The organism is Micromonospora solifontis (assembly GCF_003725545.1).
Taxonomy (GTDB): domain Bacteria; phylum Actinomycetota; class Actinomycetes; order Mycobacteriales; family Micromonosporaceae; genus Micromonospora; species Micromonospora solifontis.
The window spans coordinates 57,672-101,814 of record NZ_RJLN01000009.1 but is presented as its reverse complement, the minus strand read 5'-3'; the positions used below and the strand labels follow the sequence as shown (position 1 = coordinate 101,814).

Sequence of the window (44,143 nt, the reverse complement as noted above, 5' to 3'; positions counted from 1 at the left end):
CCGGGCCGCGACCGCCCGGGACGTCAGCGCGGCGCTGCGCGCCCAGCCCCGCCACGACCCGGGTGGGCTCGCCCGCCGGCTGCCGCCGGCCACCACGCTCGACGACCTCGTCCTCCCCCCGGCGACCCTCGCCGCGGTGCGGGACCTCGTCGCGCACGCCCGCCACGCCGCCGCCGCGCACGACCGGCTGGGGTTCACCGGCCGGCGGGGCCGGGCCGTCATCGCGCTGTTCCACGGGCCGTCCGGCACCGGCAAGACCGCCGCGGCCGAGGCGGTCGCCGCGGCGATCGGCCGCGACCTGTGGGTCGTCGACCTGGCCCGGGTGGTGACCAAGTGGCTCGGGGAGACCCAGCGCAACCTCGACGCCGTGCTGCGCGACGCCGCGACCGCCGGGGCGGTGCTGCTCTTCGACGAGGCGGACGGGCTGTTCGGCAAGCGGGGCGAGGTCAGCGATGCCCGCGACCGGTACGCCAACCTGGAGATCGACCACCTGTTGCAGCGCATCGAGGTGCACACCGGCGTGGTGGTGCTGACCAGCAACCGCCCGTCCGCGCTGGACGACGCGTTCGCCCGGCGGATCCGGCTCGCCGTCCGGTTCGACCCGCCCGACCACGACGAGCGGGAACTGCTCTGGCGCCGCCATCTGCCCGGCGCGGACACCGCGGCGGTCGCCCGCGAGGAGCTGTCCGGGGCCACCATCCGGGCCGCCGCGCTGGCCGCCACGGTCAGCGCCATCGCCGCGGGCACGGAGGTGCGGTCCGAGCACCTGCACGCCGCCGTGCGCCGCGAGCTGGAGAAGAGCCGCCGTCCACCGACCGCCCGGAGGCACCGGTGACCGATATCCACGTGACCGTCGACGCGCCGCCCGAGCCGGGTCTGCTGCGCGCCGCGATCGAGGCCGCGCTGGCCGGGCGGGCCTGGCCGGACGGGCCGGAGGCGACCGTCGCGCGGGCCGTCGCCGAGCACGTGACAGGGGATCACCACGGACCGGGGAGCGGGTCATGTTGATGCGCGGGATGCTGCTGTCCTTCTCCGACCCGGTGGCGGGGATGGTGCCGAGCCTGGTGCCGTTCCAGTACAACCCGGCCGAGGTCACCCGGGTGCTGCGGGTGCAGTCCGGGACGTCCGGCGGGTCCGGGCTGCGGGTGGGCGGGCCGCCGGTGGAGTCGTACACGTTGAAGATCGAACTCGACGCGCTGGACGCGATCGACAAGCCGATCACCGGGGCGCTCGGCATCGGCCCCCTGCTGGCGACCATCGAGGGGTTGTTGGAGCCGGGCGGCGGCGGGCTGGCGGCGCTGGTCGGGGCGGTCGCCGGTGCGCTCGGCGGCGGTGGCGGCGGTGCCCCGCCGGTGCCCGCGCCGTCACTGCCGCTGGTGGTGCTCGCCTGGAGCCTGGAGCGGATCGTCCCGGTCCGGGTGGACAGCTGCACCATCCACGAGACCGGCTTCGACGCGCTGCTGCAACCCGTGCAGGCCACCGTGGACCTGTCGCTGACCGTGCTGCGCGGCCGGGACCTCAGCGAGGACATGAAGCTGGCGACCGTGCTGGCGACGGCCTACCAGGCGGTACGCACCGCCAGCGCCACCGTCGGCATCGCCCAGGGCGTGGAGCTGATGCTGTGACCGGCCGGTACGCGGACCAGCCGCAGCTGGACGTGGCGCAGGACGACGGCACGACCCGGCCGATGTCGACCCCGCGGATCAGCGTCGCGCCGAGGGCCGACGTGGTCTATCCGGTCCGCGCCGGTGACCGGCTCGACCTGCTCGCCGCGGCCGCGTTGAACGACAGCACCCGATGGTGGGTGATCGCCGACGCGAACCCGGCCGCCGACGCGCTCACCCTGGAGGAGCCGGGCACGATGCTGGCGGTGCCCGATGCCTGACACCCGGACCGTGATCACCGTCGCCGGCGCGCCGTTGACCGCGAAGCAACTGGACCTGGTGCGGAGCGTCAGCGTCGAGGAGTCGCTGGGCAGCCCGGACAAGGCCAGCGTCACCGTCGCGATGGACACCGACAACAACAGCGCCTGGCACAGTTCGTTGGACGCCCTGGTCGCGCCGGCCACCCCGTTCACGGTACGGGTGAGCCGAGGCGACACCAGCTACGAGCTCGACGCGCGCAGCGTGAGCGCGAACTGGAACTTCACCCCCGGCGGGCTGTCCACCCTCACCGTGGAGGGGATGGACCGCAGCGTCGAGATGGACCGCCGCGACGTGCAGCGGCTGTGGCAGGACACCACCGACTCGACGATCGCGCAGACCCTGTTCGGGCAGTACGGTCTCGCCGCGCGGGTCGAGTCCACCCCGGCCGGCACCGATTCGGCCACCTACTCGCCGCAGCAGAGCGGCACCGACTGGGCCTTCCTGCGGGGCCTCGCCGGGCGCAACGGGTTCGACCTGCACGTCGAGTCGATCGACGGGGTGGTCACCGGGGTGTTCCGGCGGATCAACCCGACCGCGGCGGCGCAGGGCACGCTCCGGCTGGGCTACGGCGAGCTCGGCGGCCCGGCCACGGCGTCCGTGCAACTGCTCGCCGGGCAGGAGGTGCACCTGACCCGGACGGTCCCGGGCACCACCGACACCGACGTGGCGAGCGACCCGGGCACCGGCAACGCGATGGGACCCCGCTCGCTCGGCGGGGCCACCCTGATCCGTACCCACGCCGCGGCCGGGATCAGCGTGCTGGACGCCCGGACCACCGCGACGGCGATGGCCGAGCGCAGCGCGTTCGGCGCGTCCCTGGCCACCACGCTGACCGCCCCCGACATGCCGCTGGTCCGCGCCCGCCGCACCGTCACCGTCGCCGGGCTCGGCCCGACGCTGGACGGACTCTGGCTGGTGAAGTCGGTGCGGCACACCATCACCCCCGGCGGGCACAGCCAGGCGCTGGGCCTGATCCGCAACGCCCTGGGCAGCGGACCGGCCGGCGCCGGCGGCCTGGCCGCCCTGGCCGCGGCGGTGGCGCTGTGAACGGCGGCTACCTCGGGCTGTTCCCCGGCACCGTGCACGACAACGACGACCCGGAGAAGAAGTGCCGGATCAAGGTGGACGTTCCCGAACTGCTGGACGGCCCGACCGGCTGGTGCCTGCCCGCGCTGCCGTACGCCGGGGACGGCTGCGGCTTCGCGCTGGTGCCCCCGGTGGGCGCGGCCGTGCTCGTGCAGTGGCCGCGCGGCGACCTGTCCGCGCAGCCGGTCTGGTCGGGGGCGAACTGGAGCGCCGGCCAGGCGGTGCCGGGCGCCGGGCCGGACACCGTCGTCCTGCTCACCCCCGGCGGGCACCGGCTGGAGCTGTCCGACGCCGACGGCGCGCTCACCGTCACCTCCTCGGCGGGTCCGGTCATCACCCTCGACGACGACGGCGTACGCGTCGACAACGGCTCCGGCGCGACCATCGTCATGCGCAACGGGCAGGTCGACATCAACGACGGCGCACTGGTGGTGAAGTGACATGCCCGGCTACCTGTTGACCACCGCCACCGTGGCGACCTGCCCGCACGGCGGCTCGGCGAGCTTCACCGCCGGCCAGGACCGGGTGTTGGCGGACGGCGCGGCGGTGCTGGTGGTCTCCGACAGCGCGACGATCAGCGGCTGCCCGTTCGTGGTCGGCACCGTCGCCAGCCCGTGCACGACGGTGCGCTGGCAGGCCCCGGCCACCCGGGTCACCGCCGGCGACCCGGTGCTGCTGGACACCAGCGTGGGGTTGTGCCTGAACGCGGCGTCCGCGCCGCAGGGGAAGCTCCAGATCAGCTCCAACCAGTCGAAGGTGGAGGGACGATGACCCGCTTCGCCGCCCAGCCCTGGGCCGTCGGCGCCGGCCGCCGGCTGGCCACCCGCTCCGCGCTGGAGCACCTGGACGACCTGGTCCGCCTGGTCCTGCTCACCGGGCCGAACGAGCGGCTGCACCGGCCCGGCTTCGGCGCCGGGCTGGGCCCGTCGACGCTGTTCCAGCCGCTCTCCCCCGACCTGGCCGGCACGGTGCGGGCCCGCGCCCGGGGCAGTCTCACCGACGCGCTCGGCGACCGGCTGGACGTGGTGGACGTGACCGTGACCGTCGCCGACTCGACGCTGTCCGCGCAGGTGGTCTACCGGCCCCGGCCGGCGGGCGAGACCCGCACGGTCACCCTCACCCTGCCGGCGGCGGCGCTGTGACCACCTACGACGCGTACACCGAGCCGGTGCAGCCGCAGGCCAGCGGGCTGCTCCGGCCGGCGGCGCTGTTCGCCGGCGGCACGGTCATCGGGCTGCGCGCGGCCAGCGCCACCGGATCGGGCACCACCCGCACGGTGTCGGTCTGGCTCTACGACGACCCGCCGGCCGGGCTGACCGCCGCCGGGCTGTGGTCGTTCCAGGGCCGCCCCGCGGTCACCGTCACCGGCCCGGGGACGATCGTCGCGGCGGCCACCGACCCGGACGGCAACCCGGTCCCCGCGCACCTCGACCTGCCCGTGCGGGCGGTGGGCGCGGTGCTGCCCGGCCGGGCGCCGTACCGACTGGGCATCGACCCGGCGGGCCTGGCCGGGCTCGGACTCCAGCTCGACCCGCTGCGCCGGCACCTGCCGGTACGGCTGCGTCCCGAGTGCGGCGACGTGCCGGACTGCGTCCGGATCCCGGCGCAGCCGGCCCCGCTCACCCCGCCCGACTACGACACCCTGGCCCGCGACTACGCCGGGCTGCGGGCGATGCTGCTGGACCGGTTGGACGTGCTCGCCCCGAACTCCGACCACTCCCCGGCCGACGTCACGGTCACCCTGCTCGAACTCCTGGCGCACCTCGGTGACCTGCTGCACTACCGCCTGGACCGGGTCGCCACCGAGTCCTGGCTGGGCACCGCCCGGCGCCGCGCCAGCGTCACCCGGCACGCCCGGCTGGTCGACCACCCGGTGCCGCCCGCGATCAGCGCCGCCACGTTCGTGCAGGTGCGGCGGGCCCACCCGGGCGCCGGCCCGACCGACGGCAGCTTCGTCGTCCAGCCGGGGGACACCGCGACCGACGCGCCCGGCGACCCGGACCGGTCGCCCGAGGCCGCGCACTTCACGCTGGAGACCGCCGCGCCCGTCACCGTCTTCGCCTCACACGCCGAGGTGCCGCTGTACGACTGGACCGAGGCCGACGCGGTGCTGACCGCCGGCGCGACCAGCGCGGTGCTGGTCCGTCCCCGACCCGCCGACGGGACCCCGCTGGCGACCTGGCTGCCGGTGGGCTCGCTGCTCGCCTTCGAGGTGGTCGCGCCCGGTCCGGCCGGCGCCCAGCAGGACTGGGCCCGGCGGGTCACCGACTGGCCGCCGGACGACGGCGGCGGCGAGCAGATCCGCCTCCCGCTCGCCTCGTACCCGGCGCAGGTGGTCCGGGTGACCCACGCGGTCGAGATGACCGACCCGCTCTCCCCCGGCCTGCCGCTGGTGCGGGTGTTCTGGGACGCGGCGGACGCGCTGACCCGGCCGGTGCCGGTCAGCGTGGACCACTCCGGCGGCACCCCGCGGGTCGGCGTGGCCCGGCTCGGCGTCCTGCCGGCCCACCACGGCCTGCTGGTCGACGGTCCGGCGGCGGTCGCGCCGCTCGACCCGCTCACCGGCGGGCGGCCCGACCCGGCCCGCGAACGGGTCGCGGACTATCTGCTCGTCCGGGCCGGCACGGCCGGGCTGTCCTGCGCGCCCGGCGGGCGACCGTGGCGGCTGGACACCCGGGTGGCGCTGCCCAGCGGGGTCGTGGTCGGGGCGACCCGGGTGACCAGCCTGCTGCGGGCGACCGCGGAGGGGTTCAGCGTGGTGGTCGACCACGACGACGAGCACCCGCCCCGGCTGCGGTTCCGCACGGGCGTGCTGGGCGTGGTGCCACCGACCCGGTCGACGGTGACGGTGCGCTACGAGGTGGGCGCCGGCCCGGACGGGTTGATCGCCGCGAACACGCTGACCCGCCTGGTGCGGACCGCCTCCGCTGTCGGGCAGCCGTGCGTCTGGGCGGAGGCCGGCGCGGGGGTCACCGCGCGCAACCTCACGCCGGGGGTGGGCGGTGCCGCGGCGGTGCCGCTCGACGACGTACGCCGGGACGCCCCGCAGGCGTACGCGGCGGTGCCCCGGCGGGCGGTGCTGGTGAGCGACCTGCCGCCGTTCGCCACACAGGTGCCCGGGGTGGCCCGGGCCGCGGCGCGGCGCTCCTGGTCCGGTTCCTGGCCGGTCGGGTTGGTGGCCGTGGAGACCGGGACCGACCGGGCCGACCCGGCGGTCGACGCGGCCGTGGGCGAGGTGATGGACGCGGTGCGGATGGCCGGCACGGAGGTGGTCACCCTGCCGGCGACCCCGGTCGGCCTGCTCGTCGCGGTGACCGTGTGCCTGACCCCGGGGACCGACCCGACGCTGGCCCGGCTGCGGATCCTGGCGGCACTGCGGCCGGGCCGGCCGGGGGCGGTCTTCTCCCCCACCGCCCACCCGCTCGGCACCTCGGTGTACGTGTCGACGGTCGTCGCGGCCGTCGCCGCCGTGCCCGGGGTGGACGCGGTCCGGGTGACGGAGGCCCGCCGGCTGTCCGAGCCGGCCGGCACGTACCACGAGGTGCTGGTGGTCGGTCCGGACGAGATCGCGGTCTGCGACGACGACGCGGCCGCGCCGGACCGGGGCCGGATCGAACTCACCGTGGAGGGCGGCCGATGAACGCGCCCGAGCCCCGCGAGCTGACGCCCCGCCCCGACCCGCCGCCGGGGCTGTCCCGGCTGCGCCGCCGGCTGGCCGACCGGCACGACTTCCGCGACGCGCTGCTGGCCGGGATCGCCGGCACACCGAGGCCGGACGGCGGCCCGCTGGGCGGGCGGCTGGACGTGGCCGGCGACCCGACCGTGGTCACCGTCGCCGAGCTGTGGTCGCGGGTGGCCGACTCGGTCGCCGCGTACACCGAACTCACCGCCGGCGAGCGTTACCTGGGCACCGCACAGGACTGGACGGACCTGCGCCGCACCACCGAACTGCTCGGCCACCGGCCGACCCAGCGGGCCGCCGCGCGCGGCTGGATCCGCTGCACCACGGACACCGGCGCGAGCCCGCTCGTCCCGGCCGGCACCCGGGTGCAGGCGCCGGGCACGGCCACCAGTGCGGCGCAGACCTTCGAGGTGGTCACCGACACCCCGCTGCGCGCCGACTGGGCGGATCTCACGGTCACCGCCGTGCCGGCCCCGCAGCCGCCGCCGGACCGCGCGCTGCGGCTGCTCACCGACCCCGGCTTCGCCGCCGGGGACCGGGTCGCGCTGGTCGCCGAGAAGCCCTCCGGGTACGTGCCGATGCCGTCGACCTGGTGGGGCTGGCTCGGCTGGATGTCCGTCGTCTACACGCTGTACGCCAGCAACCTGTCGCTGCGCGCCGTGGTGACCGTGACGAAGAAGTCCGACGACCTGGGCGCCTTCCTGGTCACCACCGACCGGGTGCTCACCGGGCTGCTGGCCCCCGAGAGCGGCACCACCTACGCCGCCTACCGGGTCCGGGCGCGGCTGTCGCTGGCGCACCGGCTCAGCAAGCTGTCCTACGTGAACTCCTCCGGCGCCGCCGCGACCGCCGCCGTCAGCTATCCGGGCGAGGCGGCGGCGGTCGGCGCCGGTCACCTGCTGGTGACCGACGCGAGCGCGGCGAGCCCGGGGATGAACATCCTCGTCGCCAACCGGTACGGGGCGTTCGTCACCACGGTCAAGTCGGTCAGCGGCGTGGACTGGTCGGTCGCGCCGGGCACCCGGCACCACGTCGGACGGATCGAGCTGACCGGGTCGCTGCCGGCGGGCCAGCAGGACGACGACATCGAGATCCTGCTGGTCGACCAGCGGGTCGTCGCCCAGCACCACGAGCTGCCGCCGCTGGCGCCCGGCGGGACCCGGCTGCGGGTGCACCCCCGCCCCGCCGAGGCACCCAACCGGATCGTCGTACGGACCACCGCCGGCTGGGAGCTGGCGGACTGTTCGCGGGACGCCGCCGACACCACCGACGACGTGGGCGGCATGCTGCTGGTCCTCGGCGCCGGGCTCACCGGGACGGCCGCGAAGGCCCCGGCGACCGGGAACCTCGTCCCGGTACGGCACGGCGAGACCCACCGGGGGCCGCTGACGGTGACCGACGGCGGCGCCGTCGTCCCCGGCCCCGTCACCGCCGACGTCGACCCGGCGGGCCGGGTCACCGACAGTCTCACCGTGCGCGTCGGCGGGGTGGCCTACGACGAGGTCGACAGCCTGTACGGGCGGGACCCGGCCGCGCCGGTGTTCACCACCCGGCTCGCCGCCGACGGCCGCCTCGTGCTCCGCTTCGGCGCCGAGGCGGTGCGGGGCGAGGTGACGGCGACCTGGCGGGTCGGCGGCGGCCTGGTCGGCGAGCTGGACGCGACCCGGATCGACACGCTGCTCGGCAGCGTGCGCGGCGTCCGCAAGGTCGCCGGGGTGGGCCGGACCACCGGCGCCGCCGACCAGGAGGACCCGCTGCGGATGCGGCGCGCCGCCGCGGCCCGGATCCGGGCGCTGGACCGCGCGGTGTCGGTGGACGACCTGGCCGACCTGGCGCTCGGCGTGCCGGGGACGAGCCACAGCGTGGCCTGGCGGGGCGCCGGACCGCCGGGCTGCCCGTGCGGCGGGGTCGGGCTGCACGTGGCGTCGCTGCGGTTCGGCGAGACGGGGGTACGCGCGCCGCTCCCCGCCGAACTGGCCACGCTCGCCGGCTACCTGGACGCCCGCCGGGACACCTCGGTGGGGCTGTGCGTGTGCGCGGGGGTGCCGAGCGCGCTGACCGCCACCCTGACGGTGGCCGCCGACCCGCGCCGCGACCCGGTGACCGTGCGCGAGGCGGTCCGCGCGGCGCTGCTCGACCCGGCCGGACCGCTCGCGCCCCGGCCGCGTGAGCTCGGCGTACCGCTCGACGCGAGCGACGTGCTGGCGGTGGCGCAGGCGGTCACCGGGGTGGTCGGCGTGGTCGCGCTGTCGGTCACCTCGGGCGTGCGCGCGCCGTCCACCGCCGAGGCCGCGATCGGCCGCACGCCGGCGGAACGGTACGAACTGCTGAGCCTGACGGCGGTGACGGTCCAATGAGTGAACGTTTTCTGCGGATGGTGCCGCCGGCGCTGCTGCGCGCCGCGCCGGACGGCACCGAGCCGCCGCCGCAGCTCGCGCTGCTGGCGGCGCTGGAGGAGCAGTGGCTGCTGCTCGCCGCGGACGTCGACCGGGTGCTCGACGACGCCTTCCCGGACAGCGCCGCCGAGTGGGCGCTGCCGTACCTGGGCGCGCTGCTCGGGCTGCCGCCCGACGCCGGCCGGCGGGAGATCGCGTACGCCACCGCGCTGCGCCGGCGCAAGGGGACCCCGGCCGCGCTGGAGGACTTCGCCGAGGTCGTCACGGGCTGGTCGGCGCGGGTGATGGAGGGCTGGACGGCCACGGTGTGGTGCCAGCAGCTGCGCCACCCGGTCCGGCGTACCGCCTCGCTCGACCTGCGCAGGGGCGAGCACCTGCTGGCGGGCACCGGGCTCGACCCGGCCCGGCGGTCGGTGACCCCGGGCGGGTCGTACCACCCGGCGGCGGCGACCGTGCAGGTGTTCCCGTGGCAGGTGCTCGGCTACGACCAGGTCCAGGTGGCGCCGCTGGGCGGGGGCCGGTTCGCCCTGCACCCGCTGGGCGTGAGCGCACCGCTGTACCTGCGGCCGCGGCCGCTGGAGATCGCCAGCGACGCCGAGGACGAGCGACCGCCGGGCGAGCCGCCCGTGCCGCGCCGTCCGCGCGCGCCCGGCGAGCTTCCGGTACGCGCCACCTGGCGGCTGATCGACGCGCTGGGCGAGGTGAGCTACGGGCCGGTGTGGACCCTCGCGCCCGACCACCCGCTGACCGGCGACGGACCGGCGCTGCTGGAGCTGACCGTGGACGGCGTGCCGCTGCCCTGGGCGAGGATCGGCCTGACCGCTTTGCCGCCGGTCGGGTCGCCGGCGGCCCCGGCGGGGACCGTGCTGGTCGACCCGTACCGGGGGGTGGTGAAGCCCGCCGGGGACGTGACCGGCACCCTGCGCGCCACCTTCTACCGGGCCGTCCCGGGCCGGCTCGGCGCGGTGGCGAGCACCGCCGAGACCCGCGACGACGCGGGCGTGGTGATCGTCGTCGACCCGGCGTCGGGTCCGCACCCGGCCGGGCAGATCGTGGTGCCCACGCTGAGCGCGGCGTTCGCCGCCGCCACGGCGGCGACCGGCAGCCCCAGCGAGCCGGACGCGCCGCAGGTGGAGATCCGGCTGCTCACCAGCGACCGGCTGGCCGCGCCGGCCGGGCCGGTGACCGGCACCCCGGCGCTGACCCGGTGGCGGGTGGTCGCCCCGACCGGCTGCACCCCGGTGATCACCGGGGACCTGTCCCTGCGGCTGACGGACGTGCAGGTGGAGCTCTCCGGGTTCCTGCTCGCCGGCGCGTTGCGGATCGGCCCGGAGCCGGCCGGTGTCGACCTGGTCGGGATCACCTGCGACCCGACGTCCGGGCACGGGATCGAGGTGGATCCGACGGCGTGGACGGTGCGGTTGACCGCGACGCGCTGCCTGCTCGGCCCGGTCCGTGCCGACCTGTCGGCGTATCCGATCGAGCTGACCGACTGCGTGGTCGACGGGCGGGGCGCGGCGCTGATGCCGTGCGGCGGGGACCCGGGTGGCGACCCGGGCCGCGCCGCGGTCGCCGCCGCCGACCGGTTCCCGCCCGACCTGGCCGCCACCGGGGTCACCTTCGTCGGGCCGGTCGGGGCCGACGAGGTGTGGGTGACCGACTGCCTGTTCACCGGCGGGCTGCGGACGACCGTCACGTCGACCGGCTGCGTGCGCTACTGCCACCTGGGCGAACACGACGCGCCGCAGGCCCACCCGCCCGCGTACCACAGCCTGACCGGTCCGTTGCCCCGCTTTGGCGGGATCGGCTTCGACTCGGCCGGCTACTACGCGCCGGTGGTCGACGCCCCGGCGGCCCGTCCGTCGTCCGCGCTGCTCACCGGCGCGAGCGACGGCGGCGAGATCGGCGCGTACCACCACGCCCGTCGGGGGCCGCTGGCCGTCCGGCTGGCGCAGCGCCTGCCCGAGATGACCCCGTTGACCGTGCATCCGCACCTGAGCGTCGCGCACCCGGAGGAATGACATGACCGGAGACGTCACCAGCGTCCCGTTGCGCCCCACCGACCGGTGGACCGCGGCGCTCCTGCAGCAGGGCCGGGTGCTGCTCGACACCGACTGGAACCTGGCGGTCGGCGGCCCCGCCCGGGACGCCCGGCAGCTCGCCCGCGACGCGATCGGCCCGGCCGGCGTGCCGGTCGGCAGCACCGCCTTCAAGGTGGAGTTCGTGGGCGGGGCGCTGACGGTCCGCGCCGGGACGATGTGGATCGGCGGACTGCTCGCCCGCAACCCCGCCGACCTGGCGTACGCGGCGCAGCCGGAGATCGCCGCGCTGCCCGCGTCCGGCCTGGTGAACGTCTACCTCGACGCGTTCGTCGAGGAGGTGCAGGCGGCGGAGGACCCGAGCCTGCTCGACCCGGCCCTCGCCGGGGTGGACACCACCACCCGGACCCGGGTCGGCTGGCGGGTGCGGGCGGCGGCCACGACCTCGGCCACCTGTTCGGTGGCCGGCCTGCCCGCGCCGGTGTCGACGGGGCGGCTGGACGTGGCCCGGACCGCCGCGCCGGTGCCGGCGGACCCGTGCGCGCCGCCGGACGACCCGCGCAGCAAGCTGCCCGACGGGCTGCTGCGCATCGAGGTGCTCGACGCGGGCAGCGAGAAGACGGCCCGGTTCGCCTGGTCGTACGCGAACGGCAGCGAGGCGGTGGCGGCGAAGGTGGCCGGCACCGCGGTGACCCTGGCCCCGTCGCCGGCGGTGACGTTCGCCCCCGGCGACCTGGTCGAGGTGTCCACGCTGGCCCGGCGGGCCGACCGGCGCAACCACGGCGCGCTGTTCACCGTGGCGGCGGTGGCGCCGTCGGCCGGCGGCGACACGGTCACCCTCGGCACGGCCAGCCCGCTGGCGGGCGACCCGCCCGGCACCTGCCTGCGGCGCTGGGACGGGCAGGTGGTCGGCGCGGCCGGCGCGGTGCCGCTGACCCTCGGCGGCGCCGATGTCGGCATCGCCTTCACCGCCCGCCCCGGCGCCTACCAGGTCGGCGACTGGTGGGGGGTGCGGGTACGCGGCAGCGCCGCGGACGCGGTGGAGACGCTGACCAACGCCCCGCCCGACGGCGTGGTGCACACGGCCGCGCCGCTGGCCGTGGTGGACCTGACGAACAAGGCGGTGCTCACCGACTGCCGGCCGACCTTCCCGCCGCTGACCGGCCTGCGCGGCGGCACCTGCACGGTGACCGCGTTCCCCGGCGACGACCTGCAGGCCGCCCTGGACGCGTTGCCCGCCACCGGCGGCGAGCTGTGCCTGGCCGCCGGGACCTACCGCGTCACCGCTCCACTCACCGTCAAGGACAAGCAACGGGTGGTGGTGACCGGCGTCGGACCGGCCACCGTACTTGTCGGGGAGAAGCATGAGGCGGTCCTGATCGCCACCCGCTGTCCCGAGATCGAGGTGACCCGGCTGCGGGTCGAGTCCGACCTGCCCACGGGCAGCCCACCCGGCGACGCGCACCTGCTGGGCGCGTTGAGCTTCCTGGGCTGCCGTTGGGTGCGGGTCCGGGACTGCCAGGTGTGGTGCCCCGACTCGTCCGGGCGGGCACAGTCGGGCATCTACGCGGCCCCCGATGCCGAGGGGCGCCGACCGTCCATGGTGGAGGTGCGTGACAACCTGCTGCTGATCGGCGACCAGCAGATCGGTATCCTCGTCGCCTCGGCGCTGGACAGCCTGATCGTCGACAACATCGTCGCGCTGGCGGAACCCCGGGCACCCCGCACGGTGACCCGCGCGGTGGCCCGCGAACTGGGCCGATACGTCGCCGGTCACTTGACCGCCAACCCGACCGCCGGGGACAGGGCGGTCCGGTTGGCCGACGAACGCACGGTACGGATGGATGGCCCCGCCGCGCTGCGCCGGCTGGCCGCCGAATGGGCCAAGGGCACCTCGGCACGACGCCTGCGGTCCAGCGCCTCGGCACAGCGGGCGCTCGCCCGGTTCGTCGCGACGAGCGTCACCGAGCCGCACCAGGCGGCGGTCGGCAAGCTCAGCGCCCGCTTCCTCGCTGCGGCGGTCAGCGACCTCGGGGCGGTGGGGCAGGGCATCGTGGTGGCCGGGGACCACGGAGACCGCGTCCGGGTCGAGGGCAACCAGGTGCTGCGGGCGGTGCAGGGCGTCCACGTGGCGCTGCGGGCGGCCAACGGGGTTCGGCGGGTGCTCGGTAAGGTGGTGATCACCAACAACACGGTGACCAGCGAAGTCCCGTTCTTCTGGGCCCGCCAGCGGCACGCCTTCTACGTCGGCAGCTTCACCAGCCTGACCATGCTGGACAACCGTGCCGAGTTGCGGCGCATGGGCGACGAGGGCACCCCGGTCGACGCCGTCCGGGTGATCGGCCAGTTCGGGGCGTTCCTGCAACTGCGCGGCCTCGACGCGTCCGGGCCGTTCCGGGCCGGCGTGCTGCTGCGCGACGAGGGATCAGCGCAGCGGGTGTCGCTGCGTTACGTCAGCGATGTGCTCAACCCGCTGGGCGTCGGAGTACGCGTGGAGTTGGGATCGTTCACGCTGGACCGTTGCATACCCTGACGAAGAGGATTATTCTCAGAAGTCCAGGCATACGACAACCCGCGGTAGGGACAGCCGAGGCCTTGTGTCACGGATGAGGGGTTCGACACCCCGTATGGCTGGACGGCACGGATGACGAGGCGCCGACGAGGTCGGCGCCTTTCGTCTGCCCGGGTTCCCCGGCTCACCAGCGGCCGGAGGGTGGTCAGCGGGTGCCGGGCGAGAAGTTCACGCCTTCATCGTTGAGCTGGTGCCGGACCACGAACGCCTCCACCGGGTCGGTCGGCCAGACCGACCCGTGCTGCCGCAGCGCCTCCAGGTGCTGCTGGTTCTGCGGCGCGTCGGTCAGGATGAGGTTCCGGCCGTCCTTGGCCAGCCACGGGTTGTCCGACAGCCGTACCCGGTGCTCGATGTTCAACGGCTCGAACCCGCTCGTACCGTCGGCGCGGATGACCCTGACGCGCAGGGTGCCGGTCGGGTTGAGCTCGGCGTCGCCGGCGGTGACGAGCTGGCCCTCGATCGCCTGGAGGGCCGGGTCGGCCCGGAGACGCCGCATCACCTTGCGCTGCAGGCCGCCGAAGTCGGCGCGGGCGATTTCCCGGGCCTCGCGCAGGATGTCGTTGGCGCGCGCCCGCTGTTGCGGGGTCAGGCTGGCGGCGTCGCCGACCTCGGCGCGCAGGGCATCGAAGTCGGCGCGGAGCTGGGCCAGGCGGGTCCGGCGTGCGGTGGGCCGCTCCGCGGCCAGGACCTGGTTCACGATGCCCGGCAGCCGTTGGTCCGCGAGCTGCTCGTAACGGGCCACGAGTGCGGGGTTCGCGACCTGGACGTGGCGAGTCTGCGCGGTGATGGTCACCGGAGTCTGCTGTGCCTGCTGCGCGACCGTGGACGCCACGACCTGCTGCTGGGCCGGCACCGGCGTCGGCGCCTGCTGGACGGTTGCCGGCTGCGGCGCCTGCGCCTGCTGCTGGACCGTGGCCTGCTGCTGCACCGTGGCCTGCTGCTGGACCGTGGCCTGCTGCTGCACCTGCGCCTGCTGCCGCGCCGGGGCCTGACTCTGCTGGACGAACCCGCCGTCGCTGTCCCGCACGACGATCGTGGTCGACGCGGAGGACTCCCCCAACCGCAGCGACGGCCCGACGTTGCCCAGGCCGATCATCGCCGCGCCCGTGTACGCCCGCACCCCACCCATGAACTGCCGGCCCAGCTGGAAGGCGCGCTGCTGGGCCGGGGTGACCCCGGTCGGCTGGCGGCTGGCCAGCGCCCCCACGGTGAGCCCCAACGCGCCGGCCTGCAGCGTCTGGCTCCAGTCGCCCCCCGACTGGACGTACGCCCCGCCCGCGCCAGCCAGGCTGGGCAGCGCCACCCCGACGCCGTACCGGGCGGCCGGGTTGCTCAGCCACTGGGAGCCGGTGCCGGCCGCGCCGCCGAACATGCCGAGCCCGGCGCCCCACCCGCCGGACCGCAGCACGAACCCGGTCCGGCTCTCGCCCTCCGGCACGTCGCCGAGCGCGGCGCCGGTCATCGACCCGAGCGCGTTGCCGCCACCACCCGCGAGCGCGCCGCGCCACAACTGTCCGCCGCGGGTCAGCCCGGCCGCGCCCACGCCGAGGTTGCGGGCCAGCCCGAGGCTCGCCCCGCCGCCGACGCCGATCGCGAAGCCCTGCTCGCCGACCCGTCGCCCCTCGCTCAGCCCGGTCCGCAGCGCCGCCCCGCCGCCGTGGCCGGCGACCAGCTCGCCGCCCGCCCCACCGGCGAAGCCGAGCAGGAAGCCTTCGCCACCGACCACGGTCCCGGTGCCGACCGCGGTCAGGCCGGTGGCGACCAGCCCGGTGGCACCGGTGCCGGCCACGCCTGCCGCGACCACCGGGGCGGCGAGGATCGCACCGATGGACAGCGCCACCGCGAAGGCCAGGTTCCGGGTGATGGTCAGCCCGGTGACGATCGCCCCGGCGGCCGCGACGGCCCGGTCGATCCCGTTGAGGACGATGGTCTGCGCCTGGTCGGCCTTTGTCACGGCGGTGAAGACGGCGTCGGCCATCTCGCTCAGCGAGCCGCGCTGCTGGGCGGCCCGGTAGCGGCTGAGCGCGATGTTGGAGTCGGCCATCGGGCCGAGCATGCGCCGCTGGAGGTCGACCGGCTCCTCACCGCTGACCAGGCTGACGAAGAAGCCGACGACGTACTGGTCCTCGTAGTTGAGCCGCATGTGCTCGCTCATCCGGTACTCGGTGCCGTCGTTCATCTCCCGGGCCCGGCGGGCCGCCTCCTGCAACGCGGCGGTGACCTCCACGCGCACCCGGTCGGCGAGTTCCTGCGGGAAGACCAGCAGCTCGCCGTCGTGCATGACGTACGCCATGCCCGGCTGCTCCTGGTAGGGCCGGATCGACTCGATCAGCCGGATGTTCGCGAGCACCGCGGCCTGGTCCGCGCCGTCCCCCGGCGACAGGGCGCGGGCCAGCCGCTGCTGCTGCCGCTGGGCGCTCGCCCGGCCCAGCTCCGCGCCGAGCCCCGGCTCCAGCGTGGCGAGCTCCTGCCGCAGGATCGACCGGTCGGCCCGGCTCAGGTCGGGGCGTTGCAACCAGGCGGTGATCCGGTCCACCTCGGCCCGGATCTCGGCCGGGTCGGTGAGCTGCGTGCTGCTCCGCTCCCGCAGCACGCGCGGCATCTCCGTCTGCTCGGGCAGCTCCGGCTGGGGCTGCTGGGCCTGCCCGGCCCGGCCCCGGCCCCGGCGTCGGGGTGGCGGCCGGTCGGCGGCCCGGATGGCGGCCTGGCGGCGGGCGATCTCCGCCTCCAGGGCCGCCTTGGCCTCCATCATCCGGTCGGTCTCCTGGCTGCCGACGATCTGCCGGTTGAGCCACTCGTCGACCGCGCGCAGCTCGTCCACCAGCTCGGTGAAGCTGTAGTGCCGGATGTCCGGCGTGGTGCGCAGCCAGTCCTCGGCGGCGAACGCGACGTAGGGCGTGCCCGTGGTGCACAGCGGCCCGAGCGCGTGGAGCGCGTGCGCGCCGTGGTGCGCCTGCGCCTCCGCGTCGGCCGGCGCGGCGTCCCCGTCGCCGGACTGCTGTGCGGCGTGGATCAGCTCGTGGGTGAGCAACGCGTCCGGGACGGCCTGGCCCGGCCCGACCGCGACCCCGATGTCCCGCCCGAGGGTGAAGGCGGCGGCGCGGGCGGCCCGGGCCGCCGTCCGTACCCGCGGGCCGGTGTGCAGCCGTACGCCGGCCAGCGACACGCCGGTGGGGGCCTCGACGGACGCGCGGACCCCGCCGGGGACGGGCCGGGCGGGGTCGGCGAACGCCCGCTCGAACGCGATCCGGCCGAACTCGGACCCGGCGGCCGGCCGCGGGGATGCGGACGGGCGCTGGTCGGTGGCCGGGGCGGTCCGCGCCGCGGGCGGGGCGGCGCTCGGGGCGGCAACAGCATGGGAATGGCTCACCGCAACTCCATCCGTCCCTGCCCATCCTGCCGCCCCGCCGACCGTCGAACAAGGACCGTTCGGGCTGGTCGGATCGCATATCCGACAACCGTTCCGGCCTGCTGGACCAGGGGCCGCGGACAGGGTGACGCGGCGGCACCGGGCCGCCGCGTCACGCGGAGAAGGTCAGCGTCAACCGGCGGGGCTGGCGGTCGTCGAACGGTCGGCGACCGGGGCGGCCGGGTCGCGGCGCCGACCCGGATCGACAGATGTTGAGGGCCGTCGATGGCGAAAGTATCGGAGCGGCGACCTGAGCTGGTCAATGACTTCCGGAAATGCTCCGGGGAGGTCAGCGCCGAGCACCCCTCATGGACACTGCCAGAAGAAGCCCTCCAACTGGGAGAACAGCATTCGCGAGGACATGGCTCGCCCCGGGCACGGCGAGCCGCCAACCCGCCCGAGGCATCGATCAGGTGGAAAGTTTCGGAGCCCTTCCGGGGCGTACCGGGGCGGCGGCACACGCGGACGGGAGTCCTCTTGACCGCGCGCGCCGGGCGGCCTAGCTTCATCGATCAGGAAGGTTCCTTTACTAATCTCGCTCCGTCCTCATGGGAGTGCCGATGCGACCGTTCCGCCGCCGCCGTCTCACCGCCCTCGCCGCCGTGGCCAGCGTGCTGGTCACCGCCGCCCCGCCGGCCGGCGCGAGCGCGACCCGCGGCCCGAACCGGCGCACCGGCTACCACCGGGTCGGCTACTTCACCCAGTGGGGCATCTACGGCCGGGCCTTCCCGGTGAAGAAGCTCGACACCTCCGGGGCGGCCGCCCGCCTCACCCACGTCAACTACGCCTTCGGCAACATCAGCGAGGACGGGCGCTGCTACGTGGACGGTGGGCCCGGCGAGGGCGACGCCTGGGCCGACTACCAGCGGCCGGTCCCGGCGGAGGAGAGCGTCGACGGCGTCGCCGACGCCTGGGGTGAACCGCTCAACGGCAACTTCGGCCAGCTGGCCAAGCTCAAGGCCCGCCATCCGGACCTGCGCGTGCTGATCTCGCTGGGCGGCTGGAGCTGGTCGACGTACCTCTCGAACGCCGCCCGCACCGACGCCTCCCGCAAGGCGTTCGTCGCCTCCTGCATCGACCTCTACCTTAACGGGAACCTGCCGGTGCTGGACGGCGGCAGCGGCGGGCCGGGCGCCGCCGCCGGCGTCTTCGACGGCGTCGACCTGGACTGGGAGTGGCCGAACTGGCCGGGCGAGCCGGGCAACGTGATCCGCCCGGAGGACCGGGAGAACTTCACCGCGCTGCTCGCCGAGTTCCGCCGGCAGCTCGACGCGTACGGCCGCCAGAACCGCAGGCACTACGCGTTGACCGCCTTCCTGCCGGCCAACCCGGCCACCATGGACGCCGGGTACGAGGGCCGGAAGATCTTCCGCTACCTGGACTTCGCCACCGTGCAGGGGTATGACTTCCACGGCTCCTGGGACGGCGTGACCAACCAGCAGTCGGCGCTGCGGGTGCCGGCCGGGGCGCCGGACGATCCCGACTTCTCCGCCGAGGTGGCCGTCGACGGCTGGATCGCCCGCGGCGCGCCCCGGGGCAAGCTGGTCCTCGGCATCCCGTACTACGGCCGGGGCTGGACCGGGGTGACCGGCGGCGGGGACGGCCTGTTCCAGCCCGCGGCCGGGCCCGCGCCGGCCACCTTCGAGGCCGGGTCCGAGGACTACCGGCGGCTGAAGCTGCTGGTTGGCAACGGTTTCACCGTCCACCGCGACCTCCGCGCCGGGCACGCGTGGCTCTTCGACGGCACGACCTTCTGGACGTACGACGATCCGGCGGTGGTGTGGCAGAAGACGCGCTACATCCGCCGCGCCGGCCTGGCCGGGGCGATGGTCTGGTCGCTGGACGGTGACGACGACAACGCGACGTTGACCAGAACGATCAGCCAGGGCCTGGCGACGCCGTAGCCCCGTCGCCACCGCCGCGGGCGGCCGGGCCGAGCGCGCCACGTCGGCGGGCCGGTGAAGGATCGCGCTCGATCCTGGATCGAGTGGCCGCCCCGTCGGGGACACCACTGCGTCCAGGAAACAGCGGCACCTTCGCCGGCGGGGCGGGTTCGGGTGGGGCCGCTTCGGGAACGCCCCCGGCGGGCCGGCGTTACCAGCGGTTCCGTGCCTCCTCGGCCCAGCCGACGAGCCCGTCGAGGTCGACGCGTTCGCCGTCGTCCGTGGCCGCCCAGCCGGAGAAGTGCCCGAAGCACTGGTGGGTCTCCCCGGCCAGGACGCCGAGGTTGGTGCGCGCGACCCGCTCGTGGAACGGATGGAACGCCACGTCGACCCGGTCGCCGCTGATCCGCCACGGCCGCAGCCAGTCGCCGCGGTCGTACCGCCAGGTCAGGTCGGCGCCGATCTTGTGCAGCCGCCCGCCGACGAGGAGGGCGTTCTCGGTGGAGCCGGTCCCGTCGGTCCACGCCCCGCCGAGCTGGATCGCGCGGCCGGGGCCGCTGCCGGCCGCCCAGTTCCACCGGACCGCGTACGGCCACTTGCCCCGGCCGTGGTCGAGCACCGCGAAGGAGTCCTCGTCGCTGATCGGGTACGTGGTGCCGGCGACCCGCAGCGTGCCGCGTACCGGCCGGCCGACGTCCTTGACCGTGTACTGGAACCGGCGGCCGCTCCAGGGCACCACGACGCCGAGCGACTCGTGGCCCGGCGGCAGCGGCGCGACCAGGTCCACCTCGATGTCGGGCGCGGTCGCCCGGATGGTGCTGGCGTCCGGCCGCTGGTCGATGTCGATGGCCAGGCCACGACCGGCCGCGTGCACCGTTCCGGCGCCGCTGGCCGGCGGCAGCACGGTCCCCCGGGCGAACGGCACCACCACCTCGGTGCCGGTCTCGACCCGGGTACGGCGGTCGAGGACGTACACGCTGTGCACGCCGGCGTAGTCCAGGGAGGAGGCGACGAGCCCGACGACGTGGGTCGGCGTGACGACGCCCCAGTATTCCCACCGTTTGGCCCGCCCCCAACCGGGCAGGTTCGCGCGGTGCAGCGGCCGGCGGCTCCAGCCGACCGCGGCCGGGTTCAGCCGGCCGTCCGGCAGGCACAGGTCGACCGGCTCGGTGATCTCCCGCTCATGCGTCACGGCCACGCCGGCCATGTTGCTCCTTGAGGGTCGCGCGGGCGCCGAGCCCGCGGTGGACAGGCCGCGCACCGGGCCATCCGCCCGCCGCGCACCCGCGACATTAAGTCTAGATTCCAAACATTATCAATCTATAATCGTCGATAGTAGGCTCCGGGCCCCCGGGTGCCCGACGTCCGGCCAGCGGCCCACAGTGCGGACGGCTGATCGACAACGCCAGGCTGATCGGGAAGCATCTATCCGCATGACCACCGGCTCCACCGACGCCCGGCCGACCACCGAGACCGCCGGCTCCAGCGAGATTCCCCCTGCTCCCGAACGGCGCGGGTGGACCCGGTGGCGCTGGCTGCGCCACGAATGGACGCTGGCGGCGCTCGGCGGGCTGCTGCTGGCGGTCGTGCTGACCTGGCCGACGCTGCGGCACCCGGCCAGCACCGTTCCGGGCGACCTCGGCGACCCGACGCTGCAGGCATGGCAGATCGCCTGGGCGGGGCACGCGGTGCTCACCGACCCGGCCAACCTCTGGAACTCGAACACGTTCTACCCCGAGACGTACACGTACGCGTACAGCGACACCCTGCTCGGCTACGCCCCGCTGGGGATGCTCGGGTCCGGCTTCGAAGCCGCCCTGATCCACTACAACGTCGCGTACGTGCTGGTGCACGCGCTGGCGTTCGTCGGGGCGTACGCGCTGAGCCGGCAGCTCGGGGCGGGCCGGTGGGGCGGCGCGGTCGCCGGGGTGGCGTGGGCGTACTCGCCGTGGCGGCTGGCCCATTCCGGCCACCTGAACATCCTGTCCAGCGGCGGGATCGCGCTGTGCCTGGCGATGCTGGCCCGCGGCCACGGCTGGTCCCTGCGGCACGGGTACCGGCCGGAGCGCCGCCGGCCGGGCTGGGCGCTGGCCGGGTGGCTGGTCGCCGCCTGGCAGGTCAGCCTGGGCTTCGGCATCGGGCTGCCGCTGGTCTACTTCCTGCTCGCCGCGGTGCTGGTGGCCGCCGCCGGATACGGCTGGTCGTCGTGGCGGCGCCGGGAGCGACCCCCGTTCGGCCGCCGGTTACTGCTCGCGGACCTGGCCGGTGGGCTCGCCTTCGGTGCGGTGACGCTGCTGCTCGGGCTGGTCTACCTGAAGGTCGTCGACCTCAACCCGCAGGGCCGGCGGACCCTGGACTGGACGGAGATGTTCTCCCCGCCCCTGATGGGCTTCGTCACCGCCCCGGCCGACTCGTGGTTGTGGGGCGACGCGCACGCGGCGGCCCGCCAACAGCTGTCCTGGCCGCCCGAGATGGCGTTGCTGCCCGGGATGACGCTCATCGGGTTGGGCGTGGCGGGGCTGTTCGTCTCGGTGTACCGGGTCCGGTACCGGGTCGCGTTGGGTCTCGGCGTCCTCGGCACGGTCCTGCTCGGCCTGGGGGCCACCCTCGGCGGGGACGGTGACCCGGGCTACCTGACGCTCTCCAAGCACCTGCCGGGCTGGGACGCGCTGCGGACGCCCGGGCGGATGATGCACTGGACCAGCCTGTTGCTGGCGGTGCTGGCGGCCGGGCTGGTGACGGTCTTCGCCGAGTCGGCGCGGCGACCGGAGGCCCGGCGCTGGCCGCGGATCCTGGCGCCGGTGGCCCTGCTGGTGCCGCTGGCCCTGGTCGGGCTGGAGGGGGTCAACCGCACCCCGCACCCGGTGGTGCCGCCGCCACCGGCCGCGCTGCGTACCGCCGGCGAACCCGTCCTGGTGCTGCCCGCGGGCGGCACCGGTGACCTGCTCTACATGCTGTGGACGACCGACGGGTTCCCCCGGGTGACCAACGGGCTGGCCGGCTTCGAGCCCGTCACCCAGGCGCAGACCCGGGTCGCGACCGCGTCCTTCCCCGACGCGAGCAGCGTCGCGTACCTGCGCGGCATCGGGGTGCGGTCGGTGGTGGCCCTGCCCGACCGGGCCGCCGGGACGCCGTGGGAGGGCATCGCGGCCCGGCCGGTCGACGGGCTGGGCATCACCCGGGAGGATCTCGATGGTGTGCTGGTCTACCGCCTCTGACCGGGCGCGCGCCGCACGGCGCGGCGCCCGGGGCGGATCGTCGGGTACGGACCGGACGGAGTGACCACGGTGCGGTTGTCGGTGGTGGTGCCCTGCTTCAACGAGGAAGCGTCCGTGGAACGCCTGCACACGGCGGTGACCGAGGCGCTCGCGGAACTGCCCGACGTCGAGGTCGAGCTGGTGTACGTCGACGACGGCAGCCAGGACGGCACCCTGGCGGCGCTGCGCCGGCTCGCCGGCGACGACCCGTCCGTGCGCTACACGGCGCTGAGCCGCAACTTCGGCAAGGAGGCGGCCATGCTGGCCGGCCTCGAGCGCGCCACCGGGGACGCGGTCGTCATCATGGACGCCGACCTGCAGCACCCGCCGCGGCTGCTGCCCGAGATGGTGACGCTGTACCGGCAGGGCTTCGACCAGGTGATCGCGCGCCGCGACCGGCACGGCGACCGGTTCCTGCGGATGCTCGCCTCGCGGTCCTTCTACCGGCTGGTCAACTGGTGGATCGACGTACGGCTGCAGGACGGGGCGGGGGACTTCCGGCTGCTGTCCCGGCTCGCCGTGGACGCGGTGCTGGCGATGCCGGAGTACAACCGGTTCTCCAAGGGGTTGTTCTCCTGGATCGGGTTCCGGACCGTGGTGGTCGCGCACCGCAACGAGGCCCGCCAGGCCGGGCGGAGCCGGTGGACGTTCGGCAAGCTGTTCAACTACGCGTTCGACGGTCTGCTGTCGTTCAACAACCGGCCGCTGCGCCTGGCCATCTACGCCGGCCTGTTCCTCACCCTGATCGCGGTCGGGTACATGGCCTGGGTGGTGGCCGACGCGGTCGAGAAGGGCATCGACGTTCCCGGCTACACCACCATCATCGTCAGCGTGATCGGTCTCGGCGGGATCCAGATGATGATCCTCGGCGTGATCGGGGAGTACATCGGCCGGATCTACTACGAGACCAAACGCCGGCCGCACTACCTGGTCCAGGAGACGGAGCACGTGGTCACGGAGACCGGGCAGCACCCCGTCGGCCGACCTCCGGCGCAGCGGCCGGGTCGATCCGTCGCCCGGCGGGACGGCGAGCAGCAGGAGCGGCGGCGGGCGGCATCCGGACGGCCCGGTCAGGGGCCGGGGTGAGGGGACGACACGGGCCTCCTACCGGCCCGACGACGGCGGACCCGGTTCGTCGCCTGACCGGAGCAGGCCGCCACGGCCGCCGGGCGTTCCCCGGTCCACCCGCAGGTCCCGCTCCAACTCGGCCACCAGTGCCCGCAGGTCGTCCAGCCGCTGGCTGATGATGATCCGGTCGAGGTCGTCCGGTACGCCGTCGCCGTCCTCGTCCGCCGCCATCCCTTCGGTCATCTCCAGCCGGCGGGCCTCCTCCATCGAGTTGACGATCACCGCGATGAGGATGTTCACCAGCAGGTTGGCGGTGATGAGCACGAAGCTGACGTAGTAGACGAGGGTCCACGGCGACAGCGCCATGCCGTGCTCGATCAGTTCGGGCAGATTCTCCAGGGACAGCAGCACGAACAGGGTCAGGGCGGCGCGGCCGATGGTGCCGTACCGCTCGGGATCCGAGTCGCCGAAGATGAGCCAGCCCGCCATGCCGTACACGTAGAGCGTCACCAGGGCGAGCGCGAGGAACCCGCCGACGCCGGGCAGGCTGCGCAGCAGGGCCGCCACGATGGTGCGCAGGCCCGGCGAGAAGCGCACCAGCCGGACGACCCGGGCGATGCGGATCACCCGCAGGGCGGGCGACTCACCGTGCAGGCCGGGGATGAACGCGGCGGCGATCACGACGAAGTCGAAGACGTTCCAGCCGTGCCGGAAGAAGTCCTGGGGTCGGTTGCCGTGGGCCAGCACCCGGATCGCGATCTCGCTGACGAACACCGCGCGGAAGAACCACTCCAGGGTCCGCAGCAGTGTGCCGAGCGACCCCGGGTGCGGGTACGTCTCGATGCCGAGCACGACCGCGTTCAGGCCGACGACGATGACGATCGCCACCTCGAATCCGCGTGACTGCTCGAGGCGTGCGCACCACGCCGACACCCGCGACGGGGACGGGGGCGCGACGCCTCGCTGACGCGGCGCCGGCCGGACGCTCACCGCGTCACCCCGGGGCCGTCCGGCGCCGGAGCCGACGAGGAGCGGGCATCGGCGCCGGCCGGGGGCGGTCGTCGGCTCCCGCAGCGGTCGGTTCCGCTCGGGGCGCCCGCGCGGCAGGACCGACCTGCCGGGAGCGCGACGGGCCGCGGCTGCGGATGGATCATGGGCCCCAGCCTAGGGCCGCGGGCCCCACCGTCGCCGCCCTGGCCCTGGCCGCGACCCGGGCCCGACCGGCGCGCCTGGCGCTACCCGGCGACGGACGCCGGCGCGCTGAACCCGCCCTCGTTCCCGCTGCGATCCAGTCCGGACACGCAGTAGGACAGCGGGCGGCCGGCCGGGGCGGCGCGATCCACCCAGCCGGTGGCGCGGGTGGTGCCGACGAGCCGGGCGACCTCGCCGTCGAGCCGGTAGACCGCGTAGCTGGTCGCGCCGCCCCCGCGCCAGCTCACCGCCACACCGCCGGTGTCGTCGCGGCGCGCGCCGGTGAGCGTGGGTGCGGCCGGCGGCGCGGCCGGCAGGTGCGCCATCGGGGGCAGCAGCGCCGGACCGGCGTAGTGCGCCCGGCTGTACCGGCTGACCGCGCCGAGCTTGTCGGCACGCACCTGCCGGGCGCTGAAGTGCACGCTCCCGCTGACCCCGTACCGGTGGTTGAGCGCGAGCTGGCGGTCCAGCTCGGCCGGGTCACGCCAGGCGCCGCGCTCCCCCACCCGGTAGTCGGCCTGGCCGATGTAGAGCTGCACCCGGGTGCCCTTCACGGTGGCCGCCCACCAGGGCAGCAGCCGGGCGTAGTCGGCCTTGGCGAACCCGATGGTCCAGTAGAGCTGCGGCACGACGTAGTCCAGCCACTGCTGCCGTACCCAGAGCCGGGTGTCGGCGTAGATGTCGTCGTAGCTCTGCAGGCCCGCGGTCGCCGAGCCGGCCGGGTCGGTGCCCTTGTTGCGCCAGATGCCGAACGGGCTGATGCCGAACTTCACCCACGGCTTGATCGCCTTGATCCGCTCGCTCATCTCCCGCACCAGCGTGTTCACGTTGTCCCGCCGCCAGGCGCGCTTGTCGGTGAACCCGCGGCCGTACCGGGCGAACGCGGCGCCGTCCGGGAAGTCCTGCCCGGCCTCCGGGTACGGGTAGAAGAAGTCGTCGAAGTGCACCCCGTCGATGTCGTACCGCTGGACCGCCTCCAGCATCGAGTCCTCGACGAACCGGCGCGCCGCGGGGACGCCCGGGTTGAAGTAGAGGCGGCTGCCGGGCCGGTCGGCGCTGGGGTAGGTGACCACCCAGTCGGGGTGCTGGCGCAGCGGATGGCTCGGTGCGAGCCGGTCCAGCCGGGGACCGGGTCCGCCGACGGTGGCCGGCTGCCCGCCCCGGTACGGGTTGAACCAGGCGTGGAACTCCAGGTTGCGGGCGTGCGCCTCGGCGACCATGAACGCCATCGGATCCCAGCCGGGGTCCTGGCTGTCCTGACGGCCGGTCAGCCACTGGGACCACGGCGCGTACGCCGACGGCCAGAGCGCGTCCCCGCTGGGCCGCACGTGCACGAAGACCGCGTTGTGGTTGCGCCGCACCGCCAGGTCCAGCCAGCCGCGGAACTCCGCCCGTACCGTCTCGGCGGGCAGCCCGGGCCGGCTCGGCCAGTCGATGTTGTTGACCGTCGTGATCCACATACCGCGCAGCTCGCGGGGCGCCTGGACCGGCCGGCCGGCGCAGCCCGCCGGGCCGCCGCCGCGCGGCGTGCTGACGGCGGCGGAGTCGTCCGCCGCCGACGTCCCGCCGGCGGCGCCGAACCGGTCCCGCAGCGACCAGCCGCCGAGCCCGACCGCCATCGCGAACGCGGCGACCACCGCGACGAGTTTCGGGGTACGGCGACGGCGATGGGTGGCGGGCATCGGCCCAGTCTGCCCACTCCGGTCGCGACATGCACCTCGCGCTTGGGCACCGGCCCGCACCGCCATCCGTCCGCTCCCGGACAGCGGCGGGGCAGCCAAAAAGTTTTGTGGGGTTCCTACAACTGCCGCCCTCTCCGGTTCGGTGGTTACGACATGGCGCTGCCCGCCGGCACGCGGAAAGGTGATCACTGCCGGGGTTCGCGGACTCGCGGCGCGTACCTAGCTGTCTACCGGAGGGGTCGGTCGGGTGTTCCGCCGTATCGCCATCGTCAACCGTGGAGAGGCCGCGATGCGGCTCATCCACGCCGTCCGGGAGTTGGCCGCGGAGACCGGCGCCCGGATCGAGACCGTCGCCCTGTACACCGACGTCGATCGCACGGCCACCTTCGTGCGTGAGGCCGACATCGCGTACGACCTGGGGCCCGCCTCCGCCCGCCCGTACCTCGACCTGGCGGTGCTGGAGCGCGCGCTGGTGGCGACCGGGGCCGACGCCGCGTGGGTCGGCTGGGGCTTCGTCGCCGAGGACCCGGCCTTCGCGGAGCTGTGCGAGAAGGTCGGCGTCACCTTCGTCGGGCCGAGCGCGGACGCCATGCGCAAGCTCGGCGACAAGATCGGCGCGAAGCTGATCGCCGAGGAGGTCGGCGTGCCGGTCGCGCCGTGGAGCCGGGGCGCGGTGGAGACCCTCGACGCCGCCCTGGCGGCGGCGGCCGAGATCGGCTACCCGCTGATGCTCAAGGCGACCGCCGGTGGCGGTGGGCGCGGCATCCGCGTGATCACGACCGAGAGCGAGCTCGCCGACGCGTACGAGCGCACCAGCCAGGAGGCGGCGCGGGCGTTCGGCAGCGGCGTGGTGTTCCTGGAGCGCCTGGTCACCGGCGCGCGGCACGTCGAGGTGCAGGTGATCGCCGACGGCCAGGGCACCGCGTGGGCGCTCGGTGTCCGCGACTGCTCGGTGCAGCGGCGCAACCAGAAGATCATCGAGGAGTCGGCGTCGCCGGTGCTCAGCCCGGAGCAGGCCGCCGAGCTGAAGACGTCGGCCGAGCGGCTCGCCGTCGCGGTCGGCTACCGGGGCGCGGCGACAGTCGAGTTCCTCTACCACCCGGGTGACCGGCTGTTCGCGTTCCTCGAGGTCAACACCCGCCTGCAGGTCGAGCACCCGATCACCGAGTCGACCACCGGGTTCGACCTGGTCAAGGCGCAGCTGCACGTCGCCTCCGGCGGCCGGCTCGAGGGTCGGCCGCCGGTGGAGCGCGGGCACGCCATCGAGGCCCGGCTGAACGCCGAGGACCCCGACCGCGACTTCGCGCCCTCCCCCGGCCGGATCGCGCGGCTGGTCCTGCCCTCCGGGCCGGGCATCCGGGTGGACACCGGCGTCAGCGAGGGCGACACCATCCCCGCCGACTTCGACTCGATGATCGCGAAGATCATCGCCTACGGCGCCGACCGCGACGAGGCGCTCGGCCGGCTGCGCCGCGCGATGGCGAACACCACGGTGGTCATCGAGGGCGGCGCGACGAACAAGAGCTTCGTGCTGGACCTGCTCGACCAGCCCGAGGTGATCGACGCCAGCGCGGACACCGGCTGGATCGACCGGGTCCGCGGCGAGGGGCGGCTGGTCGCGCACCGGCACTCCGGCGTCGCGCTCGCGGCCGCCGCGATCGAGGCGTACGAGGAGGAGGAGCGCGTCGAGCGGCAGCGGCTGCTGTCGACGGCGGCCGGCGGGCGCCCGCAGGTGCAGCACAAGAGTGGCGGGCCGCTGGACCTCAAGCTGCGGGGCGTCGGTTACCGCCTGCGCGTGGCGCGGGTCGGCGCGCACCGGTTCCGGGTCGGCATCGAGGCGGGCGGCGACGTCCGCACCGCCGACGTCGAGCTGGACCGCTTCGACCGGCACACCGGGCAGATCGTGGTCAACGGCGCCCGGCACCGCCTGCTCACCGGGACGCACGGCGCGGTGCACCTGGTCGAGGTCGACGGCGTGACGCACCGGGTCAGCCGGGACGAGGGCGGCGTCCTCCGTTCCCCCATGCCCGCGCTGGTCGTGGCCACGCCGCTGGCGGTCGGCGCCGAGGTCGAGGCGGGCGCGCCGGTCCTGGTGCTGGAGGCCATGAAGATGGAGACGGTGCTGCGGGCACCGTTCAAGGCCCGGTTGAAGGAATGCTCGGTGTCGGTCGGCAGCCAGGTGGAGGCCGGGGCGCCGCTGCTGCGGCTGGAACCGATCGCCGACGAGGCCGCCGAGACCGCGGCCGACCCGACCGGTGGGTCCGTCGAGGTGGACCTGCCCACCCCGGCCGCGGAGCTGCCGGCGCGCGCCCGCGCCCGGCGGGGTCGGGAGGACCTGTGCGGCCTGCTGCTCGGCTTCGACGTCGACCCGCACGACGAGCGTCGGGTGCTCGACGGCTACCTCGCCGCCCGCCGCGCGGCGGTCGAGGCGGGCCACCGGCCGCTGGCCGAGGAACTCGACCTGCTCGACGTGTTCGCCGACCTCGCCGAGCTGAGCCGCAACCGGCCCTCGGGCGAGGACGGCGGCCCCGGCCACATCCACACCGCCCGCGAGCACTTCCACACCTACCTGCAGAGCCTCGACGTCGAGCGGGCCGGCCTGCCGGCCGCGTTCCAGGCGCGGCTCGCCAAGGCGCTCGGCCACTACGGGGTCACCGACCTGGAGCGCTCCCCCGAGCTGGAAGCCGCCGTGTTCCGGATCTTCCTGGCCCAGCAGCGGGCGTCCGCCGACGCGGCGGTCGTCGCGGCGCTGCTGCGGGTGTGGCTGCGGGAGCCGGCACCGGACGACACGCTGCGCGAGCCCGCCGGCCTCGCCCTGGAGCGGCTGATCGCCGCCACCCAGGTACGCTTCCCCGTGGTCGCCGACCTCGCCCGCGGCGTGGTCTTCGCCTGGTTCGCCCAGCCGCTGCTGCGCCGCAACCGCGCCCGGGTCTACGCCCAGGTCCGCAAGCACCTGCGCCACCTGGACGCGCACCCGGACGCGCCGGACCGCGACGAGCGCGTCGCCGAGATGGTCCGCAGCACCGAACCGCTGGTGCGGCTGCTCGGCCAGCGGCTCGTCCGCGACCACCTCGACAACACGGTCATGCTGGAGGTGCTGACCCGGCGCTACTACGGCAACAAGGCGCTCACCCGGGTACGCACCGCGCAGGTCGCGGATTGCGCGTTCGTGGTCGCCGAGCGGGCCGAGTCGAGTGTGGTCTCCGCCGCGGTGCGCTTCGAGTCGCTGGGCGAGGCGTTGCGGCGGCTGGCCGAGCTGGCCGCCGGCGAGGGCACGGTCGTCGCCGACATCTACCTGGCGTGGGAGAACCAGCCGGCGGACTTCGACGCGATGGTGGCCGCGTTGCAGGAGGTCATCGACGGGCACCCGCTGCCGCCGCAGGTCCGTCGGCTCACCACCACGGTGGCGGGTCGCGGCGGGGCGGTGATGCACCACCACTTCACGTTCCGCCCGTCCGGGACGGGGATGGTCGAGGACCGGCTGATCCGGGGCCTGCACCCGTACATCGCGCAGCGGATGCAGCTGGAGCGGCTGCGCAAGTTCGACCTGACCCGCCTACCCTCGGCGGACGAGGAGGTGTACCTCTTCCAGGGGGTGGCCCGGGAGAACCCGTCCGACCAGCGGCTCATCGCCTTCGCGCAGGTGCGTGACCTGACCGAGCTGCGCGAGCAGGACGGGCGGCTGGTCGCCCTGCCGACGACCGAGGACGCGGTCGCCGCCTGCCTGGACTCGATCCGCCGCGCGCAGGCCCAGCGCCCGTCGAAGAGCCGCTTCCAGACCAACCGGATCGTCATCTACGTCTGGCCGCCGAGCGAACTGACCCGCGCGGAGATGGAGGTGATCGCCGGGCGGATCCGCCCGACGACGGTCGGCGCGGGGCTGGAGGAGATCCTGCTCATCGGCCGGCAACGGGACCGGCGGACCGGCGCGCTGACCAAGATCGCGGTACGGATCTCGTTTGACGTCACCGGCCGGGCGACGCTGACCGTCGGGGAACCGTCGGACGCCCCGGTCGAGCCGCTGGACGACTACCGGCTGAAGGTGCTACGGGCGAGCAGCCGCAACACCGTGTACCCGTACGAGCTGACCGGGCTGCTCGGTGACTTCGTCGAGCACGACCTCGACGAGAAGCACGAGCTGGTCCCGGTCGAGCGGCCAAAGGGGCACAACACCGCGGCGATCGTGGCCGGCGTGGTCAGCACGCCGACCGAGCGGCACCCGCAGGGCGTCACCCGGGTGGTGCTGCTCGGCGACCCGACCAAGTCGCTGGGTGCCCTGTCCGAGCCGGAGTGCCGGCGGGTGATCGCCGCGCTGGACCTGGCCGAGCGGATGGGGGTGCCGCTGGAGTGGTACGCGCTGTCCGCCGGCGCCCGGATCTCCATGACCTCCGGCACGGAGAACATGGACTGGGTGGCCGCGGCGCTCAAGCGGATCGTCGAGTTCACCCAGGCCGGCGGCGAGATCAACATCGTGGTCGCGGGCATCACCGTCGGCGCACAGCCGTACTGGAACGCCGAGGCGACGATGCTCATGCACACCAAGGGCATCCTGGTGATGACGCCGGACTCGGCGATGGTGCTCACCGGCAAGCAGTCGCTGGACTTCTCCGGCGGCGTGTCCGCCGAGGACAACTTCGGCATCGGCGGCTACGACCGGGTGATGGGCCCCAACGGGCAGGCGCAGTACTGGGCGCCGGACCTGCCGGCCGCGCGGGACGTGCTGATGGCGCACTACGACCACACGTACGTGGCGCCGGGGGAGGACGCGCCGCGGCGGGCGGCCACCACCGACCCGGTCGACCGGGACATCACCGACTTCCCGCACGCGGTGCCCGGCAGCGACTTCAGCACCGTCGGGGAGATCTTCTCGGCGCAGGCGAACCCGGACCGCAAAAAGCCGTTCGACATCCGTACGGTGATGCGCGCCCTGTCCGACCAGGACCACCCGGTGCTGGAGCGCTGGGCGGGCATGGCGGACGCGGAGACCGCGGTGGTGCAGGACGTGCACCTGGGCGGCATCCCGGTGTGCCTGCTGGGCATCGAGTCCCGGTCGGTGCCGCGCCGGGGCTTCCCGCCCACCGACGGCCCGGACACCTACACCGCGGGCACGCTGTTCCCCCGGTCCTCGAAGAAGGCGGCGCGGGCGATCAACGCGGCCAGCGGCAACCGGCCCCTCGTCGTGCTGGCGAACCTGTCCGGCTTCGACGGCTCGCCGGAGTCGATGCGCAAGCTGCAACTCGAGTACGGCGCGGAGATCGGCCGGGCGATCGTGAACTTCCGCGGGCCGATCGTGTTCTGCGTGATCTCGCGGTACCACGGCGGCGCGTTCGTGGTGTTCTCCAAGGCGCTGAACCCGAACATGACGGTGTTGGCGCTGGAGGGGTCGTTCGCCTCGGTGCTCGGCGGCGCGCCGGCCGCCGCGGTGGTCTTCGCCGGCGATGTGAACGCCCGCACCGCGGCGGACCCGCGGGTGCAGGAACTGCAGGCCCGGGTCGCGGCGGCCGCCGGCGCGGACCGGGCGGCGCTGACCGCCGAGCTGGACGAGCTGCGGGCGTCGGTGCGGGCGGAGAAGCTCGGCGAGGTGGCCGCCGAGTTCGACCGGGTGCACAGCATCCAGCGGGCGGTCGAGGTCGGTTCCGTCGACGCGGTCGTCCGGGCCGCCGAGCTACGGCCGCGGATCATCGAGGCCATCGAGGCGCGGCTGCGCTGATCAGCCGCTCACCCCGATCGCCGCGGCCGGCCGGCCGCGGCGATCGGGCTGCCGACGTTCGCCCTCCGCACCGGCCAGGGCGGAGGCGGGCGGCCACCGTCCCGCGACCCCCGGTGGGCCGCGCATGGTCCGTCGGGCGGGATCAGTGTCGCGTTTCGGGTCGCTCGACCGAGCGGGCGTCGGCGAGGGCGGTGCCGGCCAGGACCGCGGCGGCGGCGAGGGCCGCAGGCAGCGGTGGCAGCAGGAGCGCGACCGGCGCCAGGGCGGCCATGAGGAGCAGGCCGACCAGCCGGTCGCGCGGGACGCGCCCGAGAACCTCGTGCCCGAGGAAGATCAGCCCCGCCAGGAACAGGCAGGGACCGCCGTAGACGACGGTGACCCAGGCGGGTCCGGTGTGCCCGAGTGGATGGGCGACGACGGACTCCACGCCGACGGCGGTGACCACCACGCCGGCGACCATGGGCAGGTGCGCGAACAGCGCCCAGCGGGCGAGGCGGTCCGGATCGGCCCCCATGCCGATGACGGCGGGCAGCAGTTCCCCGGCGCGGTGGATGTAGATCCGCCAGAACAGCGCGGTGGTGGCGAACGAGATCACCGCCGCCGCCGTCCGGTCGAGGGTGAGGCCGCTCCGATTCAACGTCAGACCGGCGACGAGGACCAGCTCACCGAGGGCGATGATGAACATCTGCCGGTACCGCTCGGCCAGGTGCTCGGCGACGATCGGCCATTCCCGGGCGGGAGCGCGACCCATCCCGGGCACGGGGTAGCGGGCCGCGCCGGCGAGATAGTCGATGCCCAGCGCCACCGTCCAGAGCGCCGCTCGCGCCGCCCCCGGCGCCAACGCCCCGGTCAGCCACGGCAGGGCGGACAGGCCGAACCAGACCAGCAGCCGGAGGGTCCTGCGGCGCAACGGGTGGGCCCGCAGGGCGAACAGGAAGTACAGATGCCGGCCGACGTTGATGGCGACGTAGAGCCCCGCGAAGACCATGCTCCGCTTCCCGAACGCCTCGGGCAACACGGCCGCCATCAGGAAGGTGCCCAGCATGGTGGCGATGACCAGCAGTTGGATGGCCGGATGCAGCGGGTCGTACAGGTCCGTGGTCCAGGCCGTGTTGGTCCAGACCCACCAGAGGGCGAGGAGCAGCAGCAGCCCCTGACCGGCGCCGCTCCAGGTGAGATGTTGGGTCAGCGTGCGGGAGAGCTGGGTGAGCGTCAGCACGAACACCAGGTCGAAGAAGAGTTCCAGGAACGTCGCCTGCTGCGCCTCGTCCGGTCTGCGCAGCAGGTCAGCCGGCCCGCCGCTCATCGGTCCGGCCGGTCGCCGGAGGCCCCGACCGGGGCGGGCGGGAACACGGCGGCGTGCGCGGCTGTCCGCCGTCGTCCGGCGCTGGTCATCAACGTGCTCCTCGGGGTCAGGGGAGAGCGACGAGTGAACCGGTACGCCGAAGGGCGGACCGGACCGGTTACCGGCCCGCCCCCGCGATCCGTGGTCGGCCCGACCTAATGCAGCGACCGGAAGGCGGCTCGCATCTCCTCGCAGAAGAGCTCCGGCTGTTCCCAGGCCGCGAAGTGCCCGCCCCGGTCAAGCCGGTGGTAGTGGACGAGCTGGGGATACGCCTGCTCCGCCCAGCTCTTTGGGCGCCTGGTAGAGCTCGTCGGGGAAGACGCTCACGGCGGCGGGGATCTTGACCCCCTTGGCGGCGAAGAAGGAGAGCTTGCTCTCCGCGTAGAGGCGGGCGGAGGACACTCCGGTGTTCGTCAGCCAGTAGAGCGTGATGTTGTCCAGCAGGTCGTCCCGGGTGAGGCTGTTCAGCCTCGCCTCGACCTTGCGCCAGTCGTATTCCTGCTCCCAGTAGCGCGCGAGCGCCTGGCTCGTCGCCAGCGGCACGCCCTGCGACTGGTCGTCGACGGTTTCCTGGTCCGGCCAGCGGGTGGCCGCGATGCGCCTGCGCAGCGCCTCGAGGTCCGCGTCGGGGATCTCGATCGTGAACGGCCGGATGTCGCCGGTCGGGCGGGTCATCGTCTGGGCTCTGACGGCCACGGTGGCCTTCCTTTCCTTGCGGGATTGGTCTGGCAGGGCCGGGCTCGGCGCTAGGCTGCCCTCTCCCCCCGGCGGGGCAGCTTCCAGTCCGGGCGGACGAAGTGGCAGGTGTAGCCGCCGGGATTCCGCTCCAGGTAGTCCTGGTGCTCCGGCTCCGCCTCCCAGAAGGGGCCGGCGGGGCTCACCTCGGTGACCACCTTGCCGGGCCAGAGGCCGGAGGCGTCGACGTCGGCGATGGTGTCCTCGGCAATCTGCCGCTGCCGGTCGTCGCAGTAGAAGATGGCGGACCGGTAGCTGGTGCCCACGTCGTTGCCCTGCCGGTTCCTGGTCGTCGGATCGTGGGCCTGGAAGAAGAACTCCAGCAGGTCCCGGTAGGACAGCTGCTCGGGGTCGAAGGTGATCTCGACGGCCTCGGCGTGCGAGCCATGGTGGCGGTACGTCGCGTTCGGCACGTCACCGCCGGTGTAACCGACCCTGGTGTCGACCACACCAGGGCGCTTCCGGATGAGATCCTCCATTCCCCAGAAGCAGCCGCCGGCCAGGATCGCCTTCTCCGTCCTGCCGTTCATCACTCCCCTTTCCCGTTCATCAGGGCACCGCTATGGGCCGAAGGTGAACACGTAGGCCCGGAAGCCGGGCTGGTCGACGACGAGGGTGAGCTCGTGGTCGGTGCGGGACGCGCCGGCGACGAGCCGGACCATGCGGGGGCGGTCGATTCGCGCGACCGCGTCCGGGCCGACATCACCGCCGCGCTCGCCGTCGACCGCGTTCCCGTCGAGCAGCACCCGGATCGCCGCCGGACCGGCCGGTCCCGGATCGACGACGAGGTTCACCTCGCCGGCGTTGAACGGCAGGACGAGTTCCCCGCCGCCCTGGGAAACCTCGACGTACTCCCCGCTCCTGCGCCAGTCGCCGGTCAGGGCGTAGGTCCCGGGCTCGGCCCGCTCGGCACCGAGGTAGGTCTCCGGGGTGATACCGAGGTAGGAGGGTTCCCCGGTCCCGGCGAAGGCCGTCACCTCGGCGCTCACCGGCGGGAGCCGGGTGCCGGGCGCCCTGATCTCGAGCAGGCGACGGATCTCCGACTCCACCCGGTCGTAGTCGCCCTCGCCGATCCACCGCTCGACGAACCTGCCGTCCGCGTTGAAAAGGTACTTCGCGGGCCACGCGGCGTTGCCGAGCGCCCGCCAGAAGGTGAAGTCGTCGTCGAGCGCGACGGGGTACGTGAGCCGGTGGTCGCGGACCGCCTGGTCGACGTTGCCGGGTTGCCGGCCGAACTGGAACTCCGGGGCGTGCACGCCGATGACGGTCAGACCCAGGTCGGCGTAGTCGCGGTGCCACGCCTTGACGAAGGGCGCCGTGCGGATCCAGTTGACGCAGGTGTACTCCCAGACGTCGATCAGCACCACCCGGCCGCGCAGGTCGTCGGGGGTCAGCGGTGGCGAGTTCACCCACCGCCGCACGGTGAGGGGAGGGAGCCGGGCGATCATGTCCGTCCTCCGGGCAGGCCGGCGGTCGCCATCGGCGCCGGCTGCCGGTCGGAGCCGACGAACTCGACGGTGCGGTTGACGATCATCTGCGGCGGGTACAGCCCGGCGGACCGGAGGGCGCGAACATGCTCCTCCTGCCGGCGGGTGTTCGCCTCGGCGCCAAACGGGTCGGCCCAGCCCAGGTGGTCCCAGTAGTCGCCGCCGGCCGCGTCCTGGGCGCTGTTCGACCCGGTGCGCGAGGTGTCCGTCATGGCGCGTCTCCTCGCGTGGTCCCGCTGAGGCCTTGGGCTTCCCGTTCCGCGGGCTCCCATGCCTGACGGCCGGGACCCGTGTCGGGCCGCGGCCGTGCGCCGCTCGAACACCTGCGCCGGTATTCCCGCTCGACCGGAATTGCATAGTCGCTTGACAATGCATCTAATCTTGAACGTGCGCTGAATTCCGTTCGAGGAGCTGGTGCAGATTGGCCACGCAGTATTCTCGCCGCTCCTTCCTCGCCGGAGTGGTGAGCACCGGTCTGGTGTCCGCCGGAGCCACCTTCCTGCTACCTGGTGGCCGCACCCGGTCGGACTCCCTCAGCGGTCGACCCCGGCTCTGCACCGGCACCGACCTCACCGGAGCGCGGGCCGCTGTCATCGGGATGTGGAACGAGGCCAACCCCGACGCGAAGGTGGAGTTGGACGAGGTGCCGGGCGGCTCGCGCGCCGAGCGGGACAGCATGGTCGAGAGAATCAAGAACGGTGCGGTCGACATCGTCAATCTCGACATCGTCGACGTCCGGGAGTTCGCGAAAGAGGGCTACATCAAGGAGATATCGCTGCCCACGCGGACGTATTTCCCGGCGGTGGAGCGGGCGCACCGGGTGGCCGCCGGTTCCGGCCGGTACTGGGCGGTGCCGTTCAACAGCGACGTCGGCATGCTGTTCAGTCGCGTGACAACGGGCCTGGACACCCGGCAGCCGCTCCTGCCCCAGGTGATCCGCCGGGACACCCGGGGCGTCGCCCGGTTCGTCGGGCAACTCCTGCCGGATACGGAGAACGACACCGAGCCGTTCGTCGTCAACGTCCTGGAGCACGCGCTGTCGGTCGACCCGGGCATCCTCGACCGGGACGGCCGGGTCGCGGAGGACCTGGTCCGGTGGCAGGACGCGCTGTCCCCGCTGCGGACCGCGATCCAGCACAACGACGTGGTGCGCGCCCGCAACGAGGAGGAGACCCGCGACCTGTTCGAGGCCGGCCTCACGCACATGCGCAACTGGCCCGCCCGGTACCGAGGGCTGCGCAGCCAGGTCGCCCTCCTGCCGCTGCCGTCCGGCATCCTCGGCGGCCAGAGCCTGGCCCTGGTGGCCAACGCCGCCAACGTCGACGCGTCCCTCCGCTTCATCGAGTTCGCGACCAGCGCGGCGGCGCAGCGGGTGGCCGCCGCCCACGGCCTGGCCCCCGCGCTCACCCACGTCTACGACGACCCCTCGCTGTTGCAGGCGATGCCCTACCTGGAGGCGGTCAAGAGCGCCCTGGAACAGGCGATTCCCCGGCCGACGCACCGGCACTACCGGGACTTCGCCGCCGCGGTCCGCCGGCACGTCCTGCCGTTCCTCGGCCAGCCGAACGGCCGGCTGACGAGCGCGTTCACCGATGAGATCAAGAGCACCCTCGATCCGGGCACGCGATGACCGGCGCGCACGGACAGCGGCACGAAGGGAGGTAGGAGCGTGGAAATCGGAGGGATCCAACTGTGGCAGGTGCCGCTGCTGGCCATGGCGGCGGTGGCCCTGGCCGAGTGGGCCGTCGGAGCGGTGCTGCGCAGGTGGTCGGTCCGGGTGGACTGGCGGCTGGCGCGTGCGCTCGGGTTCGGCGCGGCCGTCCTGGTGGCGTCGGTGCTGCTGCTCGTCAACTACCTGTCCGAGGCGGACAAGCTGGCGAACATCATCTCCGCGGTCGCCGCGGTCGCCACGCTGTGGCTGACCCGTCGCGCCTTTCAACGACCCGCGCGGACCGACCCGCCGGCGCGCCCGGAATCGCGGCCGACCCCCGAGGACGCGGTGCCGTAGGGCCACCGGGCGTGCGGCGCCCCGCCGTCGGGCCCGCCCTTGACGCTGGCAATCATCGGCTGATATCAGATCAACCTGGCCATCACCGGCTGCCTGCTCACCCGCCCCGCCACCTGATCATCACGGCCACGCGCCGGCCTGGTCGGCATCGATCAGGCCGGCACCGGGACCTGCTCGGCGGGGATCGCCCGGCCGTCGTCGGCGTCGAACAGGTACGCGGACCCGACCTCCACCCCGAGCGCCACCCGCTCCCCCACCCGGGGCGTGACACGCCCGTCCAGCCGGGCGACCCAGGTCGGGGCGCCAGCGTCGTTCCCGGCCGCGTGCCACGGCCTGCCGGGCGGCGTGACGAACACCAGGGAGGCGTTGCCGAGGAACTCCACGGCTACCACGGTGGCATCCAGCCGCGCCGCGGTCGCCGCCGGCGGCCAGCTGAACGCGTCCGGGCGCACACCGAGCAGGACCGGACCGGCGGCGGGGGCGTGGCCGGCGAGGACCGGCCACCGCTGCCCGCCGACGTCGAGGGCGGGCGGATCGGTGTCGGTGACCCGTACCTCGGCGAGGTTCATGCTGGGCGAGCCGATGAAGCCGGCGACGAAGGCGTTGACCGGCCGGTGATACAGCTCGTGCGGGGTGCCAACCTGCTGCACCCGCCCGTCCGCCAGCACCGCGATGCGGTCCCCGAGGGTCATCGCCTCGACCTGGTCGTGGGTGACGTAGATGGTGGTGGTGCGGTGTTCGAGGTGCAGACGGCGCAGCTCGGCACGCATGGTGACCCGCAGCTGGGCGTCGAGGTTGGACAGCGGCTCGTCCATCAGCAGGATGCGGGGTTGGCGGACGATCGCCCGCCCGGTCGCCACCCGCTGCCGCTGGCCGCCGGAGAGCGCCTTCGGCTTGCGGTCGAGCAGTTCCTCGATGCCGAGCAGCTCGGCGGTGTCGCGGACGCGCCGCTCCCGAAGGCGGGTGGGCACATGGCGAAGGCGCAGGCTGAAGGCCAGGTTGTCGCGGACCGACATGTGCGGGTAGAGCGCGTAGTTCTGGAACACCATCGCCACGTCGCGTTCCTTCGGCGGTACGCCGTCGACGGACTCGCCGTCGACCAGGACGGTCCCGGCCGTCGCGTCGTCCAGGCCGGCGATGATGCGCAGCAGCGTCGACTTGCCGCAGCCGGACGGTCCGACGAGCACGAGGAACTCGCCCTCATCGACGTGCAGGCTCACGCGGTCGAGCACCCGGACGCCGCCCGCGAACTCCTTGGTCACCTGGTTGAGGTCCACGGTCGCCATGGCTGGCTCACCTCCAAGCCTCTCCCCTCCAGGGTCGCGCCGCGGGCGCGGCCGGACCCGGGCCGAAGGTCACCACCGGGCGGACCGGACGGCGGGAGCGCCAATCGGCGCGACACCGATGGGCGATCGATCGACGGCAGCCACTAGGCTCGATGCATGTCTGACGATGTTTCCAAGACCGCGGGCACCTCGGCGCTGGCCGGCGTCGGCCTGCGGGGCATCGACCATGTCGGGATGGCGGTCGAGGATCTGGACGAGGCGATCGCCCGATACGAGAGCCTCTTCGGCATGCGCTGCGTGCACGTGGAGGAGAACGCCGAGCAGGGCGTCCGGGAGGCGATGATGTCGATAGGGCCGGATCCGGCCCAGGGCCGGATCCAACTGCTCGCTCCGCTGACCCCCGGTTCGCCGATCGCCCGGTTCCTGAGCCAGTCCGGTCCCGGGGTGCAGCAGATCGCCTGGACCGTGGACGACGTCGAGAAGACCTGCGCGGAGCTGCGCACGCGCGGGGTGCGGCTACTTTACGAACAGCCGAAGACCGGTACGGCCGGCTCCCGGATCAACTTCGTGCACCCGCGCGACGCCGGCGGGATCCTGGTCGAGCTGGTCGAGCCGGCCGCCGGATGACCCGGCCGGTGGCTGCCGGCCGCTGATCCCGCCGGCAGCCACCGGTACGACGGCCGGTCCCGCCGGAACACGACGCTCCGGCGGGTATCAGGTCCGACATCAGTGCTGGCCAGCACGGGGCAGGGTGCGGTCCAGCCAGCCGGGCAACCACCAGTTCCGGTGACCGATCAGCCGCATCAGGGACGGGACCAGCAGGAGCCGGACGATCGTCGCGTCGATCAGTACGGCCAGGGCGAGCATGAAGCCCATCTGCTTGATTTCGAGGATCTGGGTGAACATGAAGGACGCGAAGACCACCACCATGATGGTCGCGGCCGCGGTGATCACCTTCGCGGTGCGGGTGAGGCCGAGTTGGACGGCGGCCGCGTTGTCGCCGGTGCAGTCCCACTCCTCGCGCATCCGGGAGAGCATGAACACCTGGTAGTCCATGGACAGCCCGAAGACCAGCGCGAACGCGAACAGCGGCAGGATCACCTGGATGAAGCCGGTCCGGTCCACGCCGAGCAGGCCGGCGGCGTGGCCCTCCTGAAAGATGAGCACCGCCACCCCGAAGGCAGCGCCCGAGGTGAGCAGGTTCATGAAGATCGCTTCGAAGGGCAGGACCAGCGACCGGAAGGCGATCAGCAGCAGCAGCCAGCTCGCGGCCAGCACCGCGCCGATGACCAGCGGCATGGCGCGGGAACTCTCATCGGTGATGTCGACGATCTCGGCCGGACCGCCGCCGACGTGCGCGGTCAGCCCGGTGCCGGCGAACGCCCCGTCGGCCCGGGTACGGAGCTCACGTACCAGGTCGGCGGCCTCGTCGGTGTCGGCGCCGTGCCGGGGGCGGATGGTGATGACCGTGGTGTCGCCATCCCTGCTCACCAGCCCGGCCAGCGCGGCGCCGGCCGTGCGGTTGGCCGCTTCGAGGTGGGCGGCGGTGTGTCCCCCGGCCTGGGCATCGAGGACGCGGGTGATGCTGACGACGTCGGCGACCTCGCGGTTGCCGACGGCCTGCTCGCTGAACCGGGCGACGGCGTCGAGTTGCGGGTCGGTGAGCCTGCCACCCCCGGCGGAGACGACCACGGTGACGGGGGTCAGCACACCCGGCGCGTACGCCTCGGAGACGACCGTGTAACCCCGACCGGCCGGGGATTCGGCGACCGCGCCGGCACCGAGATCGACGCCGTACCGGAGGTGGAAGACCGGGATGGACAGGGCGCCGAGCAGGATGGCGCCGAACACGGCGATGAGCACCGGACGGCGCATGACCACGGCGATGGCCCGAGCCCAGGCGGAGTGTTCCGGGTCGGGGTGCGCGAGGGATCGGCGGGCCCAGGGCAGCGCGAGCCGGTTGATCCGGCCGCCGAGGAGGCCGAGCAGCGCCGGGAGCAGGGTGACCGCGACGAGCATCATGACCAGTACGGCGGCGCTCATGCCGACCGCCATCGAGTAGACCTTGGCCGAGCGGACCAGCCAGAGCCCGGACAGGGACACCACCACGGTGACGCCGGAGAAGAGGACCGCCTGACCGGCGGTGGCCAGTGTGCGACCGACGGCTCTGGCCCGTTCTTGGCGGCCGTTGTCGGCGGCCCGGGCCAGTTCCTCCCGGAAGCGGGTGACGATGAACAGCGTGTAGTCGATGCCCAGGGCGATGCCGACCATGCTGACCGCGGTCTGGACGAAGACGTCGAAGCTGGTGAAGTGGGTGGCGATGCCGAGGGCGCCGAAGGCCGACAGCACGGCCACCACGCCGAGGGCCAGCGGGATGGCGGCGGCGACCAGGGAGCCGAAGGCAAGCAGAAGCACGATCCCGGCGGCCGGGAAGCCGATGGTCTCGGCCATGGAGAGGTCCTCGTTGCCCTGCTCGACCGCGGCGGCGGCGAGCGGAGAGGCGCCGGTGAACCAGACCTGCACCTGGTCGGTGCCGAGCGTCCCGGCGATCCCGCTCAGCGGCGCGGCCTGTTCCTGGAGCTTCTTGTCGTCGCCGTCGAGGGTGACCGGGACGAGCACGGTACGGCCGTCCGGGGCCACGAGCCGGTCCGGCACGCCGTACGGATCGATCGCCTCGATCACCTCGGGCGCCTGCCGGTACCGGGCGACGGCGGCCCCGACCACCTGGCGGAACGCCGGATCCTGGGCGGTCAGCGTGGTCGAGTGCAGCACGACGAAGTCGGTCTCGCTTGGCGTCTCGGGGAACTCGTCGGCGATGAGTTGGTTGGCCTTCTCCGAGTCGGAGCCGATAACCGAATTGGTGTTGCCGGTGAGGTGTGCGGTGAAGTAGTTGGCCGAGACCAGCGCGCCGGCGAGCAGCAGCAGCCAGACCAGGATGACCTTAACCGGGTTGAGTGCGGTCCAGACGGCCCAGCGGTAGAGGCGGCCTTCCTCCGAGGGTCGGCCGGAGCCGCCGCCCCTCCTGATACGCGACAAGGTCTCGGTCATGGTTACCCTTCCCGGCCGGCGACAGTCGCCGCGGCCGACCACCGGCGGCAGGCCGCCGACGCCGGCGGTGCGGCGCCGGCCAGCCTACCGTCCGCTAGAAGTCGGTCTATGAAACTCTGCGTGTGTGTCGGGGTTCAGTTGAGTACCGGCCGGGCATCCTGCCGGTGCACCCGGGTACGGCGGTTGTCCAGGTGCACGTAGACCCGGTGCAGCCAGCGGTCCCGCCCGTCGAACCGGGGGGTGAACTCGGTGCGGCCGTGCAGCACCAGCCGGTTGTCGATGATGGCCATCGAGCCCGACTGCAGCACCAGTGCGGTGGACACGTCGGTGAGGACCTGCTTGAGCCGGGCCATCACCTCACGGGCCTCGTCGTCCAACGCCGTGGTGGCGTTCAGGTCCAGGCAGATGTTCGGGTCCTCGGGGCTGCCAACCAGCACCGCGTGCGGCATGGTCCGGTCGCCGTGGTGAAACGAGGGCGGCGGGGCGGTGATGAACCGTGGCTCGCGCAGCACCTTCCGGTCGGTCTCCTCCAGCAGCGGCAGCGCCTGCCGGATACAGGTGACCAGGGTGCCGGCCCGCTTGGCGTGGTCGTTGCGCAGGCAGAGCAGGCCGACGTAGTCAGGGCGCTGCGGGTGGAAGGCGTTCTCCACGTGGAACTCCAGCGGCACCGACCCGGCGTTGCTCTGCGTCCCCTCCAGACCGGGCACCGGCACGACGTTCTGCACCAGCGCGCCGGTCTTCTCGTTCCGGTAGGCGATCACCTCTCCGAGGTGCAGGCCGATCAGGACGGCCACCACGGCGGGCACCGTGGTCGCCCGCTCCACCGACTCGCGTACGGTCGGCGTGTCCGGCAGGTCGTCCTCGCCGAACGGGAGTCCACGGAGGATCAGCGAGCCGGTGGGACCGGCGTCGTCGCGGAAGGCGCGCAGGGTCTGCCGCAGCCGCAGCGGCAGCCGGCAGCTGGCCCGGCGGGCCTGAGCCACCCAGGTCAGGTCGTCCAGCAGCGCCGGCGGGGCGGCGACGAGCTCCTCGGCCAACTCCCGCAGGGCGGCACGTTCGTCGTCGGTCAGCTCCAGCGCCAGCCCCTGTGCGGCACCGGTCGACTGGTCGAGCTTGGTCATCGGTTCGGTCCTCTCGTTGAGCTTGCCGGGGTCGGCCCTCTGACCGGGCCGGTCGACCCGGCGACCGGCCGTCGGCCGGTCCGGTCGGCGGCGTCGGGCTCACCGGGTGGGCAACGCGCGGGCGTCCACCTTCCCGTTGGTGGTGAGCGGAATGTGGTCGATGGCGACGAAGGCCGCGGGGATCATGTAGTCGGGCAGGTCCGCGGTGAGGTGGGCGCGCAGCGCGGCCGGGTCCAGCGGCTGCCCGGCGGCGAGCACCAGGTACGCGACCAGCCGCTTCTCGCCGGGGCTGGGCTCGCGGGCGATCACCACGGCGTCGCGGACGTGCGGATGGGCGGTGAGCCGGGCCTGGATCTCGCCGAGTTCCACCCGGTAACCGCGGATCTTGACCTGGTTGTCGATCCGGCCGAGGAACTCCAGCGTGCCGTCGGGCAGCCACCGGGCCAGGTCACCGCTGCGGTACAGCCGGCTGCCCGGAGGGCCGTACGGGTCGCGCAGGAACCGCTCCGCGGTCAGGTCCGGGCGCCCGAGGTAGCCCCGGGCCACCCCGAGGCCGCCGATGTACACCTCCCCCGGCACTCCAACCGGCACCGGATCCAGTCGCTCGGTCAGTACGTACATGGTGGTGTTCACGATGGGCGCGCCGAGCGGCACGAGTTCGGTGGCGGGCGGTTCGCTGATCCGCTGCCCCGAGTTGCCGATGGTGATCTCGGTCGGGCCGTACTCGGTGGCCACCTTGGTGCCGTGCCGCCCGGCCAACTCCAGCCAGCGGGCGGCGAGCGCCCGGGTGAACGAGTCACCCGCCGCGATGACGATGCCGGCCAGGCCCCGGGCCTGCTCGGCGGTGAGCTGCCAGGTGAGCAGGTCCAGGTGGCCGGGGGTCATCTTGATGAAGCTGTACGGGGCGCCGGTGAGCAGGTGCGCGCCGAGGTCGGCGGTGTCCAGCGGCTCGGGCAGCAGGTGCACCGGCTCGCCGGTGATCAGCGGGGTGAAGATGTTCGGGATGCCCAGGTCGAAGGAGATCGAGGAGAAGACCGGCGCCCCGCCGGGACCGTGGGCGGCGTACGCGTCGACCGTCCAGAGCAGGTAGTTGACCAGGCCGGCGTGCTCCACCATCACCCCCTTGGGCCGGCCGGTGGAGCCGGAGGTGAAGATGACGTAGGCAAGGTCAGACGGGCGGACCGACACGTCGACCGGGGTGTCCGGGCGGGCG

The 44,143-nt window shown here is 74.0% G+C and carries 32 protein-coding genes (1 of these 32 running past the window's edge); 19 read left to right on the top strand and 13 right to left on the bottom strand.

Features of this window, described 5'->3' with window-relative positions:
- The 12 genes from EFE23_RS05330 to EFE23_RS05280 form a co-directional block, all read left to right on the top strand.
- On the top strand, positions 1-835 hold an 835-nt coding region (locus EFE23_RS05330), incomplete at its 5' end, for an ATP-binding protein (RefSeq protein ID WP_148058416.1).
- Positions 832-1,008 (top strand): hypothetical protein, encoded by a 177-nt coding sequence (locus EFE23_RS28135; protein ID WP_158675835.1) that lies wholly within the window; start codon positions 832-834, stop codon positions 1,006-1,008. The genes EFE23_RS05330 and EFE23_RS28135, both read left to right, overlap by 4 nt.
- Positions 1,002-1,625 carry a hypothetical protein gene (locus tag EFE23_RS05325; RefSeq protein ID WP_148058415.1) on the top strand — a complete coding sequence of 208 codons (624 nt, stop codon included), beginning with the start codon at positions 1,002-1,004 and terminating at the stop codon, positions 1,623-1,625. Before EFE23_RS28135 ends, EFE23_RS05325 begins: the two co-directional genes overlap by 7 nt.
- Complete coding sequence (locus EFE23_RS05320) at positions 1,622-1,885, top strand: hypothetical protein (protein WP_123239753.1); 264 nt, start codon at positions 1,622-1,624, stop codon at positions 1,883-1,885. The genes EFE23_RS05325 and EFE23_RS05320 overlap by 4 nt, the downstream gene beginning before the upstream one ends.
- Positions 1,878-2,972 (top strand): phage late control D family protein, encoded by a 1,095-nt coding sequence (locus EFE23_RS05315; protein WP_123239752.1) that lies wholly within the window; start codon positions 1,878-1,880, stop codon positions 2,970-2,972. The genes EFE23_RS05320 and EFE23_RS05315 overlap by 8 nt, the downstream gene beginning before the upstream one ends.
- Positions 2,969-3,451 carry a phage baseplate assembly protein V gene (locus EFE23_RS05310; RefSeq protein WP_123239751.1) on the top strand — a complete coding sequence of 161 codons (483 nt, stop codon included), beginning with the start codon at positions 2,969-2,971 and terminating at the stop codon, positions 3,449-3,451. The genes EFE23_RS05315 and EFE23_RS05310 overlap by 4 nt, the downstream gene beginning before the upstream one ends.
- 1 nt (position 3,452) lies before the next feature.
- Positions 3,453-3,782, top strand: coding sequence for a hypothetical protein (locus tag EFE23_RS05305; protein WP_123239750.1), 330 nt, complete (start codon positions 3,453-3,455; stop codon positions 3,780-3,782).
- The gene (locus EFE23_RS05300; RefSeq protein ID WP_123239749.1) at positions 3,779-4,153 is read left to right on the top strand and encodes a hypothetical protein; all 375 of its coding nucleotides are present in this window, start codon (positions 3,779-3,781) and stop codon (positions 4,151-4,153) included. The genes EFE23_RS05305 and EFE23_RS05300 overlap by 4 nt, the downstream gene beginning before the upstream one ends.
- Positions 4,150-6,651, top strand: coding sequence for a baseplate J/gp47 family protein (locus EFE23_RS05295; RefSeq protein ID WP_123239748.1), 2,502 nt, complete (start codon positions 4,150-4,152; stop codon positions 6,649-6,651). Before EFE23_RS05300 ends, EFE23_RS05295 begins: the two co-directional genes overlap by 4 nt.
- A complete protein-coding gene (locus EFE23_RS05290; protein ID WP_123239747.1) occupies positions 6,648-9,050 on the top strand; it encodes a baseplate J/gp47 family protein in 2,403 nt (800 codons plus the stop codon). The genes EFE23_RS05295 and EFE23_RS05290 overlap by 4 nt, the downstream gene beginning before the upstream one ends.
- A complete protein-coding gene (locus EFE23_RS05285; protein WP_148058414.1) occupies positions 9,047-11,110 on the top strand; it encodes a hypothetical protein in 2,064 nt (687 codons plus the stop codon). Before EFE23_RS05290 ends, EFE23_RS05285 begins: the two co-directional genes overlap by 4 nt.
- Position 11,111: 1 nt before the next feature.
- Positions 11,112-13,661 (top strand): DUF6519 domain-containing protein, encoded by a 2,550-nt coding sequence (locus tag EFE23_RS05280; protein WP_123239745.1) that lies wholly within the window; start codon positions 11,112-11,114, stop codon positions 13,659-13,661.
- A gap of 184 nt (positions 13,662-13,845) precedes the next feature.
- Here the strand turns inward: EFE23_RS05280 and EFE23_RS05275 are convergent, their stop codons facing one another.
- Complete coding sequence (locus tag EFE23_RS05275) at positions 13,846-17,070, bottom strand: eCIS core domain-containing protein (protein ID WP_123239744.1); 3,225 nt, start codon at positions 17,068-17,070, stop codon at positions 13,846-13,848.
- A gap of 599 nt (positions 17,071-17,669) precedes the next feature.
- Between EFE23_RS05275 and EFE23_RS05270 the strand changes: the two genes are divergently transcribed.
- Entirely contained in the window at positions 17,670-19,013 is a 1,344-nt protein-coding gene (locus EFE23_RS05270) for a glycoside hydrolase family 18 protein (RefSeq protein WP_123239764.1), read from the top strand.
- A 190-nt stretch (positions 19,014-19,203) separates the two neighbouring features.
- Here the strand turns inward: EFE23_RS05270 and EFE23_RS05265 are convergent, their stop codons facing one another.
- Complete coding sequence (locus EFE23_RS05265) at positions 19,204-20,190, bottom strand: DUF2804 domain-containing protein (RefSeq protein WP_233600877.1); 987 nt, start codon at positions 20,188-20,190, stop codon at positions 19,204-19,206.
- 235 nt (positions 20,191-20,425) lie between these two features.
- Between EFE23_RS05265 and EFE23_RS05260 the strand changes: the two genes are divergently transcribed.
- Both EFE23_RS05260 and EFE23_RS05255 read left to right on the top strand, forming a co-directional pair.
- Entirely contained in the window at positions 20,426-22,210 is a 1,785-nt protein-coding gene (locus EFE23_RS05260; RefSeq protein ID WP_309226197.1) for a hypothetical protein, read from the top strand.
- Positions 22,211-22,270: 60 nt separating this feature from the next.
- Positions 22,271-23,335 (top strand): glycosyltransferase family 2 protein, encoded by a 1,065-nt coding sequence (locus tag EFE23_RS05255; RefSeq protein ID WP_309226196.1) that lies wholly within the window; start codon positions 22,271-22,273, stop codon positions 23,333-23,335.
- A gap of 18 nt (positions 23,336-23,353) precedes the next feature.
- Here the strand turns inward: EFE23_RS05255 and EFE23_RS05250 are convergent, their stop codons facing one another.
- Together EFE23_RS05250 and EFE23_RS05245 are read right to left on the bottom strand one after the other, a co-directional pair.
- Positions 23,354-24,205, bottom strand: coding sequence for an ion transporter (locus EFE23_RS05250; protein WP_233600876.1), 852 nt, complete (start codon positions 24,203-24,205; stop codon positions 23,354-23,356).
- A 347-nt stretch (positions 24,206-24,552) separates the two neighbouring features.
- The gene (locus EFE23_RS05245; RefSeq protein WP_123239742.1) at positions 24,553-26,190 is read right to left on the bottom strand and encodes a glycoside hydrolase family 10-like protein; all 1,638 of its coding nucleotides are present in this window, start codon (positions 26,188-26,190) and stop codon (positions 24,553-24,555) included.
- Between the two features lie 247 nt (positions 26,191-26,437).
- Between EFE23_RS05245 and EFE23_RS05240 the strand changes: the two genes are divergently transcribed.
- Positions 26,438-31,900: an ATP-binding protein gene (locus EFE23_RS05240; RefSeq protein ID WP_123239741.1), complete on the top strand. Its 5,463-nt coding sequence runs from the start codon at positions 26,438-26,440 to the stop codon at positions 31,898-31,900.
- Between the two features lie 142 nt (positions 31,901-32,042).
- Here the strand turns inward: EFE23_RS05240 and EFE23_RS05235 are convergent, their stop codons facing one another.
- From EFE23_RS05235 to EFE23_RS05215, 5 genes are all read right to left on the bottom strand, one after another.
- The gene (locus EFE23_RS05235) at positions 32,043-33,206 is read right to left on the bottom strand and encodes a low temperature requirement protein A (RefSeq protein ID WP_123239740.1); all 1,164 of its coding nucleotides are present in this window, start codon (positions 33,204-33,206) and stop codon (positions 32,043-32,045) included.
- 276 nt (positions 33,207-33,482) lie between these two features.
- On the bottom strand, positions 33,483-33,941 hold the full coding sequence (locus EFE23_RS05230) for an epoxide hydrolase N-terminal domain-containing protein (protein ID WP_233600875.1): 459 nt from the start codon (positions 33,939-33,941) through the stop codon (positions 33,483-33,485).
- 50 nt (positions 33,942-33,991) lie between these two features.
- Positions 33,992-34,510, bottom strand: coding sequence for a peptide-methionine (S)-S-oxide reductase MsrA (gene msrA, locus EFE23_RS05225; RefSeq protein WP_123239739.1), 519 nt, complete (start codon positions 34,508-34,510; stop codon positions 33,992-33,994).
- Positions 34,511-34,540: 30 nt separating this feature from the next.
- Positions 34,541-35,428 (bottom strand): thioredoxin family protein, encoded by an 888-nt coding sequence (locus tag EFE23_RS05220; protein ID WP_123239738.1) that lies wholly within the window; start codon positions 35,426-35,428, stop codon positions 34,541-34,543.
- Positions 35,425-35,679: a DUF1223 domain-containing protein gene (locus EFE23_RS05215; protein ID WP_158675834.1), complete on the bottom strand. Its 255-nt coding sequence runs from the start codon at positions 35,677-35,679 to the stop codon at positions 35,425-35,427. Before EFE23_RS05215 ends, EFE23_RS05220 begins: the two co-directional genes overlap by 4 nt.
- A 209-nt stretch (positions 35,680-35,888) precedes the next feature.
- Between EFE23_RS05215 and EFE23_RS05210 the strand changes: the two genes are divergently transcribed.
- Complete coding sequence (locus tag EFE23_RS05210) at positions 35,889-37,097, top strand: type 2 periplasmic-binding domain-containing protein (protein WP_148058413.1); 1,209 nt, start codon at positions 35,889-35,891, stop codon at positions 37,095-37,097.
- Positions 37,098-37,136: 39 nt separating this feature from the next.
- Positions 37,137-37,475: a hypothetical protein gene (locus EFE23_RS05205; protein WP_123239735.1), complete on the top strand. Its 339-nt coding sequence runs from the start codon at positions 37,137-37,139 to the stop codon at positions 37,473-37,475.
- A 152-nt stretch (positions 37,476-37,627) separates the two neighbouring features.
- On the opposite strand, the gene EFE23_RS05200 is transcribed toward EFE23_RS05205, so the two are convergent.
- Positions 37,628-38,761 carry an ABC transporter ATP-binding protein gene (locus tag EFE23_RS05200; RefSeq protein ID WP_123239734.1) on the bottom strand — a complete coding sequence of 378 codons (1,134 nt, stop codon included), beginning with the start codon at positions 38,759-38,761 and terminating at the stop codon, positions 37,628-37,630.
- Positions 38,762-38,917: 156 nt separating this feature from the next.
- Between EFE23_RS05200 and mce the strand changes: the two genes are divergently transcribed.
- Positions 38,918-39,388, top strand: coding sequence for a methylmalonyl-CoA epimerase (gene mce, locus EFE23_RS05195; RefSeq protein WP_123239733.1), 471 nt, complete (start codon positions 38,918-38,920; stop codon positions 39,386-39,388).
- Between the two features lie 99 nt (positions 39,389-39,487).
- Here the strand turns inward: mce and EFE23_RS05190 are convergent, their stop codons facing one another.
- From EFE23_RS05190 to EFE23_RS05180, 3 genes are all read right to left on the bottom strand, one after another.
- Positions 39,488-41,809: an MMPL family transporter gene (locus tag EFE23_RS05190; protein WP_123239732.1), complete on the bottom strand. Its 2,322-nt coding sequence runs from the start codon at positions 41,807-41,809 to the stop codon at positions 39,488-39,490.
- A 134-nt stretch (positions 41,810-41,943) separates the two neighbouring features.
- Complete coding sequence (locus EFE23_RS05185; RefSeq protein WP_123239731.1) at positions 41,944-42,930, bottom strand: TauD/TfdA family dioxygenase; 987 nt, start codon at positions 42,928-42,930, stop codon at positions 41,944-41,946.
- Positions 42,931-43,029: 99 nt separating this feature from the next.
- Positions 43,030-44,143, bottom strand: the 3' end of a protein-coding gene (locus tag EFE23_RS05180) for an amino acid adenylation domain-containing protein (protein ID WP_158675833.1). It continues 1,781 nt past the right edge of the window; 1,114 of the gene's 2,895 nt are visible here — the last part of the coding sequence; its start codon lies off the right edge, out of view; its stop codon occupies positions 43,030-43,032.

What these genes read in the sequence shown, in the direction of transcription:
- EFE23_RS05325 (WP_148058415.1), top strand. Translation starts at nt 1,002, where the DNA reads ATGTTGATGCGCGGGATGCTGCTGTCCTTCTCCGACCCGGTGGCGGGG.
- EFE23_RS05315 (WP_123239752.1), top strand. Translation starts at nt 1,878, where the DNA reads ATGCCTGACACCCGGACCGTGATCACCGTCGCCGGCGCGCCGTTGACC.
- EFE23_RS05305 (WP_123239750.1), top strand. Translation starts at nt 3,453, where the DNA reads ATGCCCGGCTACCTGTTGACCACCGCCACCGTGGCGACCTGCCCGCAC.
- EFE23_RS05300 (WP_123239749.1), top strand. Translation starts at nt 3,779, where the DNA reads ATGACCCGCTTCGCCGCCCAGCCCTGGGCCGTCGGCGCCGGCCGCCGG.
- EFE23_RS05290 (WP_123239747.1), top strand. Translation starts at nt 6,648, where the DNA reads ATGAACGCGCCCGAGCCCCGCGAGCTGACGCCCCGCCCCGACCCGCCG.
- EFE23_RS05285 (WP_148058414.1), top strand. Translation starts at nt 9,047, where the DNA reads ATGAGTGAACGTTTTCTGCGGATGGTGCCGCCGGCGCTGCTGCGCGCC.
- EFE23_RS05280 (WP_123239745.1), top strand. Translation starts at nt 11,112, where the DNA reads ATGACCGGAGACGTCACCAGCGTCCCGTTGCGCCCCACCGACCGGTGG.
- EFE23_RS05270 (WP_123239764.1), top strand. Translation starts at nt 17,670, where the DNA reads ATGCGACCGTTCCGCCGCCGCCGTCTCACCGCCCTCGCCGCCGTGGCC.
- EFE23_RS05260 (WP_309226197.1), top strand. Translation starts at nt 20,426, where the DNA reads ATGACCACCGGCTCCACCGACGCCCGGCCGACCACCGAGACCGCCGGC.
- EFE23_RS05245 (WP_123239742.1), bottom strand. Translation starts at nt 26,190, where the DNA reads ATGCCCGCCACCCATCGCCGTCGCCGTACCCCGAAACTCGTCGCGGTG.
- EFE23_RS05235 (WP_123239740.1), bottom strand. Translation starts at nt 33,206, where the DNA reads ATGAGCGGCGGGCCGGCTGACCTGCTGCGCAGACCGGACGAGGCGCAG.
- msrA (WP_123239739.1), bottom strand. Translation starts at nt 34,510, where the DNA reads ATGAACGGCAGGACGGAGAAGGCGATCCTGGCCGGCGGCTGCTTCTGG.
- EFE23_RS05220 (WP_123239738.1), bottom strand. Translation starts at nt 35,428, where the DNA reads ATGATCGCCCGGCTCCCTCCCCTCACCGTGCGGCGGTGGGTGAACTCG.
- EFE23_RS05215 (WP_158675834.1), bottom strand. Translation starts at nt 35,679, where the DNA reads ATGACGGACACCTCGCGCACCGGGTCGAACAGCGCCCAGGACGCGGCC.
- EFE23_RS05200 (WP_123239734.1), bottom strand. Translation starts at nt 38,761, where the DNA reads ATGGCGACCGTGGACCTCAACCAGGTGACCAAGGAGTTCGCGGGCGGC.
- mce (WP_123239733.1), top strand. Translation starts at nt 38,918, where the DNA reads ATGTCTGACGATGTTTCCAAGACCGCGGGCACCTCGGCGCTGGCCGGC.
- EFE23_RS05190 (WP_123239732.1), bottom strand. Translation starts at nt 41,809, where the DNA reads ATGACCGAGACCTTGTCGCGTATCAGGAGGGGCGGCGGCTCCGGCCGA.
- EFE23_RS05185 (WP_123239731.1), bottom strand. Translation starts at nt 42,930, where the DNA reads ATGACCAAGCTCGACCAGTCGACCGGTGCCGCACAGGGGCTGGCGCTG.